This is a genomic window from Shewanella sp. 1CM18E (assembly GCF_023161665.1).
Classification (GTDB): domain Bacteria; phylum Pseudomonadota; class Gammaproteobacteria; order Enterobacterales; family Shewanellaceae; genus Shewanella.
In genome coordinates, this window is record NZ_JALNTW010000006.1 from 1 (window position 1) to 57,671 (window position 57,671).

Annotated in this window: 40 protein-coding genes and 1 tRNA gene (1 of these 41 running past the window's edge); 18 read left to right on the top strand and 23 right to left on the bottom strand. The window is 42.9% G+C overall.

Features of this window, described 5'->3' with window-relative positions:
- Positions 1 to 2: 2 nt before the first annotated feature.
- The 3 genes from MSG37_RS09935 to dnaQ form a co-directional block, all read right to left on the bottom strand.
- Positions 3 to 76, bottom strand: a tRNA-Asp gene (locus tag MSG37_RS09935).
- A gap of 124 nt (positions 77 to 200) precedes the next feature.
- On the bottom strand, positions 201 to 1,526 hold the full coding sequence (locus MSG37_RS09940; RefSeq protein ID WP_248470498.1) for a TIGR03503 family protein: 1,326 nt from the start codon (positions 1,524 to 1,526) through the stop codon (positions 201 to 203).
- Between the two features lie 21 nt (positions 1,527 to 1,547).
- Positions 1,548 to 2,276 carry a DNA polymerase III subunit epsilon gene (gene dnaQ, locus MSG37_RS09945; protein ID WP_248470500.1) on the bottom strand — a complete coding sequence of 243 codons (729 nt, stop codon included), beginning with the start codon at positions 2,274 to 2,276 and terminating at the stop codon, positions 1,548 to 1,550.
- Positions 2,277 to 2,349: 73 nt separating this feature from the next.
- Here dnaQ and rnhA point away from each other — a divergent pair, with 73 nt between their 5' ends.
- Complete coding sequence (rnhA, locus tag MSG37_RS09950) at positions 2,350 to 2,829, top strand: ribonuclease HI (RefSeq protein WP_248470502.1); 480 nt, start codon at positions 2,350 to 2,352, stop codon at positions 2,827 to 2,829.
- A gap of 63 nt (positions 2,830 to 2,892) precedes the next feature.
- Here rnhA and MSG37_RS09955 read toward each other — a convergent pair whose 3' ends face one another.
- Positions 2,893 to 3,789, bottom strand: a complete 897-nt coding sequence (locus MSG37_RS09955; protein ID WP_248470504.1) for a LysR substrate-binding domain-containing protein — start codon at positions 3,787 to 3,789, stop codon at positions 2,893 to 2,895.
- An 8-nt stretch (positions 3,790 to 3,797) separates the two neighbouring features.
- On the bottom strand, positions 3,798 to 4,538 hold the full coding sequence (locus MSG37_RS09960; protein WP_248470506.1) for a class I SAM-dependent methyltransferase: 741 nt from the start codon (positions 4,536 to 4,538) through the stop codon (positions 3,798 to 3,800).
- Between the two features lie 148 nt (positions 4,539 to 4,686).
- On the opposite strand from MSG37_RS09960, the gene gloB reads away from it, so the two are divergent.
- Both gloB and MSG37_RS09970 read left to right on the top strand, forming a co-directional pair.
- Positions 4,687 to 5,463 (top strand): hydroxyacylglutathione hydrolase, encoded by a 777-nt coding sequence (gene gloB / locus MSG37_RS09965; RefSeq protein ID WP_248470507.1) that lies wholly within the window; start codon positions 4,687 to 4,689, stop codon positions 5,461 to 5,463.
- 90 nt (positions 5,464 to 5,553) lie between these two features.
- Positions 5,554 to 7,113 carry a LysM peptidoglycan-binding domain-containing protein gene (locus MSG37_RS09970; protein ID WP_248470509.1) on the top strand — a complete coding sequence of 520 codons (1,560 nt, stop codon included), beginning with the start codon at positions 5,554 to 5,556 and terminating at the stop codon, positions 7,111 to 7,113.
- 98 nt (positions 7,114 to 7,211) lie between these two features.
- Here the strand turns inward: MSG37_RS09970 and MSG37_RS09975 are convergent, their stop codons facing one another.
- Genes MSG37_RS09975 through MSG37_RS09985 form a run of 3 tightly spaced genes read right to left on the bottom strand, consistent with a single transcriptional unit; the run spans position 7,212 to position 10,186 of the window.
- Entirely contained in the window at positions 7,212 to 7,829 is a 618-nt protein-coding gene (locus tag MSG37_RS09975) for a BsuPI-related putative proteinase inhibitor (RefSeq protein WP_248470510.1), read from the bottom strand.
- The gene (locus MSG37_RS09980) at positions 7,830 to 9,656 is read right to left on the bottom strand and encodes an AsmA family protein (protein WP_248470512.1); all 1,827 of its coding nucleotides are present in this window, start codon (positions 9,654 to 9,656) and stop codon (positions 7,830 to 7,832) included.
- A gap of 32 nt (positions 9,657 to 9,688) precedes the next feature.
- Entirely contained in the window at positions 9,689 to 10,186 is a 498-nt protein-coding gene (locus MSG37_RS09985) for a putative 4-hydroxy-4-methyl-2-oxoglutarate aldolase (RefSeq protein WP_248470514.1), read from the bottom strand.
- Positions 10,187 to 10,368: 182 nt separating this feature from the next.
- Between MSG37_RS09985 and MSG37_RS09990 the strand changes: the two genes are divergently transcribed.
- Positions 10,369 to 10,686, top strand: coding sequence for a hypothetical protein (locus MSG37_RS09990; RefSeq protein WP_248470515.1), 318 nt, complete (start codon positions 10,369 to 10,371; stop codon positions 10,684 to 10,686).
- Between the two features lie 1,011 nt (positions 10,687 to 11,697).
- On the opposite strand, the gene msrQ is transcribed toward MSG37_RS09990, so the two are convergent.
- Together msrQ and msrP are read right to left on the bottom strand one after the other, a co-directional pair.
- Positions 11,698 to 12,357, bottom strand: a complete 660-nt coding sequence (gene msrQ, locus MSG37_RS09995) for a protein-methionine-sulfoxide reductase heme-binding subunit MsrQ (protein WP_248470516.1) — start codon at positions 12,355 to 12,357, stop codon at positions 11,698 to 11,700.
- A gap of 163 nt (positions 12,358 to 12,520) precedes the next feature.
- A complete protein-coding gene (msrP, locus tag MSG37_RS10000; RefSeq protein ID WP_248470518.1) occupies positions 12,521 to 13,543 on the bottom strand; it encodes a protein-methionine-sulfoxide reductase catalytic subunit MsrP in 1,023 nt (340 codons plus the stop codon).
- A gap of 211 nt (positions 13,544 to 13,754) precedes the next feature.
- Here msrP and rmuC point away from each other — a divergent pair, with 211 nt between their 5' ends.
- The 10 genes from rmuC to MSG37_RS10050 all read left to right on the top strand — a co-directional run bounded on the left by rmuC (position 13,755) and on the right by MSG37_RS10050 (position 34,717).
- Entirely contained in the window at positions 13,755 to 15,248 is a 1,494-nt protein-coding gene (gene rmuC / locus MSG37_RS10005; RefSeq protein ID WP_248470520.1) for a DNA recombination protein RmuC, read from the top strand.
- Between the two features lie 55 nt (positions 15,249 to 15,303).
- A complete protein-coding gene (locus tag MSG37_RS10010) occupies positions 15,304 to 17,235 on the top strand; it encodes a transglycosylase SLT domain-containing protein (RefSeq protein WP_248470522.1) in 1,932 nt (643 codons plus the stop codon).
- Positions 17,236 to 17,615: 380 nt separating this feature from the next.
- Positions 17,616 to 19,799, top strand: coding sequence for a catalase/peroxidase HPI (gene katG, locus MSG37_RS10015; RefSeq protein WP_248470523.1), 2,184 nt, complete (start codon positions 17,616 to 17,618; stop codon positions 19,797 to 19,799).
- Positions 19,800 to 20,081: 282 nt separating this feature from the next.
- Positions 20,082 to 20,993, top strand: coding sequence for an AAA family ATPase (locus tag MSG37_RS10020; protein WP_248470525.1), 912 nt, complete (start codon positions 20,082 to 20,084; stop codon positions 20,991 to 20,993).
- Positions 20,994 to 21,055: 62 nt separating this feature from the next.
- Positions 21,056 to 22,036, top strand: a complete 981-nt coding sequence (locus MSG37_RS10025) for a DUF58 domain-containing protein (protein ID WP_248470527.1) — start codon at positions 21,056 to 21,058, stop codon at positions 22,034 to 22,036.
- Positions 22,037 to 22,038: 2 nt separating this feature from the next.
- Complete coding sequence (locus MSG37_RS10030; protein ID WP_248470528.1) at positions 22,039 to 24,114, top strand: DUF3488 and DUF4129 domain-containing transglutaminase family protein; 2,076 nt, start codon at positions 22,039 to 22,041, stop codon at positions 24,112 to 24,114.
- Between the two features lie 147 nt (positions 24,115 to 24,261).
- Positions 24,262 to 27,894, top strand: coding sequence for an exodeoxyribonuclease V subunit gamma (recC, locus tag MSG37_RS10035; RefSeq protein ID WP_248470530.1), 3,633 nt, complete (start codon positions 24,262 to 24,264; stop codon positions 27,892 to 27,894).
- Between the two features lie 32 nt (positions 27,895 to 27,926).
- A complete protein-coding gene (recB, locus tag MSG37_RS10040; RefSeq protein ID WP_248470695.1) occupies positions 27,927 to 31,562 on the top strand; it encodes an exodeoxyribonuclease V subunit beta in 3,636 nt (1,211 codons plus the stop codon).
- On the top strand, positions 31,559 to 33,544 hold the full coding sequence (gene recD / locus MSG37_RS10045; RefSeq protein WP_248470531.1) for an exodeoxyribonuclease V subunit alpha: 1,986 nt from the start codon (positions 31,559 to 31,561) through the stop codon (positions 33,542 to 33,544). The genes recB and recD overlap by 4 nt, the downstream gene beginning before the upstream one ends.
- Before the next feature lie 168 nt (positions 33,545 to 33,712).
- The gene (locus tag MSG37_RS10050; protein WP_248470533.1) at positions 33,713 to 34,717 is read left to right on the top strand and encodes a D-alanine--D-alanine ligase; all 1,005 of its coding nucleotides are present in this window, start codon (positions 33,713 to 33,715) and stop codon (positions 34,715 to 34,717) included.
- A 101-nt stretch (positions 34,718 to 34,818) separates the two neighbouring features.
- On the opposite strand, the gene MSG37_RS10055 is transcribed toward MSG37_RS10050, so the two are convergent.
- From MSG37_RS10055 to MSG37_RS10110, 12 genes are all read right to left on the bottom strand, one after another.
- On the bottom strand, positions 34,819 to 35,418 hold the full coding sequence (locus tag MSG37_RS10055; RefSeq protein WP_248470535.1) for a cytochrome c3 family protein: 600 nt from the start codon (positions 35,416 to 35,418) through the stop codon (positions 34,819 to 34,821).
- Positions 35,419 to 35,426: 8 nt separating this feature from the next.
- Positions 35,427 to 35,915: a nitrate reductase cytochrome c-type subunit gene (locus MSG37_RS10060; protein ID WP_248470536.1), complete on the bottom strand. Its 489-nt coding sequence runs from the start codon at positions 35,913 to 35,915 to the stop codon at positions 35,427 to 35,429.
- Between the two features lie 10 nt (positions 35,916 to 35,925).
- Positions 35,926 to 38,415, bottom strand: coding sequence for a nitrate reductase catalytic subunit NapA (napA, locus tag MSG37_RS10065; RefSeq protein WP_248470538.1), 2,490 nt, complete (start codon positions 38,413 to 38,415; stop codon positions 35,926 to 35,928).
- Positions 38,416 to 38,417: 2 nt separating this feature from the next.
- Positions 38,418 to 38,675 (bottom strand): chaperone NapD, encoded by a 258-nt coding sequence (locus MSG37_RS10070; RefSeq protein WP_248470539.1) that lies wholly within the window; start codon positions 38,673 to 38,675, stop codon positions 38,418 to 38,420.
- Between the two features lie 40 nt (positions 38,676 to 38,715).
- A complete protein-coding gene (locus MSG37_RS10075) occupies positions 38,716 to 38,874 on the bottom strand; it encodes a nitrate reductase (protein WP_012155661.1) in 159 nt (52 codons plus the stop codon).
- 453 nt (positions 38,875 to 39,327) lie between these two features.
- The gene (locus MSG37_RS10080) at positions 39,328 to 39,915 is read right to left on the bottom strand and encodes a NapC/NirT family cytochrome c (RefSeq protein WP_248470541.1); all 588 of its coding nucleotides are present in this window, start codon (positions 39,913 to 39,915) and stop codon (positions 39,328 to 39,330) included.
- A 341-nt stretch (positions 39,916 to 40,256) separates the two neighbouring features.
- Positions 40,257 to 44,138 carry an ATP-dependent RNA helicase HrpA gene (gene hrpA, locus MSG37_RS10085; RefSeq protein ID WP_248470543.1) on the bottom strand — a complete coding sequence of 1,294 codons (3,882 nt, stop codon included), beginning with the start codon at positions 44,136 to 44,138 and terminating at the stop codon, positions 40,257 to 40,259.
- A gap of 252 nt (positions 44,139 to 44,390) precedes the next feature.
- A complete protein-coding gene (locus tag MSG37_RS10090) occupies positions 44,391 to 44,807 on the bottom strand; it encodes a CBS domain-containing protein (protein WP_248470544.1) in 417 nt (138 codons plus the stop codon).
- A 68-nt stretch (positions 44,808 to 44,875) separates the two neighbouring features.
- The gene (locus tag MSG37_RS10095) at positions 44,876 to 45,889 is read right to left on the bottom strand and encodes a GGDEF domain-containing protein (protein WP_248470545.1); all 1,014 of its coding nucleotides are present in this window, start codon (positions 45,887 to 45,889) and stop codon (positions 44,876 to 44,878) included.
- Between the two features lie 360 nt (positions 45,890 to 46,249).
- On the bottom strand, positions 46,250 to 46,705 hold the full coding sequence (gene gpt, locus MSG37_RS10100; RefSeq protein WP_248470546.1) for a xanthine phosphoribosyltransferase: 456 nt from the start codon (positions 46,703 to 46,705) through the stop codon (positions 46,250 to 46,252).
- 266 nt (positions 46,706 to 46,971) lie between these two features.
- Positions 46,972 to 47,307, bottom strand: coding sequence for a hypothetical protein (locus MSG37_RS10105; protein WP_248470548.1), 336 nt, complete (start codon positions 47,305 to 47,307; stop codon positions 46,972 to 46,974).
- A gap of 259 nt (positions 47,308 to 47,566) precedes the next feature.
- Positions 47,567 to 48,619 (bottom strand): isoaspartyl peptidase/L-asparaginase, encoded by a 1,053-nt coding sequence (locus tag MSG37_RS10110; protein WP_248470696.1) that lies wholly within the window; start codon positions 48,617 to 48,619, stop codon positions 47,567 to 47,569.
- Positions 48,620 to 48,827: 208 nt separating this feature from the next.
- Between MSG37_RS10110 and MSG37_RS10115 the strand changes: the two genes are divergently transcribed.
- A complete protein-coding gene (locus MSG37_RS10115; RefSeq protein ID WP_248470549.1) occupies positions 48,828 to 50,618 on the top strand; it encodes an autotransporter assembly complex family protein in 1,791 nt (596 codons plus the stop codon).
- Positions 50,615 to 54,658: a translocation/assembly module TamB domain-containing protein gene (locus MSG37_RS10120; RefSeq protein ID WP_248470551.1), complete on the top strand. Its 4,044-nt coding sequence runs from the start codon at positions 50,615 to 50,617 to the stop codon at positions 54,656 to 54,658. The genes MSG37_RS10115 and MSG37_RS10120 overlap by 4 nt, the downstream gene beginning before the upstream one ends.
- 238 nt (positions 54,659 to 54,896) lie before the next feature.
- Here the strand turns inward: MSG37_RS10120 and fadR are convergent, their stop codons facing one another.
- A complete protein-coding gene (fadR, locus tag MSG37_RS10125; protein ID WP_248470552.1) occupies positions 54,897 to 55,616 on the bottom strand; it encodes a fatty acid metabolism transcriptional regulator FadR in 720 nt (239 codons plus the stop codon).
- Positions 55,617 to 55,917: 301 nt separating this feature from the next.
- Between fadR and nhaB the strand changes: the two genes are divergently transcribed.
- A complete protein-coding gene (gene nhaB, locus MSG37_RS10130) occupies positions 55,918 to 57,504 on the top strand; it encodes a sodium/proton antiporter NhaB (RefSeq protein ID WP_248470554.1) in 1,587 nt (528 codons plus the stop codon).
- A 91-nt stretch (positions 57,505 to 57,595) separates the two neighbouring features.
- Positions 57,596 to 57,671, top strand: partial view of a disulfide bond formation protein DsbB gene (gene dsbB, locus MSG37_RS10135; protein WP_248470555.1) — the start only. Its footprint extends 434 nt past the window's final position; only the first 76 of its 510 coding nucleotides appear in the window; the start codon lies at positions 57,596 to 57,598; its stop codon lies beyond the right edge, outside the window.

A 57,671-nucleotide genomic window follows, 5' to 3' on the forward strand; every position in this document is an offset into this window, starting at 1 on the left:
GGCGGAGCGGACGGGACTCGAACCCGCGACCCCCGGCGTGACAGGCCGGTATTCTAACCAACTGAACTACCGCTCCACATCAAGTGCGGTGAATAATACGTAGAGTGAGGTAGTCCGTCAATAATTTTTTTTGCTGCCGCCAACTGTATAGCTAAAAAACAAACAATCCGCCGTAAACTTAAACATTAAGCGGTTTAAATCTATGTTTTTCTAGCTGAAGTGTCTTGGTTTTCTTCTGGCATGGTTAAATCTATCTGATCAAGCTCGAGTAACATTTTCTCTCGCTGTACCTCTTTTTCTAACCTTGCTTCTGTTGCCGCTAACGCTTTTTTAAGGTTACTGCGCTTACGAACGATTAATAAAACAATAATACCCAATACAATTAGGCCACCATTGACTGACGCCATCCAAAAGATTGCTTTATCTTTAGCTTGCTGCTCTTGCTGTTTAGCCATAGCCTCCGCTTTGGCTGCAAGCTCCTCTTCACTCGGTGGTGGCTCCGGAGGTTGAACAAGGTTAAAAAACAGCTCCGGTAATTGCAGATAAATCTCACGGCCAGTCACTGTAGTCGTTACCGCATTCACTTTTAAATGATAACTGCCAAAATCAGTCACTTTAGGTAGAACGAACTCACTTGTAGATTCTTTAAAAACAGCCATGGTCACAGGCACTGTTTTACCCGTTGGCCCTAAGATTTCAGCGTCTAAATGGGTCTCGTCTAACTTAACTAAAGTGTCATCGACTTTGATCTCTAACTTCCAAATACCTAAGTTAGGATCATCGGGAGTAAGTAGCTCAACGGTAATTGGCTGCGGCAAAAGCCTAAATGAATCATTATATTCACGATCTAGCACTGCATTTTTGGCTTGGATCTGTAGTCGATAATCGCCCCACGGCTGATCTAAATCTAAATCGCTGGTAAATATACCGTCATCAGGGCGTTCATCTAATGACTCACCGTTATCACTATAAGCCCCCACAATAAATGTTCCTGCGGCGTAGTTCTCATCAGTAGGATTATTTTCACTAATAAAGCGCGCAGTCCAGTTCATCATAAAATCGAGACCTGGCAGGCGAACTTTTTGCTCATCGCCAAGTAATTGCGCTGTTAATTTTAAACGCTCACCTTGAAATAAAGGTTTAGGGATTGGCTCGACTTCAATAGAAAGTGTGGTGATCTTATCAATCACCGAACCTTCAACCACCTGACCAATTAATTGCCATGGCCCCGCCATCGGCTGCTTGATGGTGATCATGTCACCGGTTAACCCTTCCATCCAAGTAACCTTGTCGTCAGGGTGACGGTCAACATACCACTTACTACCGTCAGGGCGCACAATAATCACAGGTGCACTGCCGTACTCTCTATGAATGAGTAACGTAACAGACTCGACCATATGATCGATTCTAAAACGATTTTTTAATTCCGCCGCATGCTTAGACAGCAGCACTTCCGATGCAGCGATACCACTAAATAAAAAGTAGCAAAAAAAGCAAGCCGTAAAAATGGTAACTCTTTTAGTCATAGAGAGACTCTTAAAATGAGATTATCCGCGCCAGAGGCATTGTCCTGATTTAGCAACTAGATCCAATCGCTCTTCGTGTCTTACTAATTCATCGGCCGATGCAGAGATCACTTTAAGTTTTGTTCTATCAAGACTTAGGCGCTGAATACCACCGCCCTCTTGTCCTGCTTTTTCACTTGAAAGGTTAAATTTGGTTTGACCACCTGTCATTAACAGGTAAACGTCAGCCAAAATCTCGGCATCGAGCAATGCGCCGTGGAGATCACGAGCTGAGTTATCGATACCATAGCGCTTACATAAAGCATCCAAGTTATTCTTTTGACCTGGATGCAAGAACTTAGCGACTTCTAGCGAATCGAGAACCTGACATATGTCAGTGGTTTTTGGCCCCAATGGCTGCAGCATTGAAAACTCATGATCCATAAAGCTAACGTCGAAGTTTGCGTTATGTGCCACAATCTCTGCGCCATCAATAAATTCAATAAAGCTTTGGGCAATTTCATGAAACTTAGGCTTGCTAGCAACAAATTCATTGGTGATACCGTGAACTGCAATAGCCTCTTCATCAATTGCTTGTTGCGGATTAATGTATTCGTGGTAATGACGCCCAGTTAATCGGCGGTTTATTACTTCAACACAGCCGATTTCAATGATCCTATGCCCCAAATAAATTGGACCACTTGACTGGTTCATACCTGTCGTTTCGGTATCGAGAATAATTTGACGCTTCGCGCTTGAAACAATATTCATATGAATTTATACATTTCTCAGTTAAATATTTTGGGTATACTCGCCCAGCAATTATAGCTATGGTAGCAACTTGATGACTGGACTGAAACAGATCTCTATCTATACCGACGGTTCTTGCCTCGGAAATCCTGGCCCTGGTGGTTATGGCATCGTTTTAAAGTATAAAAAGCAAACAAAAGAAATTGCCGAGGGTTTTGCCCTTACAACCAATAACCGCATGGAGCTACTTGCCCCTATTATCGCACTTGAAGTACTTAAAGTGCCATGTCAGGTTATATTGACCAGCGATAGCCAATATATGCGCCAAGGGATCACACAATGGATCCACGGCTGGAAACGCAAAGGCTGGATCACCTCGGCCAATCAACCGGTAAAAAATGTCGATTTATGGAAGCGACTCGACGCCGTATCACAGCTACACCAAATTGATTGGCGCTGGGTAAAAGGTCATGCTGGCCATACCGAAAACGAGCGCTGTGATGTACTTGCTCGTAAAGCTGCAGAAGCAAAACCATCGCAAGAAGACACGGGTTACATCGAGCAGCAAAGCTAGACGATTAACTCTAGGTTATTGAAACTAAACCTAACAAGACTCAATCAAAGTCCGCTTTTACATTCAGCCATCGGTATTTAGGAACATCTTATTAAATTTAATAAATTCTAAGCCGATGGGCGTAAAGTTACGGCTCTTGTGGTGTATGCGATAGAACTTGCGCTCTAATGATAATCCCTCGACTTGAATAACAGCTAACTCTTTGCGGATTAGCTCTTTTTCAAGAGTAAGCTCAGACAAGACTCCTAAGCCAGCGCCTTGTTTAACCGCTTGTTTAATCGCATCGGGCGTTGAGAAACGAAATTTTTCCTGTGGCTGCATATCAAGCGCATTAGCTGCGTTAACAAAGTAATCACGGGTACCAGAGCCTTCTTCTCGCATCACCCAAGGCATATCATGTAGCGCACTTGGGGCAACACTCTGCCCTGCTAATGGGTGCGCGGGATGACAAAACACCAATAATTTGTCTTTATGCCACGCCTCAACAGCAATACGGCTATCAAGGCATTGTCCCTCAATAAAACCCATTTCACTTCTAAACTCTAACACCGCATTTATCACAGCTTGAGTATTATCAATATCTACATTCACTAACGTATTGGTATGCTGCTGACAAAAAGCCACTGCCGACTTAGCCAATAAGTAATTACCTATGGTTGAGCTTGCACTGACATTTAAATTACCGCCAAGCTCGGCTCCCGCCGGAGAAAACGCATGCTCTATTTGCTCAATTTTCTGTAAAGCTTCGGTTGCTAATGGCAATAATAAACTACCTTGCGAATTTAAACGCAAGCGGTTGCCAATTCGCTCAAATAATCGCGTATCGAGCTGTTTTTCAAGTTCAGATAATGCCATTGATGCAGCAGGAGAAGATAAATTAACTAACTCCGCCGCTTTAGCCACTTGGCCGCTGCGCGCTACAGCTTCAAAAATAGCTAACTGTTTTAGTGTTATTCGCATTGATATTCTTATGATTGATTTGACGATTTAGAAACATGGCCTGTACGCCCTGCACTCGGTGCTGTTGACCAACTGGGTTGCTTTACTTTCCGCTTGGCTTGAATGGGCGTTAACGGACTTTCAAGTTTTTTAGCAACCAGTACATAAATACTGCCTGTACTTGGTAACCAAGATTTAAGCGCATGGGACCAAATATTATCGGGTTTGACGTCACTTAGCAGGTGATGATGTAATAAACGTTCATCAGCAACGACTTGATAACCCAATAAGCCGAGCCAGTCTTTCACCCGTGACGGCGTAAAAAATCGGCCATTCCATGGGATCTCATTCTGATGTTTAGGTAGTATTTGGCCAATAAACATTGGGCTTAGTGGATTAAAACCACTAATAATAAGATGGCCTCCGGATACCAACACCCTGTCAATTTCTCGCAAAAGCCGATAAGGGTCTGTTTCGAACTCTAAAATGAAGTTCATCACCACAGCGTCAACACTGACATTTTGAATAGGCAGTTGGCTGTAGTCACCTCGAATATGCGCTTGAGGCTCATCAAATAACCCATATTGCCGATTAATCCCTACATTGGTTTTATCGATTTTTTGGCTTAATGGGCCCAAGTTAAGCATGTAATAACCAAAAATTCTTGCCCACCAAGGTGATAAAGCTTCCTCGAGGCTTTCACGAATGATCGCTCCGTTAGGCAGCTCTGACCAATGAGAAGGTTTTAGTGCTAGTTCAGATTGCGACAAATCAATCTCCAAATTCCTTGATACCCTACTTTAATAACGAAAGCGGTATACAAGCAACTGCTTTGCTCAGTAAACTGGTCTCAGTGCTCAAATTAGTGCTCAAATAAATGAACTCGAGCGATTTACTTCTTACTTAGAGAGTTTCAGTATGTTACAGATAACACCACTTCCCGCTTTTAACGATAATTATATCTGGACGTTGCAAACTGAGCAAAGTACAGGTGTTTATGTGGTCGACCCAGGTGATGCTCAAGTTGTGATTGACTACGTCACCAACAAAAAGTTGACCTTACAGGGGATACTCATTACCCACCACCACCATGATCATACTGGTGGAATTGCAGCACTATGTGCCCATTTTGGTAAAGATATTCCAGTATATGGCCCGCAAGCCGAAAATATCCAAGGGATTAGCCGCCCAATAACTGCGCAGGCCACGGTCACTCTAGAAGGCTTAGAACTAGAAGCAAAAGTCATTCAAGTTCCTGGGCATACCTTAGGCCACATTGCTTACTTAATTGACAATCTACTCTTTTGCGGTGACACGCTATTTAGCGGAGGCTGTGGGCGTTTATTTGAAGGGACCGCTGAGCAAATGTATCAGTCATTAAGTCAGCTAAGTGAACTACCAGACGATACTAAAGTTTACTGCACCCACGAATATACGTTAGCAAATTTACGCTTTGCTTGTGCAGCAGAACCCAACAACCAAAAGTTGCAAGAATATGTGCAACAAGCAAACCAGCTACGAGCACAAAATATACCTACGTTGCCATCATCAATTGGCCTCGAAAAGGCAATAAACCCATTTTTACGAGCAGATTGTGCAGAAATTCAACAAATTTTAGCCGTTCAATTCCAACAACCTATAACAAATACGCTGCAAAGCTTCGCACTTCTGCGTCAATGGAAAGACAATTTCTAAAAAATAATCTACAATAGCCCGCTATTCCAGCGCCACTAAGCCAGATTTATTCTGGCTTTTTTGAGCCTAATTAGAGGACACAGATTTTAGATGCGCGTACCATTTTTATTCGTCGCGGGGGGGATTGCCCTGCTGACAGGTTGTCAAACTTTAGACAGCCAGAAGACTGATGAAGGGACCCCTGCTACTCCGATAGCAATAGAACAAATCAAAGTAGCTCCTGTTATACCTGAAGTAGTAGAAACAGTTGAGATCACTGATATATGGCAACGCATTCGCCTCGACATGCAGATGGAAGTACCAGATGAAAAGCTAGTACGCCAATACCGTGACTGGTATATCAAGCATCCACAGCATTTAGAGCGTGTATCGGAACGTGCAACACCGTTCATGTACCTGATTGTTGAAGAGATTGAAAAGCGTGATCTACCGATTGAGCTAGCTTTACTGCCAATTGTAGAAAGTGCGTTTGATCCGTTTGCCTATTCACACGGTGCCGCGTCTGGCCTTTGGCAGTTCACTTCTCCTATGGCTCGCCATTTTGGGTTAAAGATGAACTGGTGGTATGACGGTCGTCGTGATGTACCAGCAGCAACAACTGCAGCGCTAGACATGCTTGAATACCTGCATGGTAAAACAGGTCAAAACTGGTTATATGCAATCGCAGCCTATAATACAGGTGAAGGTCGAGTGATTAATGCAGCTAAGCGTAATGCCAAAAAAGGCATTTCAACTGATTTTTTCAGCTTGAACTTACCACGTGAAACTGAGCGTTATGTGCCGCAACTACTCGCTCTTGCCGATGTGATTAAAAATGCTGATAAGTACGGTATTAAGCTCACACCTATTAGTAACGAGCCTCAAATTGAAGTTGTGGATATTGGTAGCCAAATTGATTTAGCACTTGCTGCTGATATCGCCAATATGACGACATCTGAGCTACATAAGCTAAACCCGGGTTACAACCGCTGGGCAACGGCGCCAGAAGGGCCACATAAACTGGTATTGCCAGTTGATAAAGCTGATGCTTTTAAAGTTGCACTCAATAAAACCCATACTAACGAGCGTCTTAACTGGGAACGTTATCAAATTAAATCTGGTGACAGCCTAGGATTAATCGCCAAGCGTTACAAAACCACGGTATCTGCATTAAAGTCAGTTAATGACATTAAAGGCAACATCATTGTTGCAGGTAAGTTTTTGCTAATACCTGTTTCAGCTAAGAGCCTAGATGAATATTTATTGTCTGCCGATCAACGTTTAAACCGCCAGCAAAATAAAGCACGCGGCTCAAGCAAGATCACATACAAGGTACAGTCTGGTGATTCGCTATGGAAAATTGCTAAGCAGCATAAAGTGAAAACCGCACAGCTTGCGAGCTGGAACAGCATGGCGCCAAAAGATCCGTTACAAATTGGTCAAAAGCTAGTAATTTGGTCAGGTACGCGTTCAAACAGCCAAGGCTTAAGCGAAGTGATGCGTACTGTTAATTATAAGGTACGTAACGGCGATTCATTAGCTCGTATCGCAGGCAAGTTTAACGTTAGCGTTAATGATTTAGTGCGTTGGAACTCACTTGAAAAGAGTAAATATATTCAGCCTGGTCAAATGCTCAAGCTGTATGTAGATATGACAAAAGTTAGAGCATAAAAGTTAGAGTATAAAGACGAACTGTAAAATAGAAAGGCGACCTTAGGTCGCCTTTCTTTGCTTAAACAACTGTATATTAAGTATTACTGGTAATAATATTAGTAACTATAAGTGACTTTGCTCATTGCTGGTTTTTGAGACTCTGTTGCTTTACCAGCAAACACAGCTTCTAAACGATAGCCCTTGCCAATTTTAGCTGCAACATCTGCTGGAATTTTAAATTTCACGTTTTGTGTTTTCCCTGCTGGCATTACAGTCTCGCGTATCGCTTGGGTAAACATCATCTCATTTGACCATGCCCAGATCTTGCTACCTTGTGCGTCCAATAACCAAAGATCTGCCGTCATGCCCGACATAAACATCAGCGGCACGCCATATGACTGATTATTCGTATACTGCAAGGTCACATTTGCCTTGTCAGTCACGAGTAATTTGGCTTCTAACAATGCGTGCTCCATAGGTCTATCCTTTTTTGAGCCTTTATTATTGGCACCACTATCTGCAATTTTAGCTTTAGCAGCATCTGTAACTATAACAGCTTGCAAAACTGGCTGAGCTTGAGGCTGTAGGTTTGGCGCCGTAACCGTCTGAGCAGTCTGCTCTTTACCTTGTGGCGTTTGCATTAACGCAGGCTCAGTAACAGCTTCACTAACTTGTTGTCCAGAGCAACCAATCAAACTCAAGCCTACGAAAGCAAGTAAAGTTTTAACTAGCATTTATAGGCCTCCAAACTTTTTCAATAAGCTATCTTTTAACTTATTGGTTTCTTCTTTTAGTTTTGAGTCTAATAACGCTTTAGTATCAAGTGAGAACTTAGGCTCAGACATCGTCCCTTTTATCGCAAATGGAATTTCCACACCGTAAAGCGCGTCGCGCTTATCACCACCCTGTCCTTCAAGCGAACCAACTACCGAAGTGGTCAATTTATAATCCAATGCTTCGTTAATGATATTAGCTGTACCAGAGCCTTTTAAACGTATTAACGGCGACGACATATCCAGATCAGGGTTTGATACCACGCCTTGCGCAATTTTGAATGAGCCAGTCATGCTGGTAAAGTCAGTTTTTTGTACGGTAGCGCCAACGCCTGAAGACATATCGCCGCCCATCTTAGCTTTAGCTTGTCTGATCATTTGTGGAATATTTACCCCATGAATGGCACCATCCGCAATTTCAAATTTACCATTGGCAAGTAAGTTTTTCTTCAAATTATCAGGTAATAAGCTCTTACCTTTACCGGCTACGTTAAAGTTTGCTGTGCCATCAAGCATGTCAACTTCAGCCATATCTATTAATAAAGCACGAATATCTACACCTGATAAACGCTTATCAAATTGATATTGAGCAACCTTGTTGCGTCCATCAACAGTTGCTGAGGCAGCAATCTTACCGCCATATAAATCAGCCGATAACTGCTTCATATTGGCAACCCCGCCTTGCATCACTAGCTGCATGACCCAGTTCTGCGTTTTAAGGTTGGCGACTTTCACTGACTTTACACGCACATCGACATCCAAATTAACCGACTTCATCGCTGTAAGATCCGGCTCAACGGCATTAGCTGTACTTTCTGCCTGCTGTGGCTTGTCATTTTTCTCTTTTGACTCGGCAGGTAACAGCGCATCAAGATCAACATCGCCAACTTCTAGTTTAGCCACAACATTAGGCACTTTTTTACCGTAGGCGACATCTAGTGAGCCTGAGGCATTTATATTCGCTGCACTAAAACTGCTAAGTACTAAGTTCATTGTTTGCTTGTCTAGTGCCACCACCACTGAAGTGTTTAGATCAGCTTGTAGTTGCCCATTCGGTAAACCTGCCCCTTTAATTTGGTTTTTCACCACAAACTCATTAATGGTTACCGTGTTTAAGTCTTGAGCAATCTTGATTTGACCTTCACCTTGGCTGAGTAATTCCATATCCGGCATGACTGCCGAAAACTCATATTTGACCGGGGCAAATTGGCCCAATTGAAAACGGCCCAATGTCAGCGCTTTTAATGTGAAAACTTGTTCGGTTGCATTTAAGTGATCAATATTGGTGATTTTAGTATTGGTAATTGCAATGCCGCCAATATCGAGTTTAGCTAGGCTAGCTTTAGAAGAAGTCGCTGGCTCAGTTGGTGATTCAGCATCACTCTTAGCGGTTTGATTGCCGCTGAGTCCATCAAAGCTCGTTCTGCCATCTTTTTGGGTTTCCAGTGTTAGGGTTAAACCATCAAGATTTAGTTGCGAAATTTCGACTTCTTTTTTAAACAGTGGCATCAATGCCACTTCAGCGACAACTTGATTGACGGCTACCATTGATGCATTTTCAAAACCACTTGGATTTGACAAGCTAATGTCACCCAACTCAATTCCTAAGCTTGGGAAGAAAGTCCAAGAGAGATCACTACCAATTGCCAGTTCTCGGCCTGTTTCCTGCTTAACCAAGTCTACAATTTGTGGTTTAAAATCATTGGGGTCAAAAATCACGGTTACATAAAGGACTAATGCGAGAACCAATCCTAAGATTGTAATGAAAAACCATTTTAAAAATTTCATAGCAGATTCCATCTGTTATTACGAAGTCATTGTTATAAATCTAGCACGGTTATATCTAAAGATTCATTAGATACAGCCACGCCGTTTGCGTCAGCATAAATGAAAGATTGAGGCGAAATGATGACACCATAGATCTCTACAGCGATATTGACTTCACCAATCCCTTTTTTCTCAGTTTTAATGGGGTTTGCACCTATTGCCTTCACTCCTAAATCGATGGTTTTAAGAGTGGCGACATCTCTGACACAGCCATAGATAATCACTCCTTGCCATTGATTTTTGGCAGCATTAGCAGCAATCATATCCCCTAGCAATGCACAATCTGTCACTCCTTGCCCATCGACGACCAGTACTTTGCCATGGCCATTTTGCGCTAAAACCTCTTTAACCTTTGAGTTATCGCGATAACACTTAACAGTGACAACCTCGCCCCAAAAGCATTCCTTTTTGCCATAAGAGACAAACATTGGCGCGATTAGGGTCAGTTTATCGGCATAAGTATCAAATAAATCAGGTAACAGATCTAACATCAAGCCTCCATGCACAAAGTGAATTATTATCTAGATTGACAGGTCACAGGAATAAACCCAAGTAATAAAGCCGTAATTTACCGATTATTTATACACTATGGACTTTTACAGTGCCAAAATACAAACTATAATCTTCTACAACGTATGAACACAAAACTTCCTTCCGTTAACCGTAGGTAAAAATGAACAATAATATTGAATTAGAAAGTGCCATCGCTGCACTTGACCAATATGGTTATGATAAAAAGCATTCAAGTGATTTAGAGCAAGCTCGTAATAAAACACAAATGTTAAAATACATCGACTCTCTCGATTTTAATTTACGCCGTTTACTTATCCTACAAGAAGCCGTTAACGAGCTTGTTGAAAATGAAAAGAGATTATTGGCTCAACATGAGAACATTCAAACTTATAAGACTAAGATTATTAATCTGTCTCGTCAGTTTAATATCTCTTATGATGAAGTCGTGCAAATTATGAAGCAGCAAGAAAACAGCTAAATACACAAGCGCATATTATGTTTAATATTCAACAATGCCATTGCTACTAGGTGAATTTATCCGATTAAATAGCGGGTAAAAAAGGTAAATAGCTTATGGGCGTTACTTTCGAGAGTTCCTTTAGAGAATTACTTTAAAGAATTGCTCTATAATTTGAATAAAAATAACGATTGAGATTTGTTTGTTAAGTGAGATTAAGCACTTTGCCAACTGGCATCAATCATCAATTTGCAGTAAACATAATAGCAGCACAATTGGTAAATTTTGTGTACTTGCTCTGTAAAAGCGAATTTATAGCAACCATAACGACTGCATGTCACTCATTGCTAAACTCGCTCAAGCCTACGGAAGGGCTTTCTCCTACCTCCTTCACGCTTTCATGCTTTCATGCTTTCATGCTTTCATGCTTTCATGCTTTCACTAGAGTAAGCAGTTTAACAAGCTTACGTAACTAACATTAATTCATTTAATACTAGGTTTTTATTTAATATCCAATTTGATGTCATTCAACTTAGAAGCCATTGTTTAGTATGAAACGCTCCTGTTTACCACTCTGTATATCCCGCGATATCTTTATCCTATAACCTTTACTCCAAACGTCTATTTTAAAATTACAATTGCTTTAGCTAAAACCAGAGTTGTTATAACTAATTACTCATAGCCTTTAGTCATTCCCCTTGAATCAAGCTTAATCGTGGTCCTTGAATCATACTTAATCATAGCCCTATTAATAGTTGACAACCCACCGCGGCAGCGGGGAAAAACTTTAGGATTAGTGCCTAGGATAAATATTAAAAATTAAGTAAAAAACTTAAAAAGCCCAAACAAGAGAATGAAAGCAAGTAAATTAGAGATTAAAACGCTCAATTACAGGGCTGTTTACTCTACGAAGGAAATTCCCACCTCTAATTCAAGCACTTAAACCACCTACCCGACAAAAGTGCTCTTAGCTCAGAGGGCATACACCAAACTCCAGAACCCGAACCAAAACCAAAACCAAAACAATCAAATTTAAGCTTGAGACTGTTTTTTAGCTCCCGCTGCTGATACTTTTTTTGAAACAGTAGCATTTTTTTTATAATTGATTTTGCTAGATTTTTTAGTTCTTATTACTAATAAAAAAGCAAAAATCAACATATACAAAGCAGGCTCTATCAGCTCCGACTTTACCGACCAATAGAAGTGCACCGCGGCTAATATAGCGATTAAGTACACCCCATTGTGCAGCTTTTGCCAATTCCGCCCCATCTTGCGCATCACGCCTTTAAACGAAGTTAATGCTAAAGCCGCTAATAAAATATATGCACTCGCTCCGACTAAAATGTAGGGGCGCTTCACAACCTCTTCAAAAAATAACGACCATGCAAACAAAAGATCTAAACTGAAAAATGCCAACACATGCAAACTTGCATATGCAAACACATATAATCCCACCAACCGCCTCGTCTGCAGCAGTAACCCTTGCTTGAATCGTTTTGCCAATGGCGAAATAGTTAGCGTTGCCACCAGCGCATTTAGCGCGCCAATTCCAGTAAAATGAATAATATACTGCACCGGATCTCCGCCCGCATTATCAGTCATTACTTTAAGCACTAAATACACTATGGGTAGAGTACCAATTAAGTGAAATAACAGTTTAAGCCAAAATAAAGAGCGGCGAGTTAACCCCATAGACTTCTCCAACCTCAAACCATTGATAGGTACTAAACAATTGATAAGCTTTATTATTTGATAAGATCATCACGTATTCAAAAGCTTCATAGAGTTATAACAGTTTTAAAGTGAGCGTTAACATGACCTATGTTAACGCTGCTTTTATCGACTCGACACAAAGTTAATAGAATTTTCTCAAATCCATGTCTTTGTAGAGATCTGCCACAAATTCACCGTAACCATTGAATGGTAAAGTAGGAATACGCTTAGCTGAAAATAATCCGCCCTCGGCAATGCGGCGCTCAGATGCTTGCGACCATCTAGGATGATCCACTTCAGGATTAACATTAGCGTAAAAACCATATTCATTAGCCGCTAATTGATTCCACGAAGTAGGCGGCTGTTTGTCAGTTAGCCTTATACGCACAATCGATTTGATACTCTTAAAGCCATACTTCCAAGGCACCACTAGGCGGATAGGTGCACCATTTTGCGGTGGTAAGGTCTTACCGTATAAGCCGACCGACATAAAAGTCAGGTCGTTCATTGCTTCAGCTAATGTAAGTCCCTCTACATAAGGGTAATTAATCCCCCCGCCGGTGTAACGATTACGCTGTCCTGGCATCTGTTCTGGGTCAAACAGCGTTTCAAATGCCACATACTTAGCTTTGCTGTTAACGCCGACTTTTTTAAGCAAGCTTGCTAATGAAAAACCCACCCAAGGGATCACCATCGACCACGCCTCAACACATCTAAAATTATAGGCTCGTTCCTCTAGGGGAAATAGTTTAAGTAAGTCGTCATAATCTAAGGTCATAGGTTTATCGACCTCGCCGTCAATCACTAACTTCCATGGTTCCACCTTTAGCTCTTGAGCATTTTCAGCAGGATCTGTCTTACTTGTGCCAAACTCATAAAAGTTATTATGGGAGATGATTTTAGATTCAGGCGTTAACGCGCCATACAACAAGTGATCATATTGCGCTTGCTTAGCAAAAGGCAGTGTCTTAGTTAAAAAAGCCACTTTTTCTTCATCACTTGAAAATAGATCGAACACGCCCGCATTAGCCTGAGACGACAACAGCGCACCGGCGCCTATAAAACCCATTTGCTTTAAAATTCGCCGTCTATCTTGGTAAACAGCTTCAGGCGTGATGTCCCGACTGGTAAATTTATCCCACGCAGCAGTTTTTTTTATATTCATTGGCCGCTTCCATCCTTTTGTCTCAATATATGCTATTACCTAATAAGACCGACTAAGTCTGAGAAAGGTTTCACATTAGTTTTAAATTACATTTTGTTAACAGCTGATTATGTCTGCAGCACTTATCTAATTATTCATCTGCTTATGCTTGCAGTGTTTAAATCGCCATGCCACTCTAATGTCTCATTCATCATGTTAAGAGCCTTCTCACATGCCTTTAGAGCTTGCATTCTCCACCCCACAAATTATTGCCATTGCCGCAATATCTTTCTTAGCTATGTTAATTGGTGCCTTGTTCAATCAGCGTAAAACACGTAGTAAATGGGAATACGTTAGAAACCAGTTAATGGATGAAATGGAACAAACAAAACTCGAGCTTAATAATGAGATTTTAGAGCTCAAGGAAACCGTCAACCAAAAAGAGCTGGCAATCGATCAATACCAAGACAAACTCGAATTTAGATTAGAGCAATTAGGTAAGGCTCAAGCGCAAGCTGAGCGTACGCAAGTGCTAGAACAGTCTTTAGCAGATAATCAACGCAAGCAGATGGAAACCCAACTAGCCCTGTCGAAGTCCAATGCTATGCAGCAAACCTTAAGTGCGAGCTTTGAAGTAAAAGAACAAGCTTTAAACGATAAAATCCAACTACTCGAAGACTCTGAAGTTCGCTTAAATGCCCAGTTTGAAAATCTAGCGACCAAAATATTTGAAGCAAGAAGCGAAAAGCTACAAGCTCAAAATAATCAACAGCTCGACAGCGTGTTAGCTCCTTTTAAACAGCAAATTGAAGGTTTTAGAGCCCAAGTTCAAGCTTCTTATTCACATGAGCAAACCCAACGCAGCGCGTTAAAGCACCAGTTAGATTCATTAACTGAGCTGAACTTAAAGATGAGCCAAGATGCAGTTAACTTAACTAAAGCATTAAAAGGCGACAATAAACAACAAGGTAACTGGGGCGAAGTGATCCTTGAACGGGTATTACAAGAAAGTGGCCTGCGTGAAGGTCATGAGTACGACACTCAAACCGATCTAAAAAATGACAGTGGTAAACGTTTCAAGCCCGATGTCATTGTGCATTTACCAGAAAACAAAGATGTTGTTATTGACGCCAAAATGTCACTTATTGCTTATGAGCGCTACTTTAATAGTGATGACGATGAAGTTCGCGCGCAAGCAATTAAAGAGCACATTATTTCAATACGCGCACATATCAAAGGCCTAAGTCAGAAAGACTATCAAAAACTACATGGCTTGAAGAGTCTAGACTACGTTTTAATGTTTATACCACTAGAGCCTGCCTTTTTACTGGCACTTGAGCATGATCCAAGCTTGGTAAATTACGCGCTTGAGAGCAACATTATGTTAGTCAGCCCGACAAACTTACTTGTTGCGCTAAGAACCATTAACAATATTTGGCGATATGAATATCAAAACCAAAATGCACAAATGATCGCTAAACAAGCAGGGAAAATTTACGACAAATTATGTGGCTATCTAGATGATATGGATAAGCTGGGTCGCGCTTTAGAGTCCGCCGATAAAAACTTTACTAGTGCAATGAATAAGTTATCAACTGGTAAAGGCAATGTCATTCGCCAAGCTCATCAGATGCAGCAGCTAGGTGTTGAAACCAGTAAAAAAGTCGACGCCCAACTTTTAGATAAAGCACTAAGCTTATCAGATGATGATTTTCATCAACACTAAGCCAAAGTTTTCGACGCTAGGCTTCTTATAAGGATATTTAAGAGGATTGTTGTAAATGCACAAGCAGTTAAGTCGCATTTTGATGGCAGTAGTAACCTTTGCAGCATCATGGTCTGTCGCTGCATCTTCATTGACTGAAGATCAGCAGCTTTACCTCGACGCTCGAAGTAAACTCAAAAAGCAGCATTTAAGCCAATATCAAGTAATGCGCGATAAACTTGATGATTACCCATTGGCTATTTATTTAGACTTCCATAACAACATAAACAACATCCTCAAGCTCCCAGCGGATAGAGCTTTAAAAGAATTACAAGCATTTAAGGGCAGCCCTTTATACAACACGGGGCGCTATCGCTACCTCAAACGCAGTGGCAGCCAAAAGCGCTGGCAAGACTTTTTAACCATTAGCCCCAATCAACCTAATAATGTGGCGCTGCAATGTTATTACTATCGAGCTCAATTACAAAAAGGCGATAGTCAACTTGCCTACGACGGCGCGAAAACACTCTCGCTACATGGACGTTCTCGCCCAAAAGAGTGTGATCCACTGTTTAGAGAATGGCAAAAAGCCGGACATCGTACCCAAGAGCTAATTTGGTCGCGTATGCTACTCAGTTTTGAGCAGGGCCAATATGGCTTACTTTCTTATCTATCAAGGCAACTAACCAGTAATAAAAATGATGCCAAGCGTTTGCTTGCGGTTTATAAAGACCCTCGTAGTCTGCGCCATAAATCAAAATTCAGTGGCAGCGCGAAAATCAATGCCACCATAGTTGATTTAGGCCTGAGAAAGCTTGCCAAAAAAGATCTTAAACAAGCTGTTAAACTATTTGCTGCTTACCAAAAAGCCGACCGATTTACTGACTACCAAGGCCGTAAATTAAGTCGCTATTTAGTAAGGCGAACGTTGATCTATCAAGTCATTGAGCTGCAAAGTTACGCCGATACGATTTTACCGTTACTTGATAGTGATGATTTAGTCGAAATGCGCCTACGCTGGGCGCTGCGTGATAATGATCAGGCAAGCTTTGCTAAATACTTACCACTACTAAGCGAGCAAAAACAGAATACTGCGCGCTGGAAATATTGGCGAGCAAAGGTGTTAGCACGTGAAAACAGCAAAAAAAGCCAACAGCAATCTCAGGCATTGTTTGATGAATTGCGCCTAGAACGTAACTTCTATGGCTACCTTGCAGCAGCGAAGCTAAACAAACCATTTCAATTACAAGATCAAACCAGTAAGAGCAATCCAAGTCTAAAAGACAGTATTTTTGCAGATAAAGGCCTCGCGCGAGTGCGTGAACTGCTCGCTATCGATAAACAGTCTGATGCGCGAGCCGAATGGGTAATGCTGTTAAAGCGTCACGATAAAGCCATGCAAACAGAATATGGCATCTATGCGGTTGAGCAGAAATGGCATAGTTTAGGTGTACAAGCGAGTATCCAAGCCAAGCTATGGAATGATATGCAAATGCGCTTCCCTTACGCAGCACAAGATGCCTTTACCCAAGCCAGTAAAAAGTACCGAGTCGATATTGACGAAATTCGCGCTATATCAAGACGAGAAAGTGCCTATTACCCTAATGCAACATCAGGCGTTGGTGCTCGTGGCTATATGCAACTAATGCCTGCAACGGCAAAGCAAACAGCCAAAAAAGCAAAGCTGCCTTATCGCGGCATTAAGAGTTTATATGATGAAAAGCTCAATATTGCTTTAGGTAGCGCCTATTACAGTGGCCTATTAAAACAGTTTGACCAAAATAAAGTGCTCGCAACCGCCTCTTATAATGCAGGGCCTCACCGAATTAAAAGCTGGTTGAAGAGAAGCGACGGTAAACTTGACGCAATTAGCTTTATTGAATCGATCCCCTATCGAGAAACCCGGGAGTACGTACAAGCAGTATTTAGCTATAAAGTTATTTATCAAGTCAGACAAGGTAAACAAGCCGAGTTACTGTCTGCTGAGGAGCTGAACTTTAGTTACTAGCATTGATTGCTAGTGTTCAAACCTACACAGCTAACCTGCTATATCATTCAGCATTGGGCTGCTTTTCTTAAGCAGCCCGCTACTAATACTATTATCTTTCAAACAAAGCACCACAGCATCAATCAGACATCATATAGTCACAATAAACGATTCTCCCCCGAGCTCCCTTGTGGCTAGAACTTCCTTAACTCACTTAACTCACTTAACTCACTTAACTTCCCGATACCAAATCTGCCCGTTTTCGCTATCAAAAGCTGAAAACTGTTCTACTGTTATAGCAATCAATATAAAACTTACTCCCTTGCCGTTAACACTGCTAACTGTTCTCTGCTAAGGGAGCTGTATCGTTAATCTTAATGAGCAATACAAGGAAGCTAATAATGAATAGCTCTCAAGGTAAAGGTTTGTGTCCAGTCATGCACGGCGCAAATACCACTCAACAAAGCAAACAAAACCAATGGTGGCCAAAATCGCTAAATCTCGATATTTTGCATCAACATGACACCAAAACCTCTCCCCTCGCCAATGACTTTAACTATAAACAGGCTTTTAATACCTTGGACTTGGCGGCAGTTAAGCAGGATTTAAAAGATCTCATGACCCAGTCTCAACCATGGTGGCCTGCTGATTGGGGACATTATGGCGGCTTGATGATCCGTTTAGCTTGGCACTCAGCAGGAACATACCGAATTGCAGATGGACGAGGCGGTGCGAGTCGTGGCAGTCAACGTTTTGCACCACTGAACAGTTGGCCTGATAACGGCAATTTAGATAAAGCACGCAGGCTGTTATGGCCAATCAAAAAACGCTATGGCGATGCACTGTCCTGGGCGGATTTAATAATCTTAGCCGGCAATATGGCCTATGAGTCCATGGGGCTAAAAATGTTCGGCTTTGCCGGCGGCAGAGAAGATGTTTGGACTCCTGAAATTGACACCTATTGGGGCGCAGAAAAAGAATGGTTAGCCACCAGCGATGCTGAAAATAGCCGCTACTCTGGCGAGCGAGACTTAGACAATCCCCTTGCCGCAGTGATGATGGGGCTAATTTATGTGAATCCCGAAGGCGTTGACGGTAAACCCGATCCCATTAAAACCGCTCACGATGTCAGAGTTACCTTTGCCAGAATGGCCATGAACGATGAAGAAACCGTTGCACTTGCAGCTGGCGGCCACACAGTTGGTAAATGCCATGGTAATGGTGACGCAAGTCAACTCGGAGCAGAACCTGAAGCGGGTGAACTTGAAGATCAAGGACTTGGTTGGCTTAACAAACAGCAACGCGGTATAGGCGCTGATGCTATCACCAGCGGCCTTGAAGGCGCATGGACCACTAACCCAACCCAGTGGGATAATGGCTATTTCCATTTACTACTAAATTACGACTGGTGGATGCAAAAAAGCCCCGCCGGAGCTTGGCAATGGGAACCAGTGAATATCAAGCCAGAGGATATGCCTGTTGATGCAGAAGATCCCACTAAACGCCATAATCCAATCATGACCGATGCTGATATGGCACTAAAATTTGATCCGCAATACCGTAAAATAGCGGAGAAGTTTTATCAAGACCCAGCATATTTTGCCAAAGTATTTACCCGAGCATGGTTCAAACTCACTCATAGAGACCTTGGGCCTAAAACTCGTTATTTAGGCGCGGATGTTCCAGTAGAAGATCTCATTTGGCAAGACCCGATCCCTGATAATCCCAATCGATTAGATGCATCTGAATTGACCTCGCTTAAACAGGCTATTTTAGCAAGTGATGTTTCCCCTTCAGAATTTATTATTACCGCTTGGGACAGCGCTCGTACCTACCGTGGTTCAGATCGCCGCGGCGGCGCAAATGGTGCGCGTATTCAGCTTGCTCCGCAAAGTAGTTGGCAAGGTAATGAGCCCGAACAACTTGCCAAAGTGCTTAATGCACTAAGACAGATCCAAAGCCAATTGAATTCATCAATTTCAATGGCTGATCTGATTATCTTAGCCGGTAGCACTGCTATTGAACACGCCGCGCAATTAGCTGGTTGCAAGGTAGAGGTACCTTTTGCCCAAGGCCGAGGTGATGCAAGCCAACAAAACACAGACGAGCACTCTTTTGAAGTATTAGAACCACTGCATGATGGCTTTAGAAACTGGTTAAAAGCAGATTATCGCGTCACAGCAGAGGAGTTACTGTTAGAGCGCAGCCAATTAATGCAGCTTACCGCCGCAGAAATGACTGTATTGATTGGGGGGATGCGCGTTTTAGGCACGAATTACGCTGGCACAAAACATGGTGTATTCACCGACAATATTGGCGTACTCAGTAATGATTTTTTCGTCAATCTCACTGATATGAATTATAGCTGGCAGCCTAAAAGTGATAATTTGTACCATATCCTTGATAGAGAAAGCGGTAAACTAAAATGGACTGCAACCCGTGTCGATTTAGTCTTGGGTTCAAACGCGATATTACGCTCTTATTGTGAGCATTACGCCCAAGATACGAGTAAGCAAAAGTTTATCAATGACTTTATCAATGCGTGGGTTAAGGTGATGAACGCTGATCGTTTTGATTTGGCATAAGCGTGAATCACACTCAAAGAAAAGGCTATGGCGACTGATTATCAAGCTGTAGCTTTTTTCTTATCTTTTGTTTTCTTTTGTTTTCTTGTTTTCTCAATAAAGCCCTACAGCTTTTGCTCCGCAGTTATCCCCTCTCTTTAATACCACTTTTACTCGAATGTAAATACGCTAAAAGCACAGAGTAAATCATGATTAAAACAAGCTAAAGGCTAGTAAGTACACGTAATTTACATCATAGTAGTTAACACGCTGGATTCATAAAAACAACAACACAGGGTGTGTATGTATAACTCAACTATCAACAACCTTCTGCAGCAGCTTGAAACTGTTTTGCTTGGCAAACCTCATCAAATAAAACTCGCCCTCACCTGTATTCTTGCCCGTGGTCACTTACTGATCGAAGATCTTCCCGGAATGGGAAAAACCAGTTTATCCCATGGCCTAGCCCATAGCTTAGGGCTTAGCTATCAACGGGTTCAATTTACCAGTGATATGCTGCCTGCAGATATTCTTGGGGTATCTATTTTTGATAAGTCACAAGCACAATTTAATTTTCACCCAGGCCCTATCTTCAACCAAATGATTTTGGCCGATGAAATTAATCGCGCTAGTCCAAAAACTCAAAGCGCACTTTTAGAGGCCATGGCCGAGCAGCAAATCACTGTCGACGGTGCCACTTACTCTCTGCCACAACCCTTTTTTGTTATTGCAACACAAAACCCAACCGAGCAATCTGGTACTTTTTCACTGCCAGAATCACAATTAGACAGATTTATGATGCGCATATCCATCGGCTATCCTGCACCAGAAGCTGAGCTTGCAATGTTAAAAAATCAAGATCCAAATCAAAGCATCGCAGACTTGCCAGAGTGTCTATCCGCCACATCGCTGCAAGCACTACAAGAGCAAGTTGATGATGTCAGCACATCAGATGCACTGCTTAAATATATTCTCGCGCTGGTGAATACATCAAGAGATCTAGCACAATCACCCGGCTTATCGCCGAGAGCAAGCATAGCCATACTGCAAGCAGCTAAAGCCTGGGCATTTATTAACCAAAGAACCTATTTAGTCCCTGAAGATGTACAAGCAATCTTTCCTCATGTCGCCGAACACAGAATAAGACAACATTCTCAACAACAAGGCGAAGCTGTATCAGACAAAATTCTTAATCAAGTTAACCCTATCTTGTAACTGCTAACAATTGATAAGCAGCATGACTGCCGATCACAACAATAAGGTAGAAGTAAGGATTTATGCAAAATCGCGGTAAACAAAAACTACAACAAGGTTGGCTAAAATGGCTTTCTAGGCGATTACCAGCCAGTAAGCAAATCACTTTAAGTCATAAAAGTATCTTTATCTTACCATCAGGCTTTGGCATCGCTTGGCTAGTTTTAGTGGTTTTGCTTTTTTTACTCGGCACCAACTATCAGAACAACCTGATTATGGGTCTTAGCTTTCTGCTGTTAAGCATATTTAACACCTGCATTATCTATAGCTATAAAAACCTTGCAGGATTAACTCTTTCAAGTCGGCAGCAAAGTGGCCATTTTGCTGGGAATCCCATTTACTATCCTATTCAGTTATCGAGCAAGCGCCAAGCATTTGAAATCCAATGCCAATTTAAAGACCAACCGCTACATCGCATCAAGTCAGTAAATAGCCAGCAATCACACCTGTTAGTGACTGTAGACAAAGTACGCCGCGGGATTAATCGACCTGGACGCTTGAAAGTTGAAAGTCGTTACCCCCTTGGCTTATGTCGCGCTTGGTCCAATGTCGATTTGGACTTATCGCAATTAGTCTTTGCAGAGCCGATTGTCGATCCGCGCCCCATCTCTTTTATTTCAAAGCCCGGTGATGAACAAGAACAAAGTGGTAAATATGTCTCTGGCGTTGATGAGTTTAAAGGGCTAAAAGAATATCAAACCGGTGAGCCCTTAAAGCAAGTTGCGTGGAAGCAATGGGCGCAGGGTCGTGGTATGTTAACCAAAGAATTTGAACAACCACAAGGTGCACCGATGTGGTTAGTGTTAGCTGATGATGCAAATGACATTGAGCTAGCATTGAGTCACCTCGCATGGCATGCAGAACAGTTAACTCTTAGTAATCAAGTTTTTGGATTAACCCTCTCAGGCCAATCTATCCCTCCCGCTCACGGCGAAAAACATAGGCTTCACGTACAAACTCAATTAGCGCTGTTTCCTCGACGCTCACCAGTGAGGAGGCCATGACAATGACAAACATAGAAAATCAAAACATCTCACGCCATACACTAATGTGGCTACTAATCACCAATATCGCGATCCTATCGCCGCTATATCAACAAATAACCCTTTGGTCCTTAGCAATTTGTGCTATCTGTATTTTTTGGCGGATCGGGATCTATTTAGGCAGAGTGGCCAAGCCGCCTAAATGGCTGGTTACAGCGCTTGCCCTCGCAGCTGCAACAACACTTGCAATGGTTTCTGGCCAGATTGGTGTACTAAACGCAATGGTTAATTTGTTGATCCTCGGTTACGCACTAAAGTACATCGAAATGCGTAACCGACGTGATGTTCAAGCTGTGGTACTTGTGGGCTACTTCCTGATTGCATTTACTTTTATCCACCAGCAAACGCTATTATCAACCCTGCATTTACTCGTTGTAACTATTATTAATACCTGCGTGCTAATTAGCCTTTACCACGATGAAAAGAACTTTAAATATGCTGCGTTATTAGGCAGTAAAGTTTTGCTGCAAAGCCTACCTTTTGCAATCATTTTATTTTTGGTATTGCCTAGACTTGCTCCTTTATGGCTAGTTCCACCGCAAAATAAAGCGCAAACAGGATTGTCTGACAGCGTGAGTTTTGGTGATATTAATGAGTTAACACGTTCAAGTGCACTAGCCTTTCGAGCCACATTTTCAGGGCAAGCCCCCACGAATGAAAAGCTCTATTGGCGAGCCATTGTGATGGAAGATTATGACGGCAAAACCTGGCTACAAAACCCGCGTATAACCGACAAAAACAACAAACCAAACCGTAACAATCCAAGTAATGACACAGCTCAACGGCCTCAATACCTAACAAAATCAGGCAGCGTTATTGGCAGTCAGTTTCAATATTCAATAATTGCAGAGCCTAGCCACCAGCAATGGCTATTTGGCTTAGATGTGGCAAACAGTAGTGATAGAGGTATTCGCGCCCTTGACGACTTTACTCTTTTAGCTGAGCGTCCAATTGAGCAAAAGCGCTTGTATCAAGTAATAAGTAACGAGCAGCTAATTATGGAGCCAAAGCTAAGTCCTTATGTGCGTAATATTAACCTCGCACTGCCAAGGTCGAGTAACCCCAAAACTCGCGCCTTAGCAAATGAGTTAGCCCTTAGCTACCCTGAGCCAAAATCAAGACTTAATGCAATGATGCGTTATTTTACCGAGCAGCCTTACTATTACACTTTGAGGCCACCGCGTGTTGGCGAGCAGCAAATAGACGATTTTTTAATTACCAATAAAGCAGGGTTTTGTGTGCATTACGCGAGTGCGTTTGCGTTTATGGCGCGTGCAACGGGGATCCCGACCCGTTTAGTTACTGGCTACCAAGGCGGCGAGTTAAACCCAACAGCGGGTTATTACAGTATTTATCAATATATGGCTCATGCTTGGGTAGAAGTTTGGCTCGCGGATGAAGGTTGGGTGCGTTTCGACCCAACCGCAATGATTGCTCCTGAGCGCGTCGAGCAAGGCTTTGATGCATTCTTCGACCCAGAAACCAGCTATCTTATGGATAATCCATTTAGTAGCTTGGCCTATCGTGATAATCCAATGCTTAATGAGCTTAGAATGCGTTTAGCCAGTATTGATTATTTTTGGAGTAGTTGGGTACTTGGATTTAATGAACAAAAACAACGCCAAGTGCTAAAACAGATTTTAGGTAATGTTACTCGCACTAAAGTCACAATATTCATTATTGTCAGCTTAAGCGTTATCGGGCTCTCTATTGCCTATAGCGCTGGACTCATCCAATTTAGGCGCTCAACTGACAAGCACCTCAACGCCTATTATTCGGTATGTAAAATGCTCAATAAGCACGGCTTACCTAGAAAGCACCATGAAGGGCCGCAAGCATATAACCAACGAGTAACTGCAGCTTTCCCTAGCATCGCTGCGGATTTTACCAAGTTAACCCAGTATTTTATTGCCTTAAAATATCAAAATATGGACTCAAAGCGAGCTAAGCGCTTTTCTCGATTATTAATCAAGCAGTCGAGGTGGTTGCAAATCAAGATCTTGAAACAGAGATTGGCACTTAATAAGACAAACACATAAAATAGCTTACAATACTTATCCTATTAAAAATGTGTTCTTTTTTTGGACATTACGGACAGCCGCTCAGCTGTTAATGTATATTTTCTTAACAACTTAAAGCGCGCATTTATGTCCATTTTTCGACTGCATGCTTGTTAAAGGACCGCCATGTTATATCTAGTGCAATCAAACCAAATGGAAGCATTGTCTGCGCTGTTAGCAACCGAGCTTCGTACCCCTTTGCCTAATACGCCATTGTTAATGCCAGAGCATATTTTGGTACAAAGTCCAGGCATGTCTACTTGGTTACGTTTAGAAATTGCTAGACAAAATAACATCGCAGCCGGACTTGAGTTCCCGCTACCCTCTAGTTTTATCTGGCAACTTTGCCACACCTTGCTTGACGACGTACCAAAAGAGAACGCATTTACTAAAGCGGCCATGACATGGAAGCTTATGGAATTATTGCCGACCTTAATCGATCGGGAAGACTTCTTACCGTTGGCAAATTACCTTAATAACGGCAATGCAGAAACGGAGATTTCAAGCAGCGCAGCACTCGATAACCAAACAAACGCTAGCGCCAACCAAGAAACCGCGCAGAATCCATTAAAGCTATATCAGCTTTGCGGCCAAATCGCCGATATTTTTGACCAATACTTAGTTTACCGTCCAGACTGGATAACAGCCTGGGAAGCCAATGAGCCGACCTTACCGCCCAAAGGCGATAGGCTCAGCCCTGCACAAGCATGGCAGCCAATCCTATGGCGCGCATTAATCGACTTTAATGCCAATACACTACAAAAAAGCCAATATCACCGTGCCAATTTACATCAAGCGCTGTTTGATGCTCTTGATGCTCCAAACACGAATTTAGAAGCCTTACCAAGACGGCTATTTGTGTTTGGTATTTCATCAATGGCGCCACAAACATTAGATGTACTGCACTACTTAGCTAAGCGTATTGACGTCATCATGTTGAATTTAAGTCCGTGTCAGCATTACTGGGGGGATATTGTCGATCCTCGCCTGCGTGCACGCATGGCGCTGCAATATGCAGACAAAAACAAACTTGAACTAGAATGGGAAGATAAGCTTGAAGTGGGCAACCCATTGCTAGCCAATAACGGCAAAATGGGCCGTGAACTGCTCGACTTATTGCTCGAACTGCCAGAAGAGCATACGGCTTTTAACTTTGATTGTTATCAAGAGCCCAACACCAACAGCATGCTAAGCGGCGTGCAGTACGATATTTTAGAGCTCAGTACTCGCGGCCAAAGCCTTGGACCGGATGCCGCGCTTTATTTAAGCCTTGATGGCCGACGGGTGATAACACCTGATGACAATTCAATCACCATGAGAAGTTGCCATAGCCCGCTGCGTGAAGTTGAAACTTTGCACGACCATTTACTCGAAATGCTATCGCGCCCACAAACAGCTGAACAAGCAGCGCTTAGCCCGAAAGACATCGTGATCATGATGCCCGATGTCGCGGCGTACGCGCCTTATATCGATGCGGTATTTGGCGCCAAACAAGGCAGCCATTATATTCCTTATGCCATTGCCGATCGCGGGGCTGCTCAGGAATCACCGCTGATAGCTAGCTTTTTACATCTACTGAAAATCAATCAAAGCCGCTTCGGCCTAACCGATATCCTCAGTATTCTAGAGGTGCCAGCAGTGCTGCGCCGCTTTGAGCTTGATGATGAAAGCCTCGCGGTAATTAAACGCTGGTTAGAGCAAGCTGGAGTGCGCTGGGGCCGCAATGAAGCCAGCCGCACAGAGTATCAACTGCCCGCATTTGAGCAAAACTCTTGGTCTTTCGGCATTAAAAGGCTCATCTTAGGCTATAGCTTTAGCGATGACGCACCGATTTACCAACACAGCTTGTCAGTCAACGGTGTTGAAGGTCAAACGGCACAAGCTCTGGGTAAGTTACTCGATTTTATTGAAGCTCTCGATGAAGTGCAGCAAGCATTAGCTGAAGTATCTAACCTTGAGCAGCGCATGGCACAACTAGAAAGTATTCTCGAAGACTTTTATGAGGTTGACGATGATGAGCGTGTGCAGCAACAAGAGATCCGCGACGCCATTGCTAAGCTTCATGATGAGCTAACAGAAGCCGGCCACACTAGTCCACTTACCATTGAAGTGCTGCAAAACTGGTTCAATAGCCGTTTATCCGAATCTCGGGTAGGCCAGCGCTATCTTGCCGGTAGCGTTAACTTTTGTACCTTAATGCCAATGCGCTCAATTCCTTTTAAACTGGTATGCCTACTGGGAATGAACGATGGCGTTTACCCAAGGGTGCAGCACCCCGTTGGTTTTGATTTAGTGGCACAAATGGGGCCAAGAAAAGGCGACCGCTCACGCCGTTTAGATGATAGATACCTATTTTTAGAAGCCATTTTATCGGCAAGAGAGCAACTTTACATCAGCTTTATTGGTAATAGCGAGCGTGATGATTCTGAGCGGATCCCGTCGATGCTGGTTTCAGAATTAGTCGAATATTGCCAGCTGGTTTACCTGCCGCAATCCCTTGAGCAGCATTTGCATGATGAGCAGGTTGAGCCGAACTTAATCGATAGTATTGAAAAGCAGATCCGTGAGCGGCTTATTATCAAACAGCCATTGCAGCCCTTTGATGGCAGACTCTATCAAGTTGCTGCAAGCCAAGGGGCATCAGCTATTCAGCAAAGCTATGCGGCCCAGTGGTGTCCAGCCTCAACGGCAATGGACCAGGATTCTGTTGACTCAAGCAAGCATGGCAAACGATTTATCGGTGCTAATAGCCAGATATTACCTTTTACTGATGATAGCAATGCAGATCAAACAATACCTGAATTGGAAGTATCAGCGTTAATTCGCTTTTTTAGAAACCCAGCGCAGTATTTCTTTAACCGTACGTTGAAAGTCGATCTTAGCTTATCTATCCAAGCAGACGACAATGATGAGCCATTTAGCCTAAACGCGCTTGAGCGTTATAAACTCCAAGCCGTGTTACTCGACAGCGCTATTGATAGCGGCGTCGAAAAACCCAATCAAGAGTTGCTCGAACGCTTAAAGGCGCAAGGTAACCTACCATTAAAGCCGTTTGATGACTTGTTGCTCAATCAGTACCTACATGACATTAAGCCATTAATTGGCAGAAGCTTATACCTGAAAGGCGATAAGTCGCATTCAATAGATATCAACTTACACTTTGAAGAGTTAAGCCTCAACCTTGTGGGGCGTATTGATGATTTAAGTGCTAAAGGCTTAGTCAATTACCGACCAGGCACTGCCAATGGCCGCGATTTGATCCGTGTTTACTTACGCCACTTGTGTTTGTGCGCCATGGCGCAAAAAGATGCAAGCAATAAGCAATCGTCTTTGCCAATGACCAGTTACCTGCTAGATATCGGGAATTTCCACGCATTTGCGCCGATTACGCCAGATCAGGCCAAAGCACAATTAAGCCTGTGGTTAAGTTATTTCCAGCAAGGACAAATTCATCCGCTTATGTTTATGCCGCGCACAGCCCTCGCTTATGTTGAGGCTGAAGGCTCGCATTGGCAAAAGCTGATTGAAGCGCAATCCCAATGGCTTGATGAACAAAGCCAGTTAGGCGAAGGGCTAGAACCGCATTTTCAACGTTTGTTTAATTTTCCTGATGACTTTACCGAAGATAACTTTGGCAACATCGCTAATCAATTGTTAGCGCCGCTGCTAAGCCTTTATCACAAAGACAGGCTAAGTGAGTTAGCCAATTTTGTAGAAGCTGGCGTCGATACGGCAAATTTAGGCGAGGTAAAGTCATGAGCCAACAACAATCTATGACAACAGATATTAATATGGCCGATAACACGAGCACTGCAGCTATCGTTACTGAGCCACTTGACACTCTCACCTTGCCTTTTGGCGGTAGTCGATTAATTGAAGCCAGTGCGGGTACAGGTAAAACCTACACTATTGCCGGTTTGTACGTGCGCTTATTGCTCGGTCACGGAATAGAGTCACCACTGACCTGTGAGCAAATTTTGGTTGTAACCTTTACCAATGCGGCAACGGGCGAGCTAAGAGATCGTATTCGTAAAAAAATCCAGCTCGCTTATCGGTGCTTTATTGGTTTAGAAGTCAACGACGATTTAATCAACGCACTATATGAGGCAACCGTAGAGGCTGAATTGCCACTAGCAAGAAAACGCTTAGATCTTGCCTTAAAGTCGTTAGATGAAGCGGCAATCTATACCATCCATGGCTTTTGTCAGCGAATTTTAGCTGATATGGCCTTTGAGTCATCGTTACTGTTTGAGTCAGAATTCACCTTAGATGACAGTGAGTTTTTACATCATGCGGTGCGCGATTTTTGGCGTGAGAAATGCTATCCGCTCAGCTGCAGCTTAGCCGATGTGATTCAGTCAAAGTTTAGCGATCCTGACGCGCTATCTCGTCAACTTAGACCCATTCTTGGTGCCAGTAGCGCGATTGCAACACCTGCGCCGAGAGCCTTTGACAAACTTGAAGTTGAACTTAATGAAAGCCTAAATCGCTTTAAGATAAACTGGCCAGGCGCACGTGAGCAGACTGAAGAGTTACTGCACTCACTGCCGCTAAACGGTGCACGTTTTGGCAAACAGGCTGACGGTTACCCAAAGCTTGCAGTCATGCTTGACGCCCTTGATAACTGGGCAACCTTTGGTCAAGGTCTGCCACCAGCAAAAGTGCTCGATGCGCTATCGCTTAATAATTTAAAGCTAAACAAGGGCGGTCAAATCCCAACGGCGCAACAAGCACCAGAGCTTGACCATATGGAGCGCCTTGCCGAGTTAATCACCAGCCTCATTCCAAGCTTTTTATATTGTGCCAGAGATGGGATCTCCAAGCGCTTTGCCGCGCAAAAGCTCGAGCGTAATTTACTCACGCCAGATGATCTGTTACATACCCTTGCGGGTGCATTAAAAGCATCGCAAGAGTTGGGCCTTGCCAATAGTATTAGTCAGCGCTTTCCGGTTGCCTTAATCGATGAGTTTCAAGACACAGATCCACTGCAATTTGAGATTTTTAATACGATTTATCAAAGTGATGCAAACGACGATTCAGACGTAACTTTAGAAACACGCAAAGATAAGCTAAGCCTATTGATGATTGGCGATCCTAAGCAGGCTATTTATGCATTTCGTGGTGCCGATATTCATACCTACATTCATGCTCGTGAACAAACTGCTAAGCATTACAACCTAGATACCAATTATCGTTCCAATAAACAGATGGTTGAAGCAGTCAACGGTATCTTTAGCCAAAAAGATGACCCCTTTATTAGCCAGTCAATTCCATTTGAATCGGTAAAAGCATCAAGCTTTGCCGACAGCAAAATATTGACCGAGCAAACAGCAGATAATAGTGCACTGCGTTTAAGGCTGTTAAGCGAAGAGGCTGAGAAAGGCCTCAATAAAACCACCGCTCGGCAACTGATAGCAAACGATGTCGCCGATGAGATCACCTCACTACTTACCGATGCGCAGCAAAACCAATGTTTAATTGGCAGCTCACCTTTAAAGGCCAAAGACATTGCCGTGTTGGTAAGAGACCGACATGAAGCCAATGTTATCAAGTCAGCGTTAAATCAACGCCAAATAGGCGCAGTATTTTTAAGCCGCGATAGCGTATTTGGCACCCTAGAAGCACGCGAACTCACACTAGTACTGTATGCGATTAGCGATCCAAAAGATGAGCGAGCACTGCGAAGCGCCCTTGCCACTTCGTTACTTGGATACAGCGCAGAAGCGATTCATCTATTTAACCAAGATGAAGATAAGCGTCAAACCTTGCTTGAGCAGTTTGCCGAATTACATCAAGTATGGATAAAGCGTGGCATTATGCCCGCCTTGCTAACGCTTGCCAGTCAAACTCAAATCATTGAACGCTTACTTAGTGACAGTGATGGCGAGCGCCGTTTAACCGACTTTAGGCATTTAGGTGAATTGCTGCAGCAAAAAGCCACCGAGCTTGACGGCATGAGTGCCCTCATCAACTGGTTTGAGCAAGCACTTATTGAAAATCAGCCGAGTGAAGATGCGCAGCTGCGCCTTGAGAGCGAGCAAAACCTGGTACAAATTGTCACCATCCATAAAAGCAAAGGTCTGGAATATCCAATCTGCTTTGTGCCTTTTGTCAGCTTAAGCCGAGATAATCGTAAAAAACCATCGCCGATGCTTTATCACGACAACAACCAGTTGATTTGGGATATTGAGCAAACAGATGAAGGTTGGGAGCGACAAAAGCGTGAAACCTTAGCCGAAGATCTGCGTTTGCTGTATGTTGCGCTCACTCGCCCGGTGCTTAAGTGCTATTTGTATATTGCCAATCACAGTCGTTTTACCAAAAAATCGGGCATGACCAGCCAGCTACACGAAACCGCAATCGGCTACCTGCTCGGTATTGAAGACAAGGCCTGTGATTACAATAGACTGCTCACCCAGGCTAAGCGCTTGCAGCAAACTTGCCCCGTTGCGATGAGTCTGCATGAATTAGCCCCTGCAGGTAGCGGCAATCTTGCAGATGCAGAAATACGCCTACTTGAAACTTGCGATAGCGCGCCAACACACTTTGCGCCTAAGTCTCTTAACCGCCCTCACCTGACACCTTGGCGAGTAGGCAGTTATTCAGGTCTAGTTAAGCATCTTGCCCATGAGAAAGTGTTACCCGGCGCTGACGATGAAGTCTTTCCCGAAGTGGATGTGATAAGCGATGAGGTCGATGACACCCCGTCGCGCTTTACCTTTGAGCGCGGTGCTAACGCCGGTAGCTTTATGCACCTTGTATTAGAGCTTATTGACTTTACTAATGCAGACAAAGAGTTGGATGAGCAGCTTCCTATCGCTATGCTCAAATATGGCATAGATGAAAGCTGGACCCAAGTGCTAAAAGACTGGTATATGGATCTGCTGCATGCCCCTTTGGCAACGGATGGCTCATTGACTTTAGCACAGCTAAGTAATCAACAGAAACTGGTTGAAATGGAGTTCTACCTGCCAATTGATGCACTCAATGCTGAAAAACTGAATCAATTGCTAAGTGAATTTGACTACAGCGCAGGACTGGCTTTTGATGAGTTAAAAGGGATGTTAAAGGGCTTTGTGGATTTGACATTTGAGCACAATAATCAATTCTTTATCGCCGATTATAAGTCTAACCATTTAGGCGATGATCTGAATCTATATCATTTTAGTAATATGCAGCAGGCGATCCGCTCTCACCGCTATGATCTGCAATACATTATCTATACCTTAGCCCTGCATAGATATTTGTCATTACGTATGCCTAACTATGATTACGACCAGCACATTGGTGGCAGTTTCTACCTCTTTTTACGCGGCATGTCGCAATCAAGCCCGCAATCAGGTGTGTACTACGACAAACCACCCAAATTACTTATTGAAAAGCTCGATGCTTTATTTAGTAATACAGCGTCAGTGGAGGCAAAATGATCGCCGCAACTAAATCAATAAACGAGCTACTTAAAGAGTGGCAACAAGCTCGGTTAATGACCTCGCTAGATAGACACTTTGCCTTAGAAATGAGCAAACTACATGGGGAATCATCGCCTTTATTTACGCTAATATGCGCACTCGTAAGCCAGTACTTGTCGAGTCAGCACACCTGCTTACCGCTCAGGCAGATTGATTTATCTAATCCATTTAAAGAACAATCGAGCCAATGCCAAATAGAACTCGATCTTTTATCGCTAGAGCAAGCATTGCTTAACTTTGATGCCATAAGTACGCCAGAAGATGGCGCACTGACGCCGCTGATCCTTGATAAAGGTAATCTATACCTACAGCGCTATTATCAATATGAAACTGAAGTCGCAGACTCGCTCAAACGTTTGTCTTTTGCAGAGCAAGATGCTGCCTCTCAGTTAACTGATATAAAGGCTGTGAATGAGCTATTGGGTAAGCTTTTCCCGCCTACCGAACTACAATACGATTGGCAAAAAATAGCCACAGCTACCGCAATGACTAAAAAGCTCGCGGTGATCACCGGCGGCCCGGGCACAGGTAAAACCACAACGGTAACAAAGCTGCTGTATTTACTCTGTGCAGGTCAAGATCTCACCATACGATTAGTTGCGCCAACCGGTAAAGCCGCGGCAAGATTAAGTGAGTCAATAAAAGCCTCCAAGCAACGCCTCGCCAGTGAACTCGCTCACGCCAATATTGCGGATTTAGACAAAAACATCGCCAAAGTGCCAGAAGATGCTGCTACCCTGCATCGCTTGTTAGGCGTTATTCCTAACTCACATCAGTTTAGGCACCATAAAGATAACCCTTTACGTCTAGACTTATTAGTCATTGATGAAGCCTCTATGGTCGACTTGCCGATGATGCACAAGGTGTTATCGGCGCTACCTGAGCATGCAAGCTTAATATTACTTGGCGATCAAGATCAGTTAGCTTCTGTAGAAGCAGGCGCTGTACTTGCAGATATCTGTGCAGGCTTAAAACAGGTAGCAAAAGCAACTGGTCAAAGCCGCTGGCAAATGCGCTATTCACAGGCTCAGGCTGAAAAACTCAGTCAATTAACTAATAGTACCCTCGCCGACTTTACCCACCCTAGCCCGAAAATTGGTGACAGCTTGTGTATGCTAATGCACAGTCATCGTTTTCAAGGCGATGCAGGGATCGGTCAGTTAGCACTGGCCGTTAATCAGTCGAATTTACAGCGTGTCGCCGAAGTGTGGCAACATGGTTATCAAGAACTGCGCTGGATAGAACACAAACTGCTCAACCAACAAAGCAATACGTCAAGCAATACAGGGCTTGAAAGCCTATTAGCCGAATCCGTTGACAAATATGGTCTTTATTTAACCGCTATCAAGCAAGCAAATACACAAACAGGCCTCGATGCCGAGGCCATTATTGATAGCTTTAACCAATACCGGATTTTATGTGCCATGCGCGCAGGCGAGTATGGGGTTGAAGGGATCAACCAAAGTGTTACCTCAGCCCTAGCTGCTGACGGATTAATTAAACCCGAGCAAGAGTTTTACGCCGGTCGGCCAATTATTATTCAAAGTAACGACTATAACCTCGGCTTATTCAATGGTGATATTGGGCTTATCCTCCCGGATCCTCAAAGCCAAAGCGGACGTTTAATGGCACACTTTATCCAAGCAGACGGCAGCTTGCTAAAAGTGCTGCCAGCAAGACTGCCCAGCCATGAGACTTGTTACGCCATGACAGTGCATAAAAGCCAAGGTAGTGAGTTCAGCCATGTGTCGCTTGTACTGCCAATAAGGCCGAGTGTGGCGCAACAACAATTGTTATCCAAAGAACTGGTTTATACCGCCATTACCCGCGCGAAACATCACTTTACTTGTTTAGGCAGCCAAAGAGTTTTTGAGCAAGCCTGCACCAGGTTAACCCAGCGGGCATCAGGTTTAGCCCTGCGACTCTGGCGTGATGCATAGTGAAAGGTTTGATTTCAGACTTTAATGTAAACTAAGCGTAAAATGCTTAACCGACTCGAATATAAAAGCAGCATTTAAGCCATAAGCAACATGGATTACTTGCATTAAAAGGCGATTACGCCATAGTGATTCAGCTGACCTTTATTATGGGCAACTGCTGGAGAGAAAATGACCCAAAAGAATATATTACTATTGTGCGGTGGTGGTGGTGATGAACACAGCATCTCACTCTTATCAGCCAATTTTTTTGAAGCCCAATTAGCCACGTTATCCCATTTCAATGTGCTACGCGTTGAGCTTAATGCTCAAGGCCAATATCACACTCAAGCAGGCGAACTGTGTGAGCTAACCAATAGTCGACAAATTCGCTTTGCAGACCAGAGTAAAAACGCTTGGGATGTGGATTACGTGATCCCCTGTATGCACGGCTACCCAGGTGAAACTGGCGATATTCAATCTTACTTTGAGCTTATCAATCTGCCGTACTTTGGTTGTGACTCAGAAGCCAGCAGTAACTGCTTTAATAAAGTTACCGCTAAAATGTGGTTTAGCGCCCTTGGGATCCCCAATACGCCATATATCTTCTTAAACGAATTTAACCAAGATGCCATTACGCAAACTGAGCAAGCACTTGAAAAATGGGGCTCCATCTTTATTAAAGCGGCATCACAAGGCTCATCTGTAGGCTGTTACCGCGTTGATACACTTGAGCAGCTAGCCACTTCACTTGAAGAAGCCTTTAAATACTCACCTTACGTTGTAGTAGAGAAAACCATTAACGCCCGTGAACTTGAAGTGGCGACCTATGAAGTTAACGGTGAAATTGTTGCAACCAAGCCAGGGGAAATCATCTGTGCCAGCAACACTTTCTATAATTTTGATGAAAAATATGCAGAGAACAGCCAAGCACAGACAGTGATCGAAGCCGATGTCGATGCGGCTATCGCGAAGCAAATTCAAGAATATGCGATTAAAGCATTTAAAGGCATGAAGTTACGTCACTTATCAAGGATTGATTTCTTCCTAACCGAAGATAACGAAATCTTGCTAAATGAGATCAATACCTTCCCAGGGCAAACTCATATTTCTATGTTCCCTAAGATGCTACAAAATCATGGTGATGATTTTGCCCAGTATCTTTCAGGTAATATTTTGGCGCACTTAAAAAGCTAACGTACACACTAAAGTAAAAGCTTTCGCCTTCTACCTTAACAACAAAAGCCAGCGCAATATGCGCTGGCTTTTTAATTTTAAGCTATCAAAACAAGGTTAGTCTACCAACCTTCTACCCCTTTCATGTCTGGTAGCTGATGCGCGATGCCTTTATGGCAATCAATACAGGTCTTTTCACCACTAGCCAATGACGTTGAGTGCATATTTGAAGCTCGTTGAGATTGGCGCGTAAAGTCCATGTAATCAAAATTATGACAGTTTCGACATTCCAATGAATCGTTAGCCTTTAAACGCGCCCACTCATGCTCGGCAAGTTCTAAGCGTTTTGCTTCAAACTTTTCTCGCGTATTAATGGTACCAAATACCTTGCCCCAAACTTCTTTCGAAGCTTGCATCTTACGGGCTATTTTATCGGTCCAATTGTGTGGTACGTGGCAATCTGGACAGGTCGCTCTCACACCACTTCGGTTAGTAAAGTGGATGGTGGATTGAAGCTCCTGATACACGTTATTTTCCATCTCGTGGCAGCTAATACAAAACGCTTCGGTATTGGATACTGATAACGCGGTATTAAAACCTCCCCAAAAAATCACCCCCGCAATAAAGCCGCCCAAAGTCAGAAAGCCTAAGCTGTAATGCACACTCGGCTTTCTCAGTACCACCCAAACTTTTTTGAGGGTAGCGAGTAATTTCGCAATCATATCTGCTCCTAGTGCTTAGCTTCTTTGTTAATGTCAGCTTTTATTAGCGTATCCATGTCGACAAACTCGTTAGGCACTAATAATTTAGCGTCTAACTGCGGCACATGGCACTGGGTACAGAAATAGCGTCTTGGCGACAGCTCTGCGAGGAAGTTATTCTCACGGTCCATATAATGAGTCACACTTACCATCGGCGCTTGAGAGTCACCGGTTCGAGTACGAGCATGACAAGACATGCACTTGTTAACGTTAAGATTTAACTGGTAACCATCGATTTTGTGCGGAATTACCGGCGGCTGCATTGGGTAACTACGTACCTCTTTAACATCAGAGTTAATCACCTTTTGCATGACAGGTGGAGTCGGTTCAACATTGAGCGGCGCTTGACGTAGCGTAGCGATTTTATCGGCGGGGATCCCCTCTGCCAATACACTAAATGCGCTACTTAACGAGATTGTCATCAAGGCAGCAGCGGATACACGTAGTAATGTTTTCATAATATTGCTCCTATGCCTTAACGATTTTAACGGCGCACTTTTTAAAGTCGGTTTGTTTTGACAAAGGATCCGTCGCATCTAAGGTCACTTTGTTAATCAACTGACTGGCGTCAAACCAAGGCACAAAAACAAGGCCTACTGGCGGCTTATTACGGCCACGAGTTTCAACTCGAGTTTTAATTTCTCCTCGACGAGAGATAACCCGAACTTCATCACCACGGCGCAGGCCACGCTTTTTGGCATCATCAGGATGCATAAAGCACACTGCATCAGGGAAGGCTTTATAAAGCTCTGGTACACGCTGCGTCATTGAGCCTGAGTGCCAATGCTCTAGTACGCGTCCTGTCGATAACCAAATATCAAACTCTTCATCTGGCGATTCAGCAGCATGCTCATAAGGCAGAGCAAAAATCACCGCCTTACCGTCAGGCTTGCCGTAAAACTCAAAGCCTTTACCCGCCTTGACATACGGATCGCTGCCTTCCCTAAAGCGCCATTTGGTTTCTTTACCATTGACCACAGGCCAGCGTAGACCATGCACTTCATGGTAGGTATCAAATGGTGCTAGGTCATGACCATGACCGCGACCAAATGTGGCGTACTCTTCAAACAAGCCTTTTTGAACATAGAAACCAAAATCTTTCGCTTCATCGTTCATGTATTTACTGTCAGTGTCTGACAGTGGGAATTTTTCGACATTGCCATTTTGGTAGAGCACTTCAAATAACGTCTTACCTTTAAACTCAGGATTTGCAGCTAGTACATCAGCTGGCCAAACTTCATCAGTGGTAAAGCGCTTTGAGAACTCCATTAACTGCCACAGATCTGAACGAGATTCACCGGGCGCTTTCACCATCTGGTGCCAGAACTGAGTACGTCGCTCAGCATTACCATAGGCGCCCTCTTTTTCAACCCACATTGCTGACGGTAAAATCATATCTGCAGCTTGGGTTGTGACGGTTGGATAGGCGTCTGAAACCACAATGAAGTTTTCTGGATTACGGTAGCCCGGTAAACCTTCTTCATTAATGTTAGGGCCAGCTTGCATGTTGTTGTTGACTTGCACCCAATACATGTTCAAGTCGCCATCTTTCAAGCGGCGGTTTTGTTCAACAGCATGGTAGCCAGGTTTTGGCGGGATAACGCCACTTGGAATGCGCCAAATTTTCTCAGCGATAGCCCTATGTTTAGGGTTATTCACCACTAAATCGGCCGGTAAACGATGTGAGAAAGTCCCCACTTCACGCGCTGTACCACAAGCAGATGGCTGACCCGTTAGTGAGAATGGGCTGTTGCCTGGCGTAGAGATCTTACCGGTAAGCAAGTGAATGTTATAGATCAGGTTATTACACCAAACGCCACGTGTGTGCTGGTTAAAGCCCATGGTCCAAAATGACGTGACTTTTCTATCCGGATCGGCATAAAGCTCGGCTAACTCAATCAATTTATGTTCAGGTACACCAGAAAGTTCACTCACTGACTTAACATCGTAATCAGCAACAAAGGCTTTAAAGGCGTCAAAATCGATTGGCGTAGAATCTCCCGCTGTTTTGACATTTTTAGCGGCTTTTTGTAATGGATGTGATGGGCGCAGGCCATAACCAATATCGGTTTCACCTTTACGGAAGTTAACGTGCTTGTTAACAAAGTCCCAATTCACTTTGTCATTTTGAATAATGTAGTTGGCAACATAGTTCAATATTGCCAAATCGGTTTGTGGGGTGAACACTATGCCTAAATCAGCTAAATCAAATGATCTATGCTCAAAGGTCGATAATACTGAGACCTTAACATGCGGCGCACTTAAACGGCGGTCTGTTACGCGGCTCCATAAAATCGGGTGCATCTCCGCCATATTTGAGCCCCAAAGCACAAAGGCATCAGCCGCTTCCATATCATCGTAACACCCCATAGGCTCATCGATACCAAAGGTACGCATAAAGCCGCCCACAGCAGATGCCATACAGTGGCGCGCATTGGGGTCAATATTGTTGGAGCCAAAGCCTGCTTTCATCAGCTTAGAAGCGGCGTAACCTTCCCAAACTGTCCACTGACCCGAGCCAAACATCCCCACTGCAGTAGGCCCTTTTTCTTTAATGGTCTTTTTCCACTTTTCAGCCATGGTGTCAAAAGCCGTGTCCCAAGAGATCGGCGTAAACTCACCATTTTTATCATACTTGCCATTGGTCATACGCAACATAGGTGTTTGCAGCCTGTCTTTGGCATACATAATTTTCGACAGAAAATAACCTTTAATACAATTTAATCCACGGTTCACTTCACTTTCAGCATCACCGTGAGTCGCTACCACTTTGCCATCTCGCGTGGCAACAATCACCGAGCAACCAGTACCACAAAAACGGCACGGCGCTTTATTCCATTCTAGTTTTGTTTCTTCAGAACTCGTGATTAGATTACTCGCGGTTGCGGGTAGAGCTAAACCAGCTACGCTCGCTGCGGTTAATGCGGCGTTAGCTTTCATAAATTCTCGTCTGTTCATTTTCATTGTTCACCCTCTTCAAGCACTTCACTTTGGTGATAAACCATTGCAGCCGACAACACACCGGGGATGGCGTTTATCGTTTCAATATCTGTCATTAGTGATTTCTGGCTTGCGCCTTCTAGCACCACGACCAATTTCACTTCGTTGTTAACCGAGAGATCGGCATTTTCCATTTTGATAATGGCTTGCCTTACCTCGGACATTTGTTCTGGCTGCACTTGGAGTACCAAGCTTGTTACGTGAAGTTCATTGCTCATCTGTATCACTCTGTTTATTTATATTTTTGTTTTTATCGTTTTAACCTGCACCTGGCGGACCGGTTAGAATTTGGCTAAACCAAATTGCGAAACCTAAGCCTGATACAAGTAAAACTGACAGTAGAGGGGCGAGAAATACCGTTAGAAATATGAAAATTCTAAACTCCAGCTTTTTCTCATCATTCGGTGTGGAACTCATAAATCCTCCAACAAGTGGGCTCATTTAATCGGTTTACGAATGGATTGAGCAAAATATCTAACTAAGCATTTCGATTTATTGCTCTACGTTAGTTCGCTCAACTTGAGTTAAAAAATGATAGCAATAACGTAACAATCACCTGTATACCCCCAATTTGGTAAACCACTACAGAGGTTGATCCAGATCATCATCTTTGGTTAATCAATGGCTTAATCACGCATCCTAAACGAACCTGCCGATTAGAAATGTGCGTTAAAACCTTGTTAAACTATTCATAACACACTAAACAATGGTTTAAAGGTGGTTAAATATCAAACTATTGGGTGCTTTTGATAACAAAATATTCACTAATAGGTATTAAGCTTATTTCAGGGCTGCTCAATTATTAACCTGCGAAGTGATTATTAAGTTAGGCGAATGAGCAAGAAGACGATAATAGCTTTCGATTTTTGCTCACCAGCCCTCAACACCTTGCATATCTGGAAGTTGATGTGCGATCCCCTTATGGCAATCGATACAGGTTTTGTCACCGCTTTCTAAAAAGGTGGAATGCATTTTTGCGGCGCGTTCTGATTGGCGAGTGAAATCCATATAATCGAATTCGTGACAGTTACGGCATTCGAGTGAGTTGTTAGCTTTTAATCGTGTCCATTCTCGCTGCGCCATCTCTTTGCGATGGGCTTCAAACTTTTCCGGTGTATCAATGGTACCGACTAGATAAGCCCAAACCTCTTTTGACGCTTGCATTTTTCGGGCGATTTTATCGGTCCATTTATGTGGGACGTGGCAATCATGGCAAGTGGCACGAACGCCACTACGATTAGAAAAGTGGATGGTAGGCTCCATCTCTTGATAAACATTTTGATGGCAACTGCTGCAAAATTCTTCGGTACTCGAAAGCTCTAATGCGGTATTAAACGCCCCCCAAAAAATCACTCCAGCGACAAAGCCGCCTAATACTAAAAAGCCTAAGCTATAATGAACGCTTGGTTTTTTAAGCACTTGCCATATTTTATTGAGGAAAACTTTTAGCTTCGCCATAGTAATTCCTTTTTGTCATCAAACATTGCTTTGCAGCTGAGGCTGGGAACGGTGTGTTAAAAATACTTTTACGATCAATAAGCTTTAAACGTTACAACCCCACAGTTCACTTAATCAGTATATGTTCAAGCTTGCCTATCTGCTCAACATTTAATCTAAACCTATTAATTACTACCTCGAACGATAAGGATTAGATCACTTTTAATTTCTATAAAGAGCACTGTTTAAGAAAGTGCAGAAAAGAGGCTGTAAGCATGGAAACAACGAAAACAAGATATGATTTGTTAGATACAAAAAAGCGCACCTAAAAGGTACGCTTCATCTACTCGTTAGATGACGAGTTACACTTGCGCGATTTGATTCAGAATACGCTTTTCTGAGATTGGATAAGCCGTACCTAGCACCTGGGCAAAACAGGACACGCGATATTCCTCAATCATCCAGCGCGCTTCAATTAACCCCTCGGGCACAGGTTGTGACTTAGGCAGTTTGGCCATTTGCGCTTTAAGTAGCTCTTGAACCTTATTAACGCTCAGCATGTGAATGCGGTCGCGATTAGGGTCCACTGGTAGCTTCTCTAAACGGTTTTCAATGCCTTTTAAATAACGATTCAAATCACCAAGACGTTGCCAACCAGACTGTTCTACAAAGCCTTTAAACACCAATTGGTCTAGCTGGCTTTGAATATCACTCATCGCAAAGGCGATATCTAAGCTAATTTTACCTTTTAGACGTTTTTTAATGCGGTTATAAATGGTTAAGATCTCTTCCACTTTTAAGGCTATTTTTTCCGCTGTCGGATTAAGCTCCTGCCTTACCCAGTCTTTCGCTTCAGTAAAAGCGGTCTCAGAGCGAACATCAATGCCCTTCTCATCCAATAGTTGCTGTACAGCAGCCGATAGAATGTCATCAATTAAGATATTTACCTGACCAAAAGGATTAAAATACATCGCAAGTTTTGCCTTGTTTGGCAGTGATTTTTGCAAATGTTTTACCGGTGATGGAATGTTCAGTAATAGCAAACGTTGCAGACCGATACGATGCTGCTTTTGCGCTTCAAATTCATCATCAAATAATTTGATCGACACGCTGGTTTTATCATCCACCAGCGCAGGAAACGCTTTAACTTCAAAGTTGCCCTTCTTTTGCTCAAACTGTTTAGGTAAATCGCCAAAGGTCCATTGCTCTAGACCCTTTTTCTCAATACCTGAGTCAGCAACGCTGCGAATAGCCTGCACGACTTGGCCTTGCATACTGGCTTTTAAAGGCTCAAGTTCGCGCCCCTCAGCAAGCAACTTACCTTTATCCCCTTCAACCTTGAAATTCACCAGTAAGTGTTTCACTAACTGCGTGGTATCAAAGTCTTCAGCTGAAATACGGGTGCCACTCATGCGTAGCAACTGCTTGCACATGGCGTCAATTAACGGCAATTCAAACGGTGTCATCGCCTGTAAACAGGCTTTTGCATAGTCTGGAGCTGGGACAAAGTTACGACGCAGCGCCTTTGGCAGTGACTTGATCAGTGCAATGCACTTTTCTTCACGTAGACCAGGCACTATCCAGTCAAAATCGGTCTCATCAATTTGGTTGATCAAGGCTACCGGAATATGCACAGACACACCGTCATCAGGCAGTGATGGCTCAAAATGATAACTCACTTTCAGCACTAAATTACCTTTGTGCCACTTATCTGGAAAATCTAACGCCGAGATATGCTCGCTACTGCGCTGCATCAAAGATTCACGCTCAAAATCTAATAGATCTGGCGTGGATTTTTTCGCTGCTTTCCACCACTTTAAAAACTTAGGTGCGTTGTAAATACCATCTGGGATCTTCGGCTCATAAAAGGCATATAAAGCTTGTTCATCCACCAAAATGTCGCGACGACGTGACTTATGCTCAAGGGATTCAATATCGAGCAACAGCTTTTGGTTGTTAATGAAAAAGGCTTCATTGGTACGTAGTTCACCGTCGGCTAACGCCGAGCGAATGAAGATCTCACGCGCCTCAACAGGCTCAACTGGACCATATTGTACTTTGCGGCGATTAACGATTTGCAGGCCATAAAGCACTTGGTTTTCAAGTGCGACCACCGAGCCCTGTTTTGATTCAAAGTGTGGCTCTACGTAATTCTTTTTCACTAGATGCGCCGCAAGCGGCTCAACCCATTCAGGTTGAATACGAGCGCAGCAGCGTGCAAATAAGCGCGATGTTTCCGTCAGCTCGGCCGCCATGATCCACTTAGGCCCTTTTTTAGCTAAAGGAGAACCCGGGAACACAAAGAACTTGCGGTTGCGAGCACCTAAATATTCATTGTCTTTATCTTTAAAACCGATATGGCTTAATAGGCCTGTCAGCAACGAGCGATGCAAGCCTTCATAATCAAGCTCATCGCTTGGCGAGTTAAGCTTCCATTTAAGTTCATGGGTCGCTTGCCTTAGCTGAGTGTACAAGTCTTGCCACTCACGCACTCTGAGGTACGCTAAAAACTCAGCTTTACATTGCTTTCTAAACTGATTGCTCGACAGCTCTTTCTGGCTTTGCTTAATATGATCCCAAAGGTTGAGCCAAGAAACAAAGTCTGAGTCTTTATCGCTATAACGATTATGCGCCTGATCGGCCGCTTGCTTCTTATCCATTGGGCGTTCACGGGGATCTTGAATCGATAAACCCGCAGTGATCACCAAAGCTTCATGCAAACAACCATTTTGCTGAGCTTCAATAACCATACGCGCTAGACGAGGGTCCACCGGAATATGCGCTAATTGACGACCAAGCTGAGTTAAATCGAGTCTGCCCTTCTTTTTGACGACCGCTTGCAGCTCTTCAAGCAGCATAAATCCGTCACGAATGTAACGTGAATCTGGTGGCTGGATAAAGGGGAAACCTTCGATATCCCCTAAGCCAATCGATAGCATTTTCAAAATAACCGAAGCTAAGTTGGTACGTAAAATCTCTGGATCGGTAAAGCCTGGGCGTGAAACAAAGTCTTCTTCGCTATAAAGGCGAATACAAATGCCCGGCGCCACACGACCACAACGGCCTTGACGCTGGTTGGCACTGGCTTGTGAGATTGGCTCAATGGGTAGGCGTTGTACTTTAGTGCGGTAACTATAACGGCTAATACGCGCGGTACCGGGGTCAATCACATAGCGAATACCCGGCACTGTTAACGAGGTTTCTGCCACGTTCGTCGCTAATACAATGCGTCGACCCACATGGCTACTAAAGACTTTAGACTGCTCGCCATAAGATAGACGAGCATATAGCGGCAGAATTTCGGTATCTCGATAATTACGACGATTAAGCTGCTCTGCCACATCACGGATTTCACGCTCGCCATTCATAAAGATAAGAATGTCGCCTAGGCCTTCTTGCATCAGCTCATCGGTCGCAGCAAAAATGCCATCAATTAAATCAAGATCGTCGTCTTTGTCTTGCACTAATGGGCGATAGCGAGTTTCAACCGGATAGGTACGGCCCGATACTTCAATAACAGGTGCATTGTTAAAGTGCTTTGAAAAACGGTCAACATCAATGGTTGCCGAAGTGATAATCACTTTAAGATCGGGACGTTTACTTAATACGTTTTTCAAATAACCCAGAATAAAATCGATGTTAAGGCTACGCTCGTGCGCTTCATCGATAATAATGGTGTCGTATTGATTAAGGAATTTATCATTGGTCAACTCGGCCAATAAAATACCATCGGTCATCAATTTGATGTACGAGGTATCATTAATCGCATCCGCAAAACGAACTTTAAAGCCCACGGCTTCACCTAATGGTGTGTTCATCTCTTCAGCAATTCGGGTTGCAACACTTCTTGCAGCTAGGCGGCGTGGCTGAGTATGACCAATCAGTCCACGTGTACCTAAGCCTAGCTCTAAACAGATCTTGGGTAACTGTGTGGTTTTACCTGAGCCAGTTTCACCCGCCACAATCACGACCTGATTATTGGCAATGGCAGTAGCAATTTCATCGCGCTTTTGCGACACAGGTAAACTGTCTGGATAGGTAATACTTGGTCGGTTCGCTAAACGCTGCTCCACTTTTTGACGAGACTCAAGCGCTAATTGCTCGAGCTGTTCAAGCGTGGCGGTTTTCTTGTCTGATTCTGGCTGTTTTTTCAGCCTAAAAAGACGCTGCCTAATTTTAGCGGCGTCGACTTCATAACAGTGTTTTAAGAATGCGTTAGATAAAGGATGCTGTTGCGAACTCAAGTGCAAATTCCATAGCCAAGACGAAAGCTTATGATCCTAGCAAGGAACGCTGTTAGTTGGTATAGCTGGCTTAAAATACTTTACCTTTAACCCAAGGTGTTCAGTGATTAAAACGTAGTTTTGCTGGTTTAACCCGCACAAAAAACACAAAAATGCATTCACTGCCCTTTTGTGCCTTTTGCTGTTGCTAATATTGTTTAACTTAACCTGCGATTAAATAAATACGCTTGCTATCCAGCTACATGTTGTAAGCTAAGCAGGCGTTAAATAACACTGCTGCATATAGGTGTTAATGGCTTGCAGTACATTGGTTCGATTTATTGTACCGACAACTTTACCCTCTTCAACAACTGGGTAAACCTTAGGCTTAGGGCCAAGCATCTGTTCTGCAAGCTGCAGTACACTGCTACTGGGGGTGACTGACAACACATCGGTGCGCATACAATCTTTGACTATTGCGGTTAAATCACAGTGATAACTACTTTTAAGCATTGCCGCTAAACAATCTTGCTGCGATAAAAAACCCACTAAAGAACCGTCAGCTTCTACCACTGGGGCGCCGAGCTTTTTATTATCCAGCAGCTTTTCTACTGCCGTGGCCAGTGACATGGTTGGCGATAACAATACAGGTTGACGATCCATATGCTCTTGTACGTTTATTGAATCCATTTCGTTCCCCTATTTAGTGTCTCTTTGTTAGTTTAGCTAAGAATTAACAACATAGGCGGGGAAATAAGCTAACTCTGTGGCTGTTGATCTTCATATACAATAACGTTTCGCCCCTGACTTTTAGCATGATACAAATGTTTATCCGCCACTTTTAACAACTCCGATTGTAACATTTGATTTTTATGTAAAGCCAAGCCACCGCTAACTGTTACATTGACCATTTGCCTATCGTATTCGATTTGCAACAGCGCAACGCGAGCTCTTATCTTTTCAGAACGTACCAGTGCATCTTCTAACACGTTCGTATCTAACCAAATACAAAACTCTTCACCACCGATACGAAAAACTCGGCTTTCATCTATCAATGCCTTAAAACAGTTAGCCACAGTTAACAACACCCTATCTCCAGTATCGTGACCATAGTTATCATTAATTGATTTAAAGTAATCTAGATCAAGCAACAACAGATACTCTCCGACATGGTCATTAAACCCTTCAGAAAAAGCCAATCGGTTATTAATTTTAGTAAGCGAGTCACTGTGAGCAAGCTTAATCAATGAATCATGAGCACTTGCTCTACTGAGTTCATAGTAATGAGAAACTGTCCAGATGCAGGTATAACAGAACAGAAAGTTGATCATCACAGGTTCAATATCAAACTCTCTGAGGAAGGTTAATTTATAAAACAGTATCGAACCAATGGAGACAAATACAAATAACGAGACTCGAAAAGCAAGCCGTTTTCCAAGGAGTAAATAAGAGATAGTTGGGAAGGAAAAGGCCCAAATGAAGAGTGCGTCATTCAATGGAAAGCTATAAGTTCCAAAAACGATTAAAAAAGCCAAGAATAGTAAATAGACGTAGAGTTTATTAATGCTGTAATTGTTCTTTTTGCTGTTATTCCAAAAAACGTCAAATGAAAAAGCGGCAAAAATAAGCTCTAAAGCAGCAAAAGCGTAAGCTTGATGATAAACAATATTAAAAATTGCAAAACAGATCGCTGCAATAAAGAGTATAAAACTTAATGACGCAAGTACTTTTGAGCGTATTTTATTGGTTAGATCTAAGCCGTTACCATCCATCTTTATCGCCCTGACAGTATTACTTTTAGAGTAATAATATCAATCTTACACAACCGTAACAAGCTGTTAAACTCTTGATAATTGAATAAAATCAGCTTAAAACACGTACTATTGATTAAGAATAAACTAATAATTTGGGCAAAAAGGCCAAATGGTTATAACTGCTCATTAAACATTGTAACTAAGTGAATTGAATTATCTAAAAACGAATATTAGCTCAACTGGCAAGGATGAGCTTAACCACTTGATATAAAAAGGCTTTTAATAATCCTGCGTTTCTGACGAATAAATTAGTGACAAAAAAACCGAATAGCGGACTATTCGGTTTTCATTTTCACCTTAAAATTGTAATTTAGGCGATTACTTACAAAGTGGCTCTCTAAAGCTAACACCTGTATCCCATGGCTGTTCAATCCAAGTATCTTGCGGGATATCAACAATGTAGTCATCCACTAATGGCTTACCAGCAGGCTTAGCACACACAGTAACGAATTTAGCCTTAGGGTAGATTTCACGTACGATTTTAGCCGTTGAGCCGCTGTCGACTAAGTCATCAATAACGATAAAGCCTTCACCGTCGCCAGGTGCCTGCTTGATGATTTTAGTTTCACGTTGGTGATCGTGATCATAACTTGAAATACAGATGGTATCGACATTACGAATGCCTAGCTCACGCGCTAGAATAGCTGCAGGAACAAGTCCACCGCGGCTTACAGCAATAATGCCTTGCCATTGCTGGGCAGGTAGTAAACGTTCTGCCAATTCACGGGTGTAACCTTGCATTTGATCCCAAGTGATCAGAAATTTTTTGCTCATGTGCAACCTTTTTATGCGTGTACGCTTTTTTGAGGGGGAAGAGATTGCGCGGCATTTTGGCTTTTTATTCATAGTCATACAAATAAATATTAGTGAGCTATTTCACAAATTTTGATTAACTGCTTATTGAGTATGCCTGTTATATTCTTGCTGAGAACTTGAGGTTAAATTATCGGTTTGTTTTTATGAACAAAACTTGCTGTTTTTGTTGAAACAGCAAGTTTGCTAGCTTTAAAAGTGGTTTGTGCCTGCCGGGCTTCAAAGCGTTAAACAACTTCAACCGCCAGGGTTTGTGCTTTTAACTGCTGAAACTTTTCTAGTACTCCATTACGCACTAAACCTCGTTTAACGTTAGTGCATAGTTTGCCAAATTGACGTATTTCATCAAATTGAGGCGTTCTGCCATTTGCAATTGCACTCTCCCAATAACTCAATTCACCATCAACTAGCTCTAATAGTTTTTTCGGGCAGCCAATACAGCTTCCATCAGGTCCACAAGCAAATGTTTCCGACTCATAAAGCGGCAACTCTTGTTTTACCTGCTCAATAATTTGCAACATGGCAGTGGCTCTATCAGGCTTTTTGCTAACAAGATTACTCATGGTTGCAGCCGAACTTTTGTCAGAACTTGCTAAGTCAGCGTTTAGATTAAGGGTTGGCTTGTTCATCAATACAATGGGTAATGGCTTAATAGGCGTCCATTATATAACGTTTTCCCACTGTGCATTAGTGAATAATAATTTACCTAGTGTTCTGATGATTTAGTAGCGTTATATAAAACCAAAAACCGCACTAGTTGCTAGCGCGGTTTTATATCGCTCAAAAATAGCCAAGATACAGCTAAAACAGCTGCTAAAAGCCTTACAAGTCTGACCAAATCATCACTTGAGCAGGCTCATTATTCTTGCGAGTTGCACGGTACATTCCTTCAGTATTGAACGGTGTTGCAATGTTGCCACGCTGATCAATGGCAATCACGCCCCCAGTGCCACCAGCCGTGATTAGTCGCTGGTTAATCACTTCATCTGCCGCTTGGATAATCGATTTGTTTTGATACTTTACTTTTGCGCAAATATCACCGGCCACATGATAACGTATAAAGTACTCTCCGTGGCCTGTGGCAGAAACGGCACAAACCCCATTCTCAGCATAAGTACCTGCGCCAATTACCGGTGAATCGCCTATACGGCCAAAACGCTTTGCCGTCATGCCACCTGTTGATGTGCCTGCTGCAAGGTTGCCATCTTTATCTAATGCTACCGCTCCTACAGTGCCAAACTTGTAGTCAAACTCACTGTATTCCAGTGCGCTTTGCTTATAGTTATGGCCTACTCCGTTACTTGCTTGATAGTCAGCGTTAGATTCAGTTTTACGGATCTTTTCCTTAGCGGTTTTTAACTGCTGATAGCGATTGTCTGTATCAAAGTGAGCCGCAGGCACTAACTTATAACCTTGAGTAAGCGCGAACTCCTCAGCACCTTGACCAGATAGCATTACGTGTGGCGATTTTTCCATTACAGTGATAGCCAGATCTATCGGGTTCTTAATATGTTTTACACCAGCGACAGCACCTGCATTCATGGTTTTGCCATCCATAATCGATGCATCTAACTCATGAGCGCCATCAAAGGTATAAACCGCACCAAGTCCTGCATTAAATAGTGGGCTATCTTCTAAGATATTGATAGAGGCTTTTACCGCATCTAGGCTATCACCGCCCTTAGCTAGAATTTTATAACCAGCATCGACGGCTTCTTGCAGTTTGGCTCTGTATGCTTGTTGTTGCTCAGCAGTTAGATTGGCTTTTGAAATCGTCCCCGCACCGCCATGAATTGCAATCGAGAATGGCTTGTCATCTGCCACTGCATTAACTGACAAACCTGTAGATAAAACGACCAAAAACGCAGTACTCAATGCTCTATAATTCACAAACCGTATCCTAGTTCTATTTATTTGCCTTCTTTGTAACCATTTTCAACCATAATTACAATCAGCAACTTGCTTGAACTCCCGATTCTGGTGACAATAGGTCGTCTTAATGAAACCAATAATAAGAGTCTGATTTTTGTTGATAAGTTTGTTTCGATTACTAGTCTCAATTTTATTACTTGCCAGTTTATCTATGGCAACATTTTCCGTTCGAGCAGACGATTGGTTAAGCATCAATATTAAAGGTGTTAAAGGGGCATTAGCGACCAATATTAAAGCCCACTTAGGCAGCCTACCTGAGTCAAGTGTGCAGCGCAGAGCTTTTATTTTTAACGCTGAAGACAACATCGAAGCCGCTATGCACTCAATGGGCTATTACCATAGTAAGGTCACTCAAGATGTTATCAATAATGGCGACGAGCCATGGCGCCTCAACTTAACTATCACACCTGGTGAGCCGACGCTAATAAGCTGGATAGATATTCAAGTTAAAGGCGAAATGCAAACCGATCCACTGTTTGAAAAATGGTTAAGTCAATTAACGATTCGACCAGGCGATAGGCTCAACCATGGCGTATATGACGACATAAAATCCCAACTACTGACCCTAGCCCTTGCTCGAGGCTATTTTGACGGTAAATTTGACCTTGCTGAAATCGTGGTGGACCGCGACTTTAATACTGCCAAAATCGCTTTATATTATGACTCTGGTCAACGTTATCATATTGGTGAAGTGACCTTTACTGGCCACACTCTAGAACCTGAGATTCTTGATGAGTTAGTGCCTTTTAAACTTGATGCCCCATACAGCACAGGTAACCTTGGCCAACTTAACCGCCAACTATTAGATACAGGATATTTTTCCAACATCAAAGTATTGCCTTTAGTCGAACAGGTCGAAGGACTACAAGTTCCGATCCGAGTTGAACTGAGCCCAAGGCCAAATCATTCAATTGAATTAGGTTTAGGTGCTGATATTGGTAATACAGTGGATAACAAGCTTGAACCTCGCGTACGAGTCACTTGGCGAACACCCCAAATCAACAAATATGGTCACTCTCAAGAAACAACCGCTGAGTGGTCACCAGACAAACCCAAGTTTTTGACCACTTATACCATTCCTTTAACTCATCCACTTGATGATCAGTTAAAGCTGCGTATTGGTATGCTGCGCGACAAATATGGTGTCACTCAAGTGTACGACAGCGATGAACGCCAATTTAATAATACTGGCCAACTTGAGTCATCAAAAATGTTGTTTGCGGTTATTCGCCAACAAAGACTACAAAGCAAATGGTTATTTAACTATTCGGCGGAAGTAATGAAAGAGAGCTACCAGCAATCAGGCGTTGATTACGATCCTCGCTATGTGTTGTTTGGTACAAGTTTGTCTAAAACCACTCGTGGTGATAACTCACTTGACCCTAAATCGGGCTTCTTTCAGTTTTATAGCCTTGAATATGCCGATCCAAGCTTAGGCTCTGAAGTTAGGCTCGCTCGCTTACAAACCAAATTTAAATGGATTGAGACATTCTTTGATAAGCACAGAATTGTATCGCGTCTCGATATGGCAGCGAACCTAACGAGCAATAACTCTCTTGAAAACATCCCGCCTTCACTACGCTATTTTGCCGGTGGTGATCAAAGCATTCGTGGTTATAGTTACAATGAACTTGGGCCATCAATTGACTCTATCAATGAAGATGGCCAAATCGTACGTGAAGTTGTTGGTGGGCGCTATTTAATGGTCGGCAGTATCGAATATCAATACTATGTCACGCCGACTTGGCGCGTGGCGACATTTATCGATGCAGGTAACGCATTTGATGTAAACCAAATTGAATTAATTACCTCTGTCGGTGCGGGCATTCACTGGATCTCGCCGATTGGACCGGTCAAACTTGATGTAGGTGTTGGTCTGAAAGAGACAGACACAATAAGCAGACCATGGCGCATTCATATCACAATGGGAGCCGAATTATGATAGCTCCTGAAGACAATACAAGCCCAGCAGAAACTAAGGCTAGCCCAAGTAAAATAAGTTACCGTTTACGAATTTGGCGTTGGTTTAAACTTTGCAGCCGCATCGTGATCTATGCGCCCTTACTGCTATTAATCAGCATTGCAGTGTTAATTGGCACCGAGTTTGGCAGCCATATAACCGTAAAGCTTGCCGATATGCTGGTACCAGATCTTGAACTTAACTATAAATCAGGACAAATAAACCGTCAGTTAGAGCTTAACTACGGCGCTTGGCAAATGAATGGCGTTGCAGTTGAAGTCAGCGACCTAGTGCTTGCATGGAACCCAATGTGTTTAATGCAAAAGCAATTATGTGTTGAGCAGTTAGCAAGTTCAAAGGTTAATGTTGAGATTGATACACAACTAATTGGCGCTGATGGTTCAGATGCTGACGTAGTCTCTACGAATCCAGATTTGGCCGAAGATGATCCAAATAACGAGGCTTTAGCTAACGAAGCTTTAACTAATAAGATTGATACTAGCCAACATTTAGCTCATCAAGGAGCTGAAGAAAACCAAGAGATCACCCTTCCCTTCGGCATCACCTTAAATAGTGGCGAGCTTAAAAATGTAACGGTACGCGTTAATGACATGGACTTTAACGCTAATCAGCTCAATTTAAGTGCTGAATGGTTATCAACCGGGATCCGCGCAAGCTCAATATATTCAGAAGGTTTATTAGTTTCTATTCCATTTACCGACGCTGAAAGCAGTCCTAAAGCGGAACCTGTTGCCGCTACAAAAGCTCCACTAAACACATCTGAACCCACTGCTGTTGCTGATGAAAAGCAAACAACTAACAACCAACAAACAGATAGTAAATCCCACGATGAGCTACAGGACTGGGCGATGGCAAACTTACCTGAAGTCTTTATGCCTATTCCAGTATTTGTTGAAACATTAAACATCGACAATGGTGAGCTAATTCTTGGCCCACGAAAAGATAATTTCAGTTACCTCCATTTAAGCGGCAGTTACCAGCAATTTCTTATCAATATCGACGATTTTAAAGCAAAACATACTTATGGCGATGCGAGTTTAGCTGGCCAAATGTCGCTAATTGATGACTACCCCATGGATATAAAAGCAAACTTTAAATTGGCAAAAGTTGCTGAAGTCCCTGAACTTGAAAACCAAAATCTAGACATCAGCATAAGCCAAGGATTTAAGCAGCTTAGAAGCCAGATTAGAGGTAGTGGTCAGTTTGAATTTAATCTCGACTCGAGCATCGAACTTGCTAAACCGCAGATCCCTTATACGATAAATTTAAGCGCTAACAAATTACAGTGGCCACTAAAGCAAGCCGACTATGTAGCGCAGAATATTAAGTTTGAAAGTGATGGTGATTTACAAAAGCAAAATGTATCGCTGCAAACCTTGTTTTCGTCACCGTATCAGCCGCCTATTGATCTAGATAGTCAATTCAGTCATCAAAGTAGCCGTTTTGATTTCAGCAAACTACATGCAGCAAACAGCAAGCTTGGTGAAGTAATATTACAAGGCTCACTTGTGTATGGTGAAAAACTAGCCTGGAATGCCAAAGTTGCTGCACAAAACCTTGATATCAGCCTGCTGACCTTTTCCAAAGATAGTCCGCTACCAACAAGTGATATCACAGGCCCACTCGATACGAATGGTCAAGTCACCTTAAACGATAGTAGTTGGGCTATTGCGATCAGTAATGCCAAATTAAACGGCCATGTGATGCACTACCCACTTGAAGTTGATGGCGATCTATCACTTAACCATAAGTGGTATCTCAGCTCAAAAGGATTAAATGTAAATGCGCTGCAAAGCCGCTTATACGTCAAAGGCACAGTAGATAAACAGTGGGCGCTAAATGGACAATTGACCGTTCCGGATCTTAGCTTGTGGCAGGCGCAATCAAATGGCTCCGTCAATGCTGATATTGCAGTGTCTGGCGAAAATGACCATCCAGATCTCGCGGTTAACCTAACAGCCCGCGACCTACAGTTGTTGGCGATGGAGCTAAGTAGTCTAAGGTTAACCGGTAACTATAAGCCCTTTGATAATCACGGCTTTAATGCCGACTTAAACTTGCAAGAGTTTACCTACCAAGATCTTAATTTAGACAGCATGACTTTTTATAGCCAAGGTGATTTAAATAGCCAATCACTTGAGCTTAACTCTGTAGGCGATCTTGCCTTAAACTCTGCAATAAAGAGTCAATATAACGATAAAAAACAACAAATAACAGGTCAAGTTAATCAGCTATCATTGCGTTCTAAGCTAGGTGATATTGCCCTTGATAAACCCATTGAGGCTGAATACTCACTGGCCAAGCAAACTGGTAAGCTACAACCATTTTGCCTATCTCATCGAGATGGCAAATTATGTGCGCAAAACGACACTTTATTAGGCCTTAATGGTAAAGCGAGTCTCGAGTTTAACGGTGATATTGGTAAGTTAATCGAACCTTGGTTGCCGCAAAGTCTTGACTGGAACGGACCTGCCACGCTTAAGTCAAACTTTGAGTGGTTCGCAGATAAAAAACCTATCGGCAATCTAGACCTAAAACTAACTGAAGGTAACATTGATTTTAAGGCGACTAATAATAGTAACGTGACTGTAGGGTATAAATCTGTACAGCTTCAAAGTCAGCTTGATGAAAAACAGCTGCAAACTGCTATCTCTCTCGAATCCCATGAAATTGCCAGCATGGATGCTAACTTAGGCATAAATGTAACTCCAGATAGAACCATGAATGGTCAGTTCTCACTGCATAAAATCAATCTAAAAGCACTAGCGGTATTGGTACCCGAACTTGAAGTATTGGAAGGGGTGATATCAAGTGAATTAAGTGTTGCTGGCAGTTTAAGCGACCCACAGGTCTCTGGTGAAATCGCGTTAAATGACGGTGCTATTATGGCAACGGCTAACCCTACTCTGCTTGAAGATATCGACCTTGACTTCATCTTTGCCGGTAAAAAAGCGCAAATAGACGGCCAACTAAAAATGGGCGAAGGCCTCGCCTATGTAGATGGGCAATTAGATTGGGCGCAACAGAAACTTAAAGGCGCATTTGATATAAAAGGCCAAGATCTTGCAGTTATTCAGCCTCCTCTCGCCATTTTAAATGTCGGCACTGACTTAAAAGTTAAATTTACCGACGAATCCTTTGATGTTACCGGCGATATCAATGTGCCATCGGGCAAAATTACCATAGTCCAGCTTCCAGAAGGCGGTATTGCGGTTTCAAAAGATGTAGTGTTTGAAGACAGCTTGGCCTCCAAGGAAGCCAAAGTGTCCCCATTAGCGGTTTCTGCACAAGTTAACCTCAATGTTGGCGACAACCTGAGAGTCGACGGAATGGGCCTAACAGGTAAGCTACAAGGAAAACTCGAACTCAAACAAGACCCATTTAGACCACCACTCATGTTTGGTGAAATTAAAGTGGTTGATGGCACCTACAAATTTATGGGGCAAACTCTTGAAATTCGTGCCGGTGAAATGCAGTTTATTGGGCCTATCGATGTGCCTAACCTCAATATTGAAGCTGCGCGAGAAATTAAGGATGAAGATGTCATTGCCGGCGTACGTATCACTGGTACGCCGATGAAGCCCATTGTGAACCTATTTTCTAACCCAACCAAAGAGCAGGCAGAAATATTGAATTATATTGTCCGCGGCACAGGTTTAAGCAATAACAGTGTTGATCAAAATAGCGGTTTAATGATGGGCGCAGCATTAACCCTAAGCAGCCAAATTGGCGGCGGTGCAATAGGTAATATCGGCAATACCGCCACAGGGATCATCGAAAAGATTGGTTTTTCAAATGTACAGTTAGACGCCAATGATGACGGCCGCTTTGCGATTAGTGGCTTTATTGGCGATAACTTAATGGTTAAATATGGCGTTGGTGTATTTAATCCAGGCTATGAGATGACAGTAAGGTACTACTTACTATCGCAGCTTTATCTTGAGACTGTTTCAGGCACAATTGAGCAGTCTTTAGATATCTATTATAGCTTTGACCTATAGTTGTCAGTTGAAGTTGTATTTATAGTGGTTAAACATAGCGTATGTTCACATCTTGATTGAACTCATCACAGTTTAAATGATGAGTTCATCATTAACGCTAAATAAGCAAAAGCAGACAGCCCTTCGCCCTTGCTAAACCCAAAAACCATCAAGCAGCAACTTGTATTACTTTACCGTCTCTACAAAGCAGACACAAAAAAGCCATCCCGAGGATGGCTTATTATTTTCAGCTAAGGCATTAATTGTCAGAATGACCCAGCTCTACAGGCATGTCATCGCGTAAGCTCTGCCACATTACGCCACTGTTAATACCGTAAGTACGCATTAAGGCAGGCACATCAGCATAATTTTTCGCAATCGCTAATTGCTGCAACTCTTTATAAAACTCCATTGCTAAAGCGCGTGCTTCGGCACTAGAGAAATAGTATCGACCTACTCTGCTATACAAGCCTTTAAAGCCGTTAAGAATTAACACGTATAACGGATTTCCTGATGAAAACGCTAAGGTGTGCTGTAATTGATAGTCAAATTCAGCATAAGCAAGCGCGGTATCTTCAAGTTCATCCAGTTGAGATAACGCAGCAACCGCTTCTTCAGGGTTATTGCGAATCGCGCCTCTAAAATAGATAGCACTGACACTGCTTCTTGCTGAAAGCAATTGGTCAACCAGTTCAGGGAAACCGTCTGGGTTAAGTTCGGCAATCGTCTCAAGAATATTCAGACCCGAAGTTTCCCAGAAATTATTAACCCGGGTAGGTTTACCATGTTGAATAGTCAGCCAACCATCACGCGCTAAGCGCTGTAGCACTTCACGTAAGGTTGTGCGGGTGACACCGATTAATTCTGATAACTCGCGCTCTGCAGGGAGAATAGAGCCTGGAGGAAACTTATTTTCCCATATGGATCGTACAATATACTTCTCTGCAAAACTTGCAGGGCCTTTGGCATTGATGATCATGAGCCTACTCTATCCAATTATTAGTGTTGTTCTTTGACAGATCATACCAGAGCAGGAAAAAATGAAAACTAAAACCGCGTTAATTGATAGCGACTAAATACAGAAAACAGTTAGACCGCTCACTTTTTGCGCTAACAGCCCATTTTAAATCACATTTATTTGATATAGATAGCTGTTTCGCCATTATGGGCTTTTTAAGTTTTCAAAAAGGTTCTATCTTTAGCATCGGCTTAATTATAGCTTGTAGCAAATTCCATTAATGCTTTGTTATTAGCAAATATATATAAATAGAGAGGATTCCATGCCTGTGACAATGAGTCGGGCGTTTCTTGACAACTTCTTAGGTAATTCACCAAAGTGGTTCAAACTCGCGATCATATCGTTTTTAGTGATCAACCCAATCGTATTTTACTTTAATCCGTTTGTGGCTGGCTGGCTGTTAGTTGTTGAATTTATCTTCACTCTTGCTATGGCCCTTAAATGCTACCCACTGCAACCTGGTGGTTTATTAGCGATTGAGGCAGTTGCTATTGGCATGACATCGCCAAGCCAAGTGCTGCATGAGATTGAAGCAAACCTTGAAGTAGTTCTACTACTAGTCTTCATGGTTGCTGGTATTTACTTCATGAAGCAATTGCTTCTATTTGTATTTACTAAGATGATCACTAAAGTGCGCTCAAAAGTAGCAGTCTCTTTATTGTTCTGTATGGCTTCAGCATTTCTGTCTGCATTCTTAGATGCGTTAACTGTTATCGCGGTTATCATCACAGTTGCTGTAGGTTTCTACTCTATCTATCACAAAGTTGCATCAGGCAAGAGCTTTGCCGAAAGCCATGACCACACTTCTGATGGTCAAAATCAGCTATGTGAAGAAGAATTAGAATCTTTCCGTGGTTTCTTACGTAATCTACTTATGCATGCCGGTGTTGGTACTGCATTAGGTGGTGTTTGTACCATGGTTGGTGAACCACAAAACCTAATTATTGCGGCTCAAGCAAACTGGCAGTTCGCTGAATTTGCTATCCGTATGTCTCCAGTAACTGTTCCAGTATTCTTTGCTGGTATTACTACCTGTTTCTTAGTTGAGAAATTCAAGGTATTTGGTTACGGCCAGCAACTACCAGAAGCGGTTCATAAAATCCTTTCTGACTACGATGCTCATGAAGATGCAAACCGCACCAAACATGACAAAGTTAAACTGCTAATCCAAGCTGTCATTGGTGTGTGGTTAATCGCAGGTCTTGCGCTACATTTGGCTTCAGTAGGTCTAATCGGTCTATCTGTAATCATTCTAGCGACTGCATTTAACGGTATCACTAACGAACACGCACTAGGTAAAGCTTTTGAAGAAGCGCTACCGTTTACTGCGCTATTAGCAGTATTCTTCGCTATCGTTGCAGTAATTATTGACCAGCAGTTATTTGCACCTGTCATTCAGTGGGCACTAAGCTACGAAGGTAACACTCAGTTAGTTATTTTCTATATTGCTAACGGTCTACTTTCAATGGTGAGCGATAACGTATTCGTGGGTACGGTTTACATTAACGAAGTGAAAGCTGCACTTCTAAATGGCCAAATTACTCGTGATCAGTTCGACCTATTAGCAGTAGCAATCAACACTGGTACTAACCTACCATCAGTTGCTACGCCTAACGGTCAAGCAGCATTCCTATTCTTGCTAACTTCTGCAATCGCTCCACTCATCCGTCTGTCTTACGGCAGAATGGTGTGGATGGCACTACCTTACACGATCGTTTTATCTATCGTTGGTGTGCTTGCAATTCAGCTAGGTGCGCTAGAACAGATGACGCAATATTTTTATGATACTCAAATGTTAATCCATCACTCTGCTCAAGCAGCTGCAGATGGTGTAGTATCATCACATTGATAAGCTTATCTGAACTATTTTCTAAATAGTTAGTCATAGAAAACGCCCTATTCAATAGGGCGTTTTTTTATTTGCAATGGAGACTTTGTCGTTGAATGCACTAACCAACTTTGCCCACTCGCGCGCCGCCTGGCTGATCCTGATGTCATCGGCTGTAGCACTTGAAC

Excerpts from the sequence above, each read along its gene's own strand:
- recB (WP_248470695.1), top strand. The coding sequence starts at position 27,927 with ATGGCCGATAACACGAGCACTGCAGCTATCGTTACTGAGCCACTTGAC.
- rmuC (WP_248470520.1), top strand. The coding sequence starts at position 13,755 with ATGCCTTTAGAGCTTGCATTCTCCACCCCACAAATTATTGCCATTGCC.
- rnhA (WP_248470502.1), top strand. The coding sequence starts at position 2,350 with ATGACTGGACTGAAACAGATCTCTATCTATACCGACGGTTCTTGCCTC.
- MSG37_RS09955 (WP_248470504.1), bottom strand. The coding sequence starts at position 3,789 with ATGCGAATAACACTAAAACAGTTAGCTATTTTTGAAGCTGTAGCGCGC.
- gpt (WP_248470546.1), bottom strand. The coding sequence starts at position 46,705 with ATGAGCAAAAAATTTCTGATCACTTGGGATCAAATGCAAGGTTACACC.
- MSG37_RS10075 (WP_012155661.1), bottom strand. The coding sequence starts at position 38,874 with ATGAGTTCCACACCGAATGATGAGAAAAAGCTGGAGTTTAGAATTTTC.
- MSG37_RS10095 (WP_248470545.1), bottom strand. The coding sequence starts at position 45,889 with ATGGATGGTAACGGCTTAGATCTAACCAATAAAATACGCTCAAAAGTA.
- dnaQ (WP_248470500.1), bottom strand. The coding sequence starts at position 2,276 with ATGAATATTGTTTCAAGCGCGAAGCGTCAAATTATTCTCGATACCGAA.
- MSG37_RS10070 (WP_248470539.1), bottom strand. The coding sequence starts at position 38,675 with ATGAGCAATGAACTTCACGTAACAAGCTTGGTACTCCAAGTGCAGCCA.
- MSG37_RS09975 (WP_248470510.1), bottom strand. The coding sequence starts at position 7,829 with ATGCTAGTTAAAACTTTACTTGCTTTCGTAGGCTTGAGTTTGATTGGT.
- msrQ (WP_248470516.1), bottom strand. The coding sequence starts at position 12,357 with ATGGGGTTAACTCGCCGCTCTTTATTTTGGCTTAAACTGTTATTTCAC.
- MSG37_RS10115 (WP_248470549.1), top strand. The coding sequence starts at position 48,828 with ATGGCAACATTTTCCGTTCGAGCAGACGATTGGTTAAGCATCAATATT.
- MSG37_RS09985 (WP_248470514.1), bottom strand. The coding sequence starts at position 10,186 with ATGTTAGATCTGTTACCTGATTTATTTGATACTTATGCCGATAAACTG.
- fadR (WP_248470552.1), bottom strand. The coding sequence starts at position 55,616 with ATGATCATCAATGCCAAAGGCCCTGCAAGTTTTGCAGAGAAGTATATT.
- MSG37_RS10050 (WP_248470533.1), top strand. The coding sequence starts at position 33,713 with ATGACCCAAAAGAATATATTACTATTGTGCGGTGGTGGTGGTGATGAA.
- recD (WP_248470531.1), top strand. The coding sequence starts at position 31,559 with ATGATCGCCGCAACTAAATCAATAAACGAGCTACTTAAAGAGTGGCAA.
- MSG37_RS09980 (WP_248470512.1), bottom strand. The coding sequence starts at position 9,656 with ATGAAATTTTTAAAATGGTTTTTCATTACAATCTTAGGATTGGTTCTC.
- MSG37_RS10105 (WP_248470548.1), bottom strand. The coding sequence starts at position 47,307 with ATGAGTAATCTTGTTAGCAAAAAGCCTGATAGAGCCACTGCCATGTTG.
- MSG37_RS10025 (WP_248470527.1), top strand. The coding sequence starts at position 21,056 with ATGCAAAATCGCGGTAAACAAAAACTACAACAAGGTTGGCTAAAATGG.
- msrP (WP_248470518.1), bottom strand. The coding sequence starts at position 13,543 with ATGAATATAAAAAAAACTGCTGCGTGGGATAAATTTACCAGTCGGGAC.
- gloB (WP_248470507.1), top strand. The coding sequence starts at position 4,687 with ATGTTACAGATAACACCACTTCCCGCTTTTAACGATAATTATATCTGG.
- MSG37_RS10080 (WP_248470541.1), bottom strand. The coding sequence starts at position 39,915 with ATGGCGAAGCTAAAAGTTTTCCTCAATAAAATATGGCAAGTGCTTAAA.
- MSG37_RS10120 (WP_248470551.1), top strand. The coding sequence starts at position 50,615 with ATGATAGCTCCTGAAGACAATACAAGCCCAGCAGAAACTAAGGCTAGC.
- MSG37_RS10030 (WP_248470528.1), top strand. The coding sequence starts at position 22,039 with ATGACAAACATAGAAAATCAAAACATCTCACGCCATACACTAATGTGG.
- MSG37_RS09940 (WP_248470498.1), bottom strand. The coding sequence starts at position 1,526 with ATGACTAAAAGAGTTACCATTTTTACGGCTTGCTTTTTTTGCTACTTT.
- MSG37_RS10090 (WP_248470544.1), bottom strand. The coding sequence starts at position 44,807 with ATGGATTCAATAAACGTACAAGAGCATATGGATCGTCAACCTGTATTG.
- MSG37_RS10010 (WP_248470522.1), top strand. The coding sequence starts at position 15,304 with ATGCACAAGCAGTTAAGTCGCATTTTGATGGCAGTAGTAACCTTTGCA.
- MSG37_RS10060 (WP_248470536.1), bottom strand. The coding sequence starts at position 35,915 with ATGAAAACATTACTACGTGTATCCGCTGCTGCCTTGATGACAATCTCG.
- nhaB (WP_248470554.1), top strand. The coding sequence starts at position 55,918 with ATGCCTGTGACAATGAGTCGGGCGTTTCTTGACAACTTCTTAGGTAAT.
- MSG37_RS10055 (WP_248470535.1), bottom strand. The coding sequence starts at position 35,418 with ATGATTGCGAAATTACTCGCTACCCTCAAAAAAGTTTGGGTGGTACTG.
- MSG37_RS09970 (WP_248470509.1), top strand. The coding sequence starts at position 5,554 with ATGCGCGTACCATTTTTATTCGTCGCGGGGGGGATTGCCCTGCTGACA.
- MSG37_RS09990 (WP_248470515.1), top strand. The coding sequence starts at position 10,369 with ATGAACAATAATATTGAATTAGAAAGTGCCATCGCTGCACTTGACCAA.
- MSG37_RS10020 (WP_248470525.1), top strand. The coding sequence starts at position 20,082 with ATGTATAACTCAACTATCAACAACCTTCTGCAGCAGCTTGAAACTGTT.
- napA (WP_248470538.1), bottom strand. The coding sequence starts at position 38,415 with ATGAACAGACGAGAATTTATGAAAGCTAACGCCGCATTAACCGCAGCG.
- recC (WP_248470530.1), top strand. The coding sequence starts at position 24,262 with ATGTTATATCTAGTGCAATCAAACCAAATGGAAGCATTGTCTGCGCTG.
- katG (WP_248470523.1), top strand. The coding sequence starts at position 17,616 with ATGAATAGCTCTCAAGGTAAAGGTTTGTGTCCAGTCATGCACGGCGCA.